This window comes from Rhizorhabdus sp. GW822-FHT03C02, assembly GCF_058801765.1.
In genome coordinates this window covers 112,100-166,880 of the sequence record NZ_JBXANN010000012.1, presented here as the reverse complement: position 1 = coordinate 166,880, position 54,781 = coordinate 112,100, and the positions used below count along the sequence as shown (strand labels likewise).

Sequence of the window (54,781 nt, the reverse complement as noted above, 5' to 3'; positions counted from 1 at the left end):
ACCGCAACATCGCCACGGTCGGCCGGGTGATCGCGGGAATGGATGCGCTGAGCGCGCTGGCCCGCGGCGACGAAGCCAATATGGGCTTCTACAAGGAGGATGCCGCACGGCCGGTGATCGCCAGCGCGCGGATCGCCGCCGATTTGCCCGCGGCCGAACGCCCGCGATTCGAACTGCTGCGCACCGACCGGCCGATCTTCGCGGCGTGGGTGAAAGCGCGGGCGAATCGGAAGGATGATTTCTTCATCCGGCCGGCGGGCGGGGTCGATATTTGCAATGTCGTACCGCCGGTGCGGGCGGTCAAAGGGTGAGCATGCGAACTGGCGCGTAGCGCGTAGCGCGTCGTCGACGCTCGCGACCCCACGCAAACGAAAAGGGCCCGGGGATTGCTCCCCGGGCCCTCTTTTCGTTCGGCAGATGCCGAGCGGGTTCGGACTTAGAAGTCCATGCCGCCCATGCCACCCATGCCGCCCATGCCACCGGGCATGCCGCCACCGGCCTTCTCGTCGGACGGAGCGTCCGAGATCGCGGCTTCGGTGGTGATCAGCAGGCCGGCGACCGAGGCCGCGTCCTGCAGCGCGGTGCGAACGACCTTGGTCGGGTCGATCACGCCGGCGGCGACGAGGTTCTCGTAGACGTCGGTCGAGGCGTTGAAGCCCTTGGTCTCGTCATTCTCGCGCAGCAGGTTGCCCGAGACGACCGCGCCATCATGACCGGCATTCTGCGCGATCTGACGGATCGGCGCTTCGATCGCCTTGCGGATGATGTCGATGCCGCGGGTCTGGTCGTCGTTCGCGCCCTTCAGGCCGGCAAGGGCCTTGGTGGCGTACAGCAGCGCGGTGCCACCGCCGGGGACGATGCCTTCTTCGACGGCCGCGCGGGTCGCGTGCAGCGCGTCGTCGACGCGGTCCTTGCGCTCCTTGACCTCGACTTCGGTCGCACCGCCGACCTTGATCACGGCAACGCCGCCGGCGAGCTTGGCAAGACGCTCCTGGAGCTTCTCCTTGTCATAGTCGCTGGTGGTGATGTCGATCTGGCGACGGATCGCCTCGACGCGGCCCTTGATCGCATCGCCCGAACCGGCGCCATCGACGATCGTGGTGTTGTCCTTGTCGATCGACACGCGCTTGGCGGTGCCGAGCATCGCCAGGGTCACGCTCTCGAGCTTGATGCCGAGATCTTCCGAGATCATCTCGCCACCGGTCAGGATCGCGATGTCCTCGAGCATCGCCTTGCGGCGATCGCCGAAGCCCGGCGCCTTGACGGCGGCGATCTTCAGGCCGCCACGCAGCTTGTTGACGACCAGCGTCGCGAGCGCCTCACCCTCGATGTCCTCGGCGATGATCAGCAGCGGACGACCCGACTGCACGACCGCCTCGAGGATCGGCAGCATCGCCTGGAGCGACGACAGCTTCTTCTCGTGGATCAGGATGTACGGATCCGAGAGTTCGACGAGCATCTTGTCGGGGTTGGTGATGAAATAAGGCGACAGATAGCCGCGGTCGAACTGCATGCCTTCGACGACGTCGAGCTCGAAATCGAGACCCTTGGCTTCCTCGACGGTGATCACGCCTTCCTTGCCGACCTTCTCCATCGCTTCGGCGATCTTCTGGCCGACGACGGTGTCGCCATTGGCCGAGATGATGCCGACCTGGGCGACTTCGTTGGTGCCGGCGACGGGCTTCGAGCGCGCCTTGAGATCGGCGACGACCTTCTCGACCGCGAGGTCGATGCCGCGCTTCAGATCCATCGGGTTGATGCCGGCGGCGACCGACTTCATGCCCTCGCGAACGATCGCCTGGGCGAGCACGGTCGCGGTGGTGGTGCCGTCACCGGCGATGTCGTTGGTCTTCGAGGCCACTTCGCGCACCATCTGGGCGCCCATATTCTCGAACTTGTCCTTGAGCTCGATCTCCTTGGCGACGGTGACGCCGTCCTTGGTGATCCGCGGCGCGCCGAACGACTTGTCGATGACGACGTTGCGGCCCTTCGGCCCGAGCGTGACCTTCACCGCGTCGGCGAGGATGTCGACGCCGCGCAGGATGCGCTCACGAGCGTCGCGCGAAAACTTGACGTCTTTCGCTGCCATGTTGGTAATTCCTTATTCTAGAATATGTTAGGAAAATTCAGGTGCGTGATTGAGGGTTGCTCAGGATGTGATTCCGAGCTCCGTCGACTGTCAGCCGACGATCCCCAAAATGTCGCTTTCCTTCATGATCAGCAGGTCTTCACCGTTGATCTTGACCTCGGTGCCCGACCATTTGCCGAACAGGATCTTGTCGCCGGCCTTGACGTCGAGCGGGGTGACCTTGCCATCTTCGGCCTTGGCACCGCCACCGACGGCGACGACTTCGCCTTCCTGCGGCTTTTCCTTGGCGCTGTCGGGGATGATGATGCCACCAGCCGTCTTCTCTTCGGCTTCGACACGGCGAACGAGCACGCGATCGTGCAGCGGACGGAAACCCATAATTGTCCTTTCCTCTATGCGAATGCAGGCCGGCGCGATGATCGGCCGCCCGCAGAACCTCTCGAAACTGTTAGCACTCGCCCATGACGAGTGCCAGCGGGGATATGTGGGACGCGCATATGGCTGTCAAGAATGGCTTTCGACCATTTTTGTGACAGGTTGACGCGCTCGGCCCTTCGCCCTTCGTGCGTAGCGCGATATGGGGACAGCACCCGCCCGTTCAACCCGCGCCCAGCCACGGAGCATCCCCCTGAAGACCCTGTTCATCGCGCTCGCGCTGGGGCTTGTCTCGGCGCTCGGATTCGCCCCGCTCAACTGGTGGCCGCTGACGCTGCTGGCGATCGCCGCGCTGATGTGGCTGACGCTGCGCGCGCCGCGGCTGCGCAGCGCGCTGGCGATCGGCTGGTGGTTCGGCGTCGGCCATTTCACGGTCGGACTCTACTGGATCGCCACCGCCTTCACCTTCCAGCAGGCGATGCCGCAATTTTTCGGCCCCATCGCGGTGGTGGTGCTGTCGCTCTATCTGGCGGTCTATCCGATGCTGGCGGTGGCGCTGGCCTGGTGGCTCGCCGATCGCCCGATCCAGACGATCCGCGCGCGGATCGAACGGCTGCAGGCCGAACGCCGCGCGCGGATCGCGAAATTCGTGCCGCCCGAGTCGCTCGACACGATCAGCATGCCCGCCGATCCCGCGCCCGACCGCAACCCCTACGCCTTCATCCTGCTGTTCGCCGCGACCTGGATCCTCACCGAATATTTGCGCGCGTCGATGTTTACCGGCTTCGCCTGGAACCCGCTCGCCGCGGTGCTGGTCGATGCGCGCGCGGCCGAACCCGCCTTTGTCGGCCTGACCCGGGTGATCGGCACCTATGGCCTGTCGGGCGGGGTGATCCTGCTCGCCGGCATCTGGCTGATCGCGGTGCTGCCCGGCGAGAAGCGCCAGCGCTGGCGCCGCTTCGCGATGGCGCTGATCGCGGCGATGCTGTGCCAGATCCTGTCGGCGATGCTGCTGCGCCCGCTGCCCGCGCCGGCCGGCCCGCGGATCACCGTGGTCCAGCCCAACATCAACCAGAACGAGAAATGGGACACCCAGCTGCAGGCGCGCAATTTCGCGCGGCTGAAGGCGCTGAGCAACAAGGCGGGGGGCGGCAAGCCGCCGGCGACGCCGCGCCTGCTGCTGTGGCCCGAAGCCGCGACCGCCGACTATCTCGAACTGCAGCCCGCGGCACGCGAACGAATCGCGGCGCTGCTCGGCCCACACGACATCATCTTCACCGGCGGCGACGCGCTCGAATGGGACAAGGACGGCAATCTGATCGGCGCGCACAACAGCCTGTTCGCGATGGATGCCAAGGGCGACCTGCTCGCGCGCTACGACAAGGCGCATCTGGTGCCGTACGGCGAATATCTGCCGATGCGGCCGATATTGTCGGCGATCGGCCTGTCACGGCTGGTGCCGGGCGACATCGACTTCTGGGCGGGCAAGGGCCCGGCGAGCTTCGCGGTGACGGGCTTCGGCAAGGCCGGGGTGCAGATCTGCTACGAGATCATCTTTTCGGGGCAGGTGGTCGATGCGAACAACCGACCCGATTTCCTGTTCAATCCGTCGAACGACGCCTGGTTCGGCCGGTTCGGCCCGCCGCAGCATCTCGCCCAGGCGCGGCTGCGCGCGGTCGAGGAGGCGATGCCGATCATCCGGTCGACCCCGACAGGGATCTCGGCGGTGATCGACGCCGATGGCCGGCTGCTCGAGAGCATCCCCTGGCGCACCGCCGGCGCGATCGATGCCACCCTGCCGTCGGCGCATCCGCCGACGCTGTTTGCACGGCTCGGCAACCTCCTGCCGATGCTGTTCGCGCTGCTGCTCGCCGCGACGGGAATTGCGGTGGCGCGCAAGCCGCGCTAAGGAAGATATAACGAAGTCTTTATATCTTTATATGTGAGGGGCGGGTACATACTGCCTCCGGTTTCTCGAAGGACCTCTGACACCCATGCGCAGCAATTATCTCTTCACGTCCGAAAGCGTTTCGGAAGGCCATCCCGACAAGGTCGCCGACCAGATCTCGGACGCGATCGTCGATCTGTTCCTGTCGAAGGACCCCGAGGCGCGCATCGCCTGCGAGACGCTGACCACCACCCAGCTGGTCGTGCTCGCCGGCGAAATCCGCTGCAAGGGCGTCTATGAGAATGGCGAATGGGCCGCTGGCGCCCAGGACGAGATCGAGGCGGCGGTCCGCGAGACGGTGAAGCGCATCGGCTACGAGCAGGACGGCTTTCACTGGAAGAGCTTCACCTTCCACAACAACCTGCACGGCCAGTCGGCGCATATCGCGCAGGGCGTCGATGCCTCGGGCAACAAGGACGAAGGCGCCGGCGACCAGGGCATCATGTTCGGTTTCGCCTGCGACGAGACCCCCGACCTGATGCCGGCGACGCTCTATTACAGCCACAAGATCCTCGAGCGGATGGCCGCCGACCGCCATTCGGGCGCGGCGCCCTTCCTCGAACCCGACGCCAAGAGCCAGGTCACGCTGCGCTTCGAGAACGGCAAGCCCGCCGCGGCGACCGCAATCGTGGTGTCGACCCAGCATGGCAAGGGCTATGACGAAGGCGCCAAGGAAGCCGAGCTCCACGCTTATGTGAAGCAGGTCGTCGCCGACCTGCTGCCCGCCGAGCTGCTGTCCGACGAGACCGTCTACCACATCAACCCGACCGGCAGCTTCGAGATCGGCGGCCCCGACGGCGACGCCGGTCTGACCGGCCGCAAGATCATCGTCGACACCTATGGCGGCGCGGCCCCGCATGGCGGCGGCGCCTTTTCGGGCAAGGATCCGACCAAGGTCGATCGTTCGGCGGCCTATATCACCCGCTATCTCGCCAAGAACATCGTCGCCGCCGGTCTCGCCAAGCGCTGCACGATCCAGCTGGCTTATGCGATCGGCGTGTCCGAGCCGCTGTCGCTCTACGTCGACACCCATGGCACCGCTGCCGAGGGCCTGACCGACGCCGGCATCGAGGACGCGATCAAGAGCATCGAGGCGCTGGGCGGCCTGACCCCGCGCGGCATCCGCACCCATCTCGGCCTCAACAAGCCGATCTACGCCAAGACCGCGGCCTATGGCCATTTCGGCCGCAAGCCCGAGGGCGATCTCTTCCCGTGGGAAAAGACCGACCTCGCCGACAAGCTGAAGGCGGCGCTGGCCTGATCCCGGCCCGATCGACCGGTGCACCGGTTCGGTGCAACCAAATCGACATAAATGATGCGAGGGGCGGAGGAGCGATCTTCCGCCCCTTCTTCTTTGCCGCTAAAGCGCGCTCATGCCTGCGTGGAACCGTATCGAATGACCGACCTCGGCCGCTTCCTGCGCGCCTGGGCCAACGACCCGCTGGGCGTCGCCGCGATCGCACCGTCGAGCGCCACGCTCGCCCATCTGATCACCGCCGAGATCCGGCCGGACATGGCCCCGATCATCGAACTGGGGCCGGGCACCGGGGTCTTCACCCGGGCGCTGATCGCCAAGGGGGTCAGCGAGAGCGACCTCGTCCTGATCGAAAGCGAATCCGAGTTCGCCGGGGTCCTCGCCCAGCGCTTCCCGGGCGCAACGATCTTCGGCATGGACGCCGCGCGGATGCGCCGCCACCGGCAATTGTTCGACGAGCGGCCCGCCGGCGCGACGATATCGGGCCTGCCGATCCTCAACATGAAGCGCCGCCAGCAGATGATGATCCTGAGTGGCTGTTTCGACCTCATGCGCCCCGAAGGTGCCTTCTACCAGTTCACCTACGGCCCGGTCTGCCCGGTGTCGCGGCCGGTGCTCGATCGACTCGGCCTGCGCGCCCGCCGCGTCGCCGGGACGCTGCGCAACCTGCCGCCGGCCTCGGTCTATAAATTCACCCGCAAGGGCTGATCGACCGACCCACGCCAGCCGCAGCGGACGATTTCCCAAACCGCCGAATCCTCCCAGAGCACTGAGCGATTAGATTGAGTCGCTCAGTGCTCTGGGTTTCCTTTGTTTTCCGCATTCTCCGAGCCGTCAGATGATTCCACCTGACTGGAGAATGTTCTAAGAGCGCGGCCATGAACGATCCGCTTTCCATTCGCCGCCTCTATGGCCGTCGCCAGGGCCATAAACTGCGCCAGGGACAGGCCGACCTCGTCGAGCGGCTGCTGCCCGAGCTCGAGGTGCCGCTCGAGGGCCCGCTCGACGCGCCAACGCTGTTCGGCGACGATCGCCCGCTCGAACTCGAGATCGGTTTCGGCCGCGGCGAGCATATGGCGGCGCAAGCGCAGATGCGCCCTGCCCATGGCTTCATCGGCTGTGAGCCCTTTCTCGACGGGGTGGTCGGCGCGCTGATGAAGGTCGACGAGGACGGCATCGCCAATATCCGCCTGCATATGGGCGATGCGATCGACGTGCTCGAGCGGCTGCCCGACGCCTCGCTCGACCGTGCGTGGTTGCTCCACCCCGATCCCTGGCCCAAGGCGCGCCACGCCAAGCGGCGCTTCATGAACGACGGCCCGATCGGGCTGATCGCGCGCAAGATGAAGCCCGGCGGCGAATTCCGCTTCGGCACCGATCATCCGGTCTATGTCCGCTGGGCGATGATGGTGATGGGCCGCTCGCCCGACTTCGCCTGGCTCGGCGAAAGCCCGACCGACTTCCTCGTCCGCCCCGACGACTGGCCCGAGACCCGCTATGAGGCCAAAGCGCGCCGCATCGGCCATGAGGTCTGGTATTTCCGCTACCGCCGCGTCTGAGCCGGCACGGCGCTTCCTTCCCGACAGATAGCCCAACCACGGAGCCCCCGATGACCTCGATGCCCACCCGCCGGATCGGCCCCTTCACGGTTTCGGCGATCGGCCTTGGCTGCATGAATCTCAGCCACGCCTATGGCGTCGCGCCGAGCGCCGACGAGGGCGCCAAGCTGCTCAACCATGCGCTCGACCAGGGGGTGACGCTGCTCGACACCGCCGCGCTCTATGGCGGCGGCGGCAATGAGCGGCTGCTGGGATCGGCGGTCATGCATCGCCGGTCGGAATTCACCCTGGCGAGCAAATGCGTGCTCGACATGATCGACGGCAAGCGCGCGCTCGACGGATCGCCCGCGGCGATCGCTCGCACCCTCGACGGCGCGCTCGGCCGGCTCGGCACCGACCATATCGATCTCTATTATCTCCACCGGCTCGACGCCGCGGTGCCGATCGAGGACTCGGTCGGCGCGCTGGTGCGCGCCAAGGAAGCCGGCAAGATCGGCGCGATCGGCCTGTCCGAAATGTCGGCGGCGACGATCCGCCGCGCCCATGCCGTCCATCCGATCGCCGCGGTCCAGACCGAATATTCGCCCTGGGTGCGCAATGCCGAGGTCGCGGTGCTCGACGCCTGCCGCGAACTCGGCATCGGCTTCGTCGCCTTCTCGCCGGTCGGCCGCGGCTTCCTCGCGGGCGCGGTCGCGGACGAGGATTATGTCGAAGGCGATATCCGCCGGGCGATGCCGCGCTTCGTCGGCACCAACCTGCGCCACAATCTCGGCCTGTTCGAACGATTCGCGGCGATCGCCGAAGCCGCCGGCGCGACGCCGGCGCAGCTGGCGCTCGGTTGGGTGCTGTCGCGCGACGAGATCATCGTGCCGATCCCCGGCACCCGCAGCATCGCGCATCTCGACGAGAATCTGGTCGCGGCAAGCCTCGATTTCGCACCCGAGAGCCTCGCTGCGGTCGATGCGCTGTTCGTGCCCGGCGCGGTCGCCGGCCCCCGCTATCCGCAGGCGATGCAGGCGCAGATCGATACCGAGTTGCTGCCCGAAGAGGTCTGATCGCAGGCTTCGGCGACTGGACGAACCAGCGCCCGTATCGCGTCAGGCCTGATAGGGTTTCGGCTTCGACACCGGCTTGGTCTGGTCCGCCATCAGCGCCGCACCGCGGGCCTCGGGCGAATCGATCCGCCGGCCCGCCCGGCCATGATGATGCGCACAATGATTCAGTCGACGTGGTGCGGAATAGATCATGCGAAAGCTCCTTCGGATGCCCCCATCCTTTCGTGCACGCAACCGTACCGACCGCGACTCGTCGGCACGGACGATATGCTCTCAAACGTCCGCCCCCCACGCAATGGCGTAGTTTGCAACCGCATCGTGCACGCGATGCGGGTGGCCAACGTCATGAGCCTGTCAAAGCTTCGGGATATCCACACGGCGGGGAAATGGTGCCCAGGGACGGGGTCGAACCGCCGACACTGCGATTTTCAGTCGCATGCTCTACCAACTGAGCTACCTGGGCACTGGCACGTTGGAGGCGTGCCTATAGAGGCGGGTGAAGGCGGCTGTCCAGCCCCTCATTTGCCGATATTTTTCATCGCCGTGCGAATATTTTTCAGCGCCGCGCGATCGGCCGATCAGCCGTCATAGCTGTCGGGATCGATCTCGTTGCCGTCGGGATCGGCGGGCTTGCCGGGAATGCGATAGCCTTCGTCGAGCCATTGCAGCAGATCGCGGTCGCGGCATCCCTGGCTGCAAAAAGGTTCGTGCACGGGCACTTCGGGCTTGCCGCAGATCGGGCATCTAGGGATTTTGGGCGGTGACATGTCCGGCCGATATGGCGAGCGCAGGCGCGGCTTGCAAGCGAACCGGCGCGCCGATCCGGCGAACCAGCATGTCGATCCAGTCGGCGCGCGATTCGATCAGCGCGACGACCGCCGGCGCCGCGGTCAGCGTGCGCAGCCCGGCCCCCGGCGTGCGCTCGGCGCGGCGCAGCAACGCCCGCGCCGCCATCCCGACCGGATCGAGCGCGAGCCGCTCGGGCAGCGACGCCCGCGCGCGGCGCCGGACGATCTGGAGGAAGCCGAAGCCGTTGACCGCGGTCCGTTCGAACGGCTGCGGGAGGATCGCATCCACGGCTGCGGCAGCAGCGAGCCGCCCCGCCTTGCTGTCCGCGCTCGGCAGGTCGAGCCCGATCGAGCCGCTGATGCCCAACCGGCGTATCATCACCGCCGATGCCCGCGCGCCCGCGACCGCCAGTTCGGCCGACGGCAGCCAGCCGTCGACGTCGATCAGCGTCATCGCCGGGGTCAGCGACAGCCGCAGCGCGCCGCCGTCGAAATCGGCATGGCCGGTCGCGGCCTCCTCGATCAGTTCGGACCAGCCGGCGGCCTCGAGCCGGTCAGGCCCATGCTGCTGCAACAACGTCACCGGATGGCCGCTCGCGGCGATTCGTTCACGCAGCGTCGGGCCGACCACCGGCACCGCGCCGTCGACCGCGCGCCGCGCGATCGCCAGCTTGGCGCGCCCGGGTTCGGGCAGCGCCGCGCGCATGATCTCGACCAGCAGCTTCGCACCGTCGCCGACCCCGCCCGGCACCGGTTCGATCAGCACCTCCTCGCCATCGGCGAGGGTGACGACCGCGCGGCGGCCGGGGACGAGGATGCGGGTCAGCCGCGCCGCGACGACCGTTCCGGCGCGCACGCCTTCGTCATCGGGCTCGACCTCGGCCTCGACGATATGACCATCCTCGACCAGCGCGGCGCGGCTTTCGCCGATCCCGGCCTCGAACAGCCATTCGGCCATTTAGGGAAGGAGCCCCGCAGCATTCAGCAGCGCGCGGGTTTCGAACAGGGGCAGGCCCATCACCCCCGAATAGCTGCCCGACAGCATCCGCACCCAGCTTTCGGCATAGCCCTGGATCGCATAGGCGCCGGCCTTGCCCTGCCATTCGTCGCCGTCGAGATAGGCATCGATCTCGGCGTCGCTCAGCGGCTTGAAGGCAAGGATGCTCGACGAGACGCGATGGCGCGCGGTGCCCGCGGCGTCGACGACGGTCATCGCCGAATGGCAGCGGTGGCGGCGCCCGCTCAGCAATTTCAGGAAGCCGCGCGCCTCGGCGCGGTCGTCGCTCTTGTGCAGCAGCCGCCGTCCGACCGCGACCACGGTGTCGGCACCGAGGATCACCGCACCGGGGTGGCGCGCGGCGACGACCATCGTCTTCTCGGCGGCGATGCGCTTCACATAAGCGAGCGGGAGCTCGCCCTTGCGCTCGCTCTCGTCGATATCGGCAGGGTCGATCGCGTCGGGGACGAGGCCCAGCCGCGCGATCAACTCGCGCCGGCGCGGCGACGACGAGGCGAGGATGAGGCGGGGGCGCGCGTCGAACATGGCGCCGCGCGGCTTATTTGAAGCGATAGGTGATGCGGCCCTTGGTGAGGTCATAGGGCGTCAGTTCGACCAGAACTTCGTCGCCGACCAGCACGCGGATGCGGTTCTTGCGCATCTTCCCGGCGGTGTGGCCGAGGATCTCGTGATCATTTTCCAGCTTCACGCGGAACATGGCGTTGGGCAGCAGCTCCACCACCTGCCCGCGCATCTCGAGCAATTCTTCTTTTGCCAAGCAACGGCCTCTTGGAATCTATGGGTTTTCGAAAACTGCGCCGCCCATACGCCTTCATATGGCAAAAGGAAAGCGCCGAGGGATCGGCCGGTCGCGGGCTGTACGCCCGGTGAACGGGGCGAACCCGCTTTGCAGCCGGCAGCGTCGCAGCCGGTTCCCCGATCGCCTCGCCCCTGCTATCCCGGCGCGCATGTCGTCCAATCATCTCTATCTCGTCGACGGGTCGGGCTATATCTTCCGGGCCTATCATCGCCTGCCGCCGCTCACCAACCGGCACGGAATCCCCGCGGGCGCCGTCTATGGCTTCACCACCATGTTGTGGAAACTGGTCAACGAGCTGACCGAGGCCGACGGGCCGACCCATCTCGCGGTGATCCTCGACGCCTCGTCGAAGACCTTCCGCAACGACATGTACGACCAGTACAAGGCGCACCGGCCGCCGCCGCCCGAGGACCTGGTCCCGCAATTCCCGCTGATCCGCACCGCGACCCGCGCCTTTTCGGTGCCGTGCATCGAAACCCTCGGCCTCGAGGCCGACGACATCATCGCCTGCTATGCCGAAGCCGCGCTCGCGCAGGGCTGGCAGGTGACGATCGTGTCGTCGGACAAGGATCTGATGCAGCTGATCCGGCCCGGACTCGACCTGCTCGACACGATGAACAACCGCCGGCTCGGCGCCGAACATGTGCTGGAGAAGTTCGGGGTCGCCCCCGAGCAGCTCGGCGACGTGCTTGCGCTGATGGGCGACAGCGTCGACAATGTCCCCGGCGTCCCCGGCGTGGGTCCGAAGACCGCGAGCCAGCTGATCCAGCAGTTCGGCAATCTCGAGGCAGTGCTCGCCGCGACCGACCAGATCACCAAGCCCAAGCTCAAGCAATCGCTGATCGACCATGCCGACAATGCCCGGCTGTCGCGCGAACTGGTGCGGCTGCGCTGCACCGAGCCGCTGCCCGAACCGCTCGATGCACTGATCCTCAAGGGCCTGCCGCCCGAGCCGCTACGCGAATTCCTCGAGGACCAGGGCTTCAAGTCGCTGCTCGCCAAGGTCGGCGGCCCGTCGACCGGCGGCCCGACCCTGCTCGCGCTGGCGCCGACCGGCACCGAGGCAGCCCCCCCGCCCCGCCAGGTCGAGGCAGTGCCGTTCAGCCACAAGGATTATGAGACCGTCGTCGACGAGGAGGCGCTCGATCGCTGGATCGCCGCGGCGTTCGCGTGCGGCCATGTCGCGGTCGATACCGAGACCGATTCGGTCGATGCGGTCCGCGCCGAGCTGGTCGGGGTCAGCCTCGCCACCGCGCCGGGCAAGGCCTGCTATATCCCGCTCGCCCATGTCGGCGACGGACTGCTGTCCGAAACCCCGAAACAGCTGCCCAAGGCGCTCGCGCTGGCGAAGCTCAAGCCGCTGCTCGAGGATCCGTCGATCCTCAAGATCGGCCAGAACGTCAAATATGACCTGATCGTGCTGCGCCGGAACGGGGTCGACATCACCCCTTATGACGACACGATGCTGCTCAGCTACGACCTCGATGCCGGCCTCGGCGGGCATGGCATGGACGAGCTCGCCAAGCGCCATCTCGACCATAGCTGCATCGAGTTCAAATCGGTGTGCGGCACCGGCAAGAGCCAGATCACCTTCGACAAGGTCGGGCTGCGCCAGGCGACCGACTATGCCGCCGAGGATGCCGACGTCACCCTGCGGCTGTGGCAATTGCTGAAACCGCGGCTGGCGAGCGAGGCGGCGACCCGGGTCTATGAGCTGGTCGACCGGCCGCTGGTGCCGGTGCTCGCCGAGATGGAGCGCGCCGGCATCCGCGTCGATCGCGAGGAACTGGCGCGGCTGTCGGCGGAGTTCGCGCGCGAGACCAGCCGGCTCGAAGGCGAGATCCACGAGGTCGCGGGCGGTCCGTTCACGATCGGCAGCCCCAAGCAGCTCGGCGACGTGCTGTTCGACCGGATGGGCCTGAAGGGCGGCCGCAAGGGCAAGACCGGGGTCTATTCGACCGACGTCACCGAACTCGAACGGCTCGCTGGCGACGGCCAGCCGATCGCGCGGCTGGTGCTCGAATGGCGCCAGCTCACCAAGCTGCGATCGACCTATACCGAGGCACTGCAGGCGCAGATCAACCCCGCCACCGACCGGGTCCACACCTGCTTCTCGATGGCGGTCGCGCAGACCGGGCGGCTGTCGTCGACCGATCCCAACCTGCAGAACATCCCGATCCGTACCGAGATGGGCCGGCGCATCCGCGACGCCTTCGTCGCCGAACCCGGCAAGGTGATCCTGTCGGCCGACTATTCGCAGATCGAGCTGCGGCTGGCCGCGCACATGGCCGACGTGCCCGCGCTGAAGGACGCCTTCGCCAATGGCGACGACATCCATTCGCTGACCGCGCACGAGGTGTTCGGCGAGGTCACCCGCGACACCCGCGCCCGCGCCAAGACGATCAATTTCTCGATCCTCTACGGCATCTCGTCCTGGGGGCTGGCCGGGCGGCTCGAAGTCTCGCGCCAGGAGGCGCAGGAGATGATCGACCGCTATTTCGCGCGCTTCCCCGGCATCAACCATTATATCGCCGCGACACTGGGCGAGGTTCGCGAGAAGGGGTTCACCACCACCCTGTTCGGCCGCAAGACCCATTTGCCGTGGATCCGCAGCGCCAAGCAGGGCGAACGTCAGGCCGCCGAACGCCAGGCGGTCAACGCGCCGATCCAGGGCACCAGCGCCGACATCATCAAGCGGGCGATGCTGCGGATGAATCCCGCGCTCGCCGCCGCGGGCCTCGGCGACGTCCGGATGCTGCTGCAGGTCCATGACGAACTGGTGTTCGAGCTCGCCCCCGACCAGGTCGAGCCGGCATCGGCGGTGATTCGCACGGTGATGGCGGGTGCCGCCGCGCCGCTCGCGCCGCTGTCGGTTCCGCTGGGCGTCGAGATCGGCACGGGTGCGAGCTGGGGCGCCGCGCATTGAGCCTTGCCCCCGACATCGCGCCCGTCGAGGGCGCGGAACCACCCAAGCCCGACGACGACATCAAGGCGCTCGCCAAGGGCGGTCGCACCAATTTCCTGGGTTTCCTGCTGCGGCTCGCCGCGCGGCTGCCCTTTCTGTTCATCGCAGGCCGCTGGTACGGCGCCGACGCGCTCGGCCGCTTCGCCTATGCGATCATCATCATCGAGTTCGTCGCGACCCTCGCGACCCTCGGGCTGAAGCGCGGGCTCGCCGCGCAGCTGTCGAAGACCGACCGGCCGCATGTCCATGTCGTGTGGGATGCGCTGCTGGTCGGCGCCGTCGCCTCGGCGATCGCCGCCACCGTGCTCGGCGCGCTGCCCGAGCTGATGTTCCCGAACAGCGGCATCAACGGGCTCGAATGGCTGCTGCCATTGTCGATCTTCGCGCTGGCCTGGTCCGACATCGCGCTGGCAGCGCTCGCCTATCGGCTCGACATCGGCGCGACAGTGCGGGCGCGCTCGATCATCGAACCCTGGACGATCAGCATCGCCGCCTTCGCCCTCGCCTTCTACTCGCTGCGCGACGGGCTGATCATCGCCTATGTCTGCTCGATGGCGGCGGCCTTGGTCGCGTCGATCATCCCGCTGATCCGCAGCTTCGGCTGGCCCAAGGGCTGGCGCCCCCGCCCCGCCGCGCTGTTCGGGCTGGCGCGCCGCAACGTGCCGCTCGCCGCCGCCGACGCGATCGAATGGGGATCGCGCCGGCTCGACATCGCGATCCTCGGCCTGTTCTTCTCGCCGGCGATCGTCGGCATCTATTATGTCGCGCAGCAGGTCGCCTCGCTGCCGCAGAAGCTCAAGACCAGCTTCGATCCGATCCTCGGCCCGGTGATAACCCGCAATCTCGAAGCCGGCGACAAGGCCGCGGTCGCCAGGCAGGTGCGCCAGGTCGGTTTCTGGATCATCGCCGCCCAGGCCGGGGTCGGTCTCGCGCTCGGCATTCCCGGCGAAGGGGTGATGGGCCTGGTCGGCCCGAACTTCGTCGGCGGCAACGGCGCGCTCGCCTTCCTGCTGCTCGCCGAGGTCGTCGCCGCGACCGCGGCGGTGTCCGAATCGGCGCTGATCTATGTCGCGCGCCATCTCAACCTGATGATCTCGCTGGGGATGATCGGCATCCAGATCGCGCTGAGCTTCGCGATCGTGATCGCGATACGCGAACTGCACTTGCCCACCCTCACCCAGGCAGCGGGCCCGGCGATCGCGCTGGCCGCGGCGCTCGGCATCGCCTCGATCATGAAGTCGCGGCTGCTCGCCCAACTGCTCGGGGCGCCGGTGTCGGGCTGGCGCTGGCCGCTGGTCTGGGCCGCCGCCGCCGCCGGGGCGCTCGGCTATCTGGTGACCCGGCTGCCCGAATGGCTCGAACTGTCGGCGGGGATCCCGCTGATCCTGCTGATCTTCGGCGCGGTGATCTGGCGCTTCGGCTTCACCAGCGAGGATCGCACCCTGTTCCGGCTGAAGACCGCCTAACCAGCGGCGCCGGGCTGCGGGCCGATCGGCAGAGTATCGACGACGCCATGGTCGGGGGCTTCGTCGGTCCAGCGCACCGAACCGAACGGCCGTTCGAGGTCGCGCCGCACCGTCGGCGGCCCCGCGGTCGAAAAGGCGCGGGCGCGGGCGATCAGATCCATCTCGGCGACGGTCGCGCGCGACCGCTGGCGCAGATAATCGAGCCAGGTCGGGGTGTGATAGCGTTCGGTCCACATCTCCGGATCGGCGATGTCGCGGGCGATCGACCAGCCATAGCCGCCGGTCTTCTGGCGCAGCTTCTGCACCTTCTGCATGATCCCGTAAAAGGCGCGCGCGTCGGCGACCGGCACCCGATATTGCAGGGTCAGCACGATCGGACCGCTGCGGCCGGTCAGATCGAGCCGGGTCTCGGGGTCGGCCATTTCGAGCGGGCTATGATCGATCGCGTCGTCGATCCGCGGCATCGGCAGCACGAATGCGGCGACCGCGGTCGCCGCCAGCGCCATGCCGGAGATGATCAGCGCGGTGCCGATGCCCTGGCCTGCCGCAACCTCGCCCCAGAACCAGCTGCCGACCGCGATCCCGGCGGTCACCGCGGTCTGGTAGATCGCCAGCGCGCGACCGGTTACCCAGCGCGGCGACGAGGTCTGGATGGTGATGTTGCAGATCGACGCCGACATCGTCCACACCGCCCCCGACACCACCAGCAGTGCCGCGGTGAGCGCGACCGAACGGCTGAGCCCGACGCCGACCAGCGCGGGCCCCATCAGCAGCGCGGTCAGCAGCATGATCTTCTCGTTCGACAACAGGGTGCGCGCCTTGGCGACGCTCAGTGCGCCCATCACCGCCCCGATCCCGAACGCGCCGAGGATCAAGCCGAACACCGATGCATCGCCGCCGAGCAGCTGCCGCGCGACCATCGGCATCAGCGCCGAGGCCGACGAGCCGGCGAGCATCGTGATCAGGATCCGCAGGCAGACGGTGCGCAGCGGCGGCGAATGGAAGACGAAGCGCACCCCCGAAATGATCGCGCGGCCGATCCCTTCGGGCGGCAGCCGCGACGGTTCGACCCGGCGCTTCCACAACAGCATCACCACCAGCATCGGCGCATAGCTGAGCGCATTGACCCCGAAGGCCGCGACCGATCCCGCCGCCGCGACGACTACCCCGCCGATCGCCGGGCCGAAACTGCGCGCGATATTGTAGGAGATGCTGTTGAGCGCGATCGCCGCCGGCAGGTCCTTCTGTTCGACCTGTTCGCGAACCGACGCCTGCCAGGAGGGGCTGAACAGCGCCCCCGCCAGCCCCATCGCGAAGCAGAAGCCGAGCAGCAGCACCGGATTGAGCAGATGGGTCAGCGCGAGCAGGGTCAGGATGCTGGCGCTGATCAGGTTCGCGGCCAGCGCGAAGATCGCGATCCTGCGCCGGTCGTACATGTCGGCGATCGCCCCCGCCGCGACCGAGCACAGCATCAGCGGCAGGAACTGCGCGGTCTGCACCAGCGCGACCATGTCGGCTTCGCCGGTCATCTGGGTCATCGCCCAGGCGGCGCCGACCCCCTGGATCAGCGAACCGAAATTGGACAGGACGCTGGCGGGCCAGATTCGCCGGAACACCGGGGTGCGCAGCGGGGCGAACATGCCGCCTGCGGTCGTCGGCGCTATCGCCGCCGTAACGGACGGTTCACCCGCCTTCTTGCTGTCGTCCATCGCACTCTCCCGCCTGCAACAGACACGTTGCAGGCGGTCGAGGTCAATGGCGGAAGTGGCGCATCCCGGTGAAGACCATCGCCAGGCCGGCCTCGTCGGCGGCGGCGATCACCTCATTGTCGCGGATCGATCCGCCGGGCTGGATCACCGCGGTGGCGCCCGCCTCGACCGCGGCGAGCAGCCCGTCGGCGAACGGGAAGAAGGCGTCGGAGGCGACCGCCGAACCGATCGTCTTCGCCTCGCTCCAGCCCGCCTTTTCCGCGGCGTCCTTCGCCTTCCAGGCGGCGATCCGCGCCGATTCGAGCCGGTTCATCTGGCCGGCGCCGACACCCGCGGTGGCATTGTCCCTGGCATAGACGATCGCGTTCGACTTGACATGCTTGGCGACGGTCCAGGCGAACAGGCAGTCCTTCAGCTCCTGCTCGGTCGGCTCGCGCTTCGTCACGACCTTGAGGTCGTCCGGCCCGATCCGGCCATTGTCGCGCGACTGGAGCAGCAGTCCGCCGGCGATCGTCTTCATCGCCAGGCCCGGCCGCGCCGGATCGGGCAACTCGCCGGTCAGCAGCAGCCGCAGATTCTTCTTCTTCGCGAACACCGCCTTCGCTTCGTCGTCGGCGTCGGGGGCGGCGACGACCTCGGTGAAGATGCCGCTGATCGCCTCGGCGGTCTTGCCGTCGAGCGGGCGGTTGACCGCGATGATGCCGCCGAACGCCGACACGCTGTCGCAGGCGAGCGCGGCTTCATAAGCCTCGATCAGGGTCTCGCCGGTCGCGACCCCGCACGGATTGGCATGCTTGACGATGACCACGGTCGGCGGGCCGTCGCGGAATTCGCTGACCAGTTCGAGCGCGGCGTCGGCGTCGTTGTAATTATTGTAGCTGAGTTCCTTGCCCTGGATCTGGGTCGCCTGGGCGATGCCGCGCGCGCCGGGGCCGGCAGGGACGTAGAGCGCCGCCTGCTGGTGCGGATTCTCGCCATAACGCAGGCCCGCCGCCTTGCGGATCGGTACCGAGATCGCATCGGGGAAGAACTGGCCCTGGTCGGCATGAGCGAACCAGGACGCGATCGTCGCATCATATTGGGCGGTCGCCGCGAACGCCTTGGCGGCATAAAGCTTGCGCTGCTCGATCGTGGTGACCCCGCCAGAGGCGATGATGTCGGCATAGTCGGCCGGATCGGTGACGATCGCGACATAGGCGTGGTTCTTGGCGGCCGAGCGGACCATCGACGGGCCGCCGATGTCGATATTCTCGATGACCTCGTCGCGCGGCGCACCCTTGGCGACGGTCTGGGCGAAGGGATAGAGATTGACCACCACCAGGTCGATCGCGCCGATGCCGTGGTCGGCCATCGCCTGGGCATGGGCGGCATCGTCGCGCACCGCGAGCAGCCCGCCATGGACCATCGGGTGAAGCGTCTTGACGCGGCCGTCCATCATCTCGGGAAAGCCGGTCAGGTCGGACACGTCGCGGACGGTGAGCCCGGCCTCGCGCAGCGCCTTGGCGGTGCCGCCGGTCGACACCAGTTCGACCCCCTTGGCCGCCAGCGCCTGGCCGAGTTCGACCAGCCCGCTCTTGTCGGATACCGAAAGGAGCGCGCGCTTGATGGCAATGTCGGTCATGGCTGGGGTCCCTGGGCGATCGAGAGTCGCGCACCCGTTAGGCGAAGCCGTCGCGAATTGCCACCCGCGTCGATCCGGTTCATCCTGACGTCGAACGAGGAGACCGGTCATGACCTTCCTTGCCATGCTTGCCGCCACCGCTTTGCTCGCCGCACCTCCACCCGTGACAGGCGATTTCGATCATGACGGCCGGGTCGATACCGCTGGACTGGTCGATGGCGGCAGCGGACGCCGCACGCTGGTCGTGCTGCTCGCTGCGCGGCCGGATCGGCCGTTGAAGATAAGCGATTTCGCCGACGCTTCGCCGATCTTCCTGGCCAAGGCGCCCTCCGGCCGCTCCCGCACCGCATGCGGCAAGGGCGCAGGACCCGCCACGGCACAGTGCGTGCCGCATGTCGATGTCAGTGGCGACGTGCTGGCCTTCGGAACGCCGGAAGCGTCCGAAGCGTATGCGATCTGGAACGGTGCTTCGTTCGATACGGTCTGGATGTCCGACTGACCCCGATCAGTTGGAACGGGTGAGCACCCACTTGACCTCGATCCCCTGTGCCGGGACCGGGCCGGTGATCACGATCTGCCGGGTCTGCTGCGGCCGGCCGCGCGGATCGATCCAGAGGCTGTCCTCGACCGCGACCTCGCCGCCGACCACCCGGAACCGCCAGAGCGCGCCGCCCGAGATGCGCAGCAGCGCGCCGACTCCGTCGGCGGTCGCCGAAATCTCGACCCCGGGGGCGAGGTGGAAGCGGATCGCATAGTCGATCTCCTTCGCACGGCGGCTGCGGCCTTCGGGCAGCAGCATGTCCTCGCCGCGGACCTCGCGACCGTCGGGCGACAGCGCGATATGGCGGCGATGCTCGAAACCATAGCGCCGGACATAGCCGTCATGGCTGGCATCGATGACGCTGCCATGAACGCCCTCGCGCCGGTCATGCTCGACCGCGCTCACCCCCTTGCCGATCGAGCCGTCGGGATGGATCGCGGTCGAATTCGAATCGTCGAGAGTCAGCGTCGAATGCGCCGCGGTGCTGCGCAGCGCCTGCGCCAGCGAAGGCTGCAGCGCATTGTTGGCACCGCCGCCGCCGCCGCAATTGACGATCAACCGCCACGGCCCGTCGGACATCTCGATCGCCAGCGTCGAGGCGCAGGCCCCTTTGGCGAAGCGCGAGATCGGCGGCGGCGCGGCGTCGAGGATGATCCGGCTATGGCCCATCGACAGCCGCTGATAGCCCCAGTCATGCGCCTGGCGCAGCGGCCGGACCCGCATGGCCGACGCCGCGACCACCGCGTCGATCCGGCCGGCGTCGATCGGCGCGTCGCCCTGCCAGCTCGAAAGCCCGCTGTCGCCCATCGTCAGGCCGAGCAACGCCGGGACCGCGCGCTGCAGCGCATCGGTCAGCGGGGTCGCCGGGCGCTGTTCGCGCATCTCGTAGAAGCGGCGCAGCAGCGAGAGCAGGTCGACCAGGTCGATCTGGGCGACCGGCGAGCGACTGACGACGCCACCATCGTCGTGCAGCGCCGCCTTGAGCGCATGTTCGAGGCCGCGCTCGCCATGCGACAGGCGATGCTCGCCGCCGGGGATCAGCAGCCCCGCGGCCACCACCCCCGCCCAGGCCGCCACCCGCGGCAGGCCCGGCGCGGCCTTGTCGGCGCTGGCGTCGAGATGCCGGGCGCCGCGCGCGAGCGCGTTGAGCAGCCGCGACCGGTAGTCGCCATCGTCGGACGACAGGATCAGCGGCGCATGCGCGCCCCAGAACAGGATGCGCCGCCCCCACAGGTCGGGGCGCCAGGCGGCTTCGTGAAGCTGCTTGCCGAACGCGTCGACCCAGCGGCGCGCGAGCAGTTCGGCGATCGGTGCGACGCGGTTGCGCGGGCCGCCGGCGGCGAGATCGCGCAGCCAGGCGAAGCTTTGCAGATGATCGCTGAACGCCGCCGACATCGTCCGCGCGCGGAAATCATAATCGGCGATCGCGACGCTTTCGCCGCGCCAGACGATCTGGCCGTCGAGCATCGCGCCGCCGGCGCGGACCATCCCCTCGACCGGATCGATCGGCACCCCGAGCAGCTGCAGCGAATGCCGACCGCGCAGCCGGAAACGGTGGATCGGCGTGCGCCACGCCAGCGCATGGACGCGGCTCGACACCCGTTCGGCAAGCGACTGGCTCTTGTCGCCCTCGACGCGGATCAGCCGTTTGCCCGGCACCACCCCGTCGTCGGCTTGGCTCACGCGATGCTGGTCCCCGCCTGCTTGAGCCCGGCGATATTGGCGGCATAAGCCGTGGGGCCGCCCCGGAAGGTCGCGGTGCCCGCGACAAGCACGGTCGCCCCGGCGGCGATCGCGCGCGGCGCGGTGTTGATGTCGATGCCGCCGTCGACCTCGAGATCGATCGGCTTGCCGGTGCGATCGATCATCGCGCGGATCGCCTCGATCTTGCGCAGCTGACTCTCGATGAAGCTCTGGCCGCCGAAGCCGGGATTGACGCTCATCACCAGCACCAGGTCGATATCGTCGATGATGTTGTCGAGCGTCTGGATCGGGGTCGCCGGATTGAGCGACACGCCGGCCTTCTTGCCGAGCCCCTTGATCCGCTGGATCGTGCGGTGGACATGCGGTCCCGCCTCGGGATGGACGGTGATGATGTCGGCGCCGGCATTGGCGAAATCGTCGAGAAAGGCATCGACCGGCGAGATCATCAGATGGACGTCGAAGGTCTTGGTCGTGTGCGGGCGCAGCGCCTTCACCACCCCCGGCCCGATTGTGATGTTGGGGACGAAATGGCCGTCCATCACGTCGACATGGATCCAGTCGGCGCCGGCCGCGTCGATTGCGCGAATCTCCTCGCCCAGCTTGGCGAAATCGGCGGAGAGGATCGAAGGGGCGATGAGGACGGGACTGGTCATGATGCGAGCGGATTAGCTGCGCCTCATCCCATCGGCAAGATCAACCCCGCCGGAAACGGGCGACGAAGAAGCCATCCGCGCCACCCCGTTCGGCCAGCGCGCCGGGTTTCACCCGGACCCGGCCGACCCGGTCGGTGCTAAGGCCTTGAGGAAGTTCGTCGGCCCGCACCGGATCGAGCGCCCACGCGCCCGCCTGGCGAGCGATGAAATCTTTTGTAACCTGCTCGCCCTCTTCGGCCTCGAGCGAGCAGACCGCGTAGATCAGCACGCCATCGGCCGCGACGAGACCGGCGGCATGATCGATCAGCGCCGCCTGCTGTTCGGCGAGCCCGGCGATCACCCGCGGGCTCGCGCGGTGGAGCACGTCGGGGTGGCGGCGGAAGATGCCGGTCGCCGAACAGGGGGCGTCGAGCAGCACCACGTCATAGGGCGCGCCATCGGCAAAGCTTCCCGCATCGCCCTCGACGACCGCCGCCGCGAGACCGGTGCGGTCGAGATTGTCGGACAGCCGCGCCAGCCGCTGCTCGGACAGGTCGAGTGCGGTCACCTCCCAGCCCGCCGCGGCGAGTTGCATCGTCTTGCCGCCGGGTGCGGCGCACAGATCGAGCGCACGCCCGGCCCCGACGCCGGCCAGCCGGGCCGGGATCGAGGCGGCGATGTCCTGCACCCACCAGACGCCCTCGTCATAGCCGTCGAGATCGACGACGCGCCGGCCGGCGGCGATGCGGACATGCCCCGGCGCGAGGCTTTCGCCGTCGAGCCGGGCCGCCCATTCGGCGGCATCGAGCCCGGGCTTGAGAGAGAGGTCGACCGGCGGCGGGGCGGCGATCGAGACCCGCGCAGCCTCGACCGCGGCGGCGCCCCAGGTCGCGGTCCAGCGCTCGGCGACCTCGACGGCGATATGCGGCGGATCGACCAGCACCGCGCCGGCCTTCATGATCGTGCCGAACACGCCGTGCGCCAGCTTGCGCGGTCCGCCGTCGAGCAGCGGCAGCGCGGTCGAGATCGCGGCATGCTGCGGGGTCTTCATCGCCAGCGCCTGGACCAGCGCGATCCGCAGCACCATCCGCGCCTTGGCGTCGGGCGGGATCGGCCGCTCGGTCGCGCCATCGATCAGCGCGTCGAGATCGGGCATGCGCCGCAGCACCTCGGCAGCGATCGCATGGGCGAAGGCCCGGTCGTCGGCGCGGTCGAGTTCGCCGCACGCCCCGTCGATCGCAGCCTCCAGCGGCAGACCACGGCGCAGTACTGCGTCGAGCAATTTCAGCGCGGCGCGCCGCGTCGGGGTGCCGGCAGGGTCGGCGATATGGTTTTTCATAATATCCGGAACAGGGCGATGATCGCGCCCAGTAGAGCAAGCCAGCAGAATAAGCCCAGAAAAAAGGCTCCAACCACGTGAGGCATCGATTCGGTCTCTGCCTGTGCAGACAGGCGAACGCCCGAAGACCGCCCAAAAGGCAGCAGCCGAATGACTCGCCGGCCGGTCCCGACACATGTTCGGCCTATGGCTTCGAGGCCGCCATCAACCAGAAGATTGCCGACGAGATCGGCAATGGCCGACAATGACATCTAGCGCCGACGGGTGGGATCGAGCGCACTCGCCCGCCGACGAATGATCGGCACCGACGACCGCGCCCCCGGCACCGTTACAAAGTCGGAGGCCACGAAATGGGGCGACGATATCCCCATCTCGTTGGCGATCGCCTCGAGCTGGGCGATCCGGTTCTCGGTCGCGGGGTGGGTGGAAAACAGGCTGTCGCGGCCACCGCTGCGCCCCGGCACGATATAGAGCGCCGCCGCGGCCGGGTTGCGATCGACCACCGGGTTGGGGATGTTCGCCGCGCCGTGCGCGAGCTTGGCCAGCGCCGAGGCGAGCGCGCGCGGCTTGCCCGAAATCTCGGCCGCGCCGGCGTCGGCACCATATTCGCGGTGCCGGCTGATCGCCATCTGGACGATCATCGCCGCGAACGGCGCCACGAACACCGCGAGGATCGATGCCAGCACCTGGCCGCCGTCGCGATCGCGCCCGCCGCCGAAGAACATGCCGAAATTGGCGAGCATCGAGATCGCGCCGGCGATCGTCGCGGTCATCGTCATGATCAGCGTGTCGCGGTGGCGGATATGCGCGAGCTCGTGCGCCATCACCCCCTCGATCTCGTCGCGATCGAGCAGACCGAGCAGGCCGGTGGTCGCGGCAACCGCGGCATGCTGCGGATCGCGGCCGGTCGCGAAGGCGTTCGGATGCGGGCTGTCGATGATATAGGTGCGCGGCGCCGGCAGGTTGGCGCGCCGCGCCAGCCCCTGGACCAGGCCGACGAATTCGGGGCACGACCGGGCATCGACCTCGCGCGCGCCGTGCATCTTGAGTACGATGGTGTCGGCGTTCCAGAAGGTGAAGAGGTTCATGCCCGCCGCGACCAGCAAGGCGACGATCGCGCCGCCGCTGCCGCCCAGGGTGAATCCGAGCGCCATGAACAAGGCGGTCAATGCCGCCAGCATCATGGTCGTCCTCAACGCGTTCATCTTGCCTTTGCTCCTCGTCCCGCCAATGTGGGGGAGACGCCATTGATCTTCAATTGCCCCGAAAGGCTCCAACCATGCCCGGCGAACGTCCGCCCCACATCAAAGCGCCCGCGCACCTGTCGCCCAACCCGCCGGTTCCTGAACCGCAGGCCATCGCCCCCGCCCCTGAATCGGGCGGCCGCAACGGCCCCGACCCGACGCGTTATGGCGACTGGGAAAATAAAGGCATCGCGGTCGACTTCTGATCGTCGCACGCACCATCGACCAACATAGGCAAGCGGGTTCGTTGCGACTGCGTAATATTGTTAATATAGTCTGACCGTTAACTATATTTTCAAGGAAAACTGCCATTTTTACGGAAATTCCAATCCGTATAACTGGTGATGAACATGATGTCCGGTCGTGTGTGCGTTGCTTTTGCCTGTTTCCTGTCCGCCACCATGGCGCAGGCTGCTTCGGTCCACGAGACCAGCCCCAAAACCAGCCAAATGCGGCTGGCGCTGAGCGTCGGCTCGCTCGGCATCGGCCCCGAGGTGACCTATCGGCCTTCGCGCTGGTTCTCGCTGCGCGCGGGGGCCGGCTTCGGCAAGGTCAAGCCGCACGCCCAGATCGACGGGATCGACTATCGCGGGCGGCTCAAGCTCGAAAATTACGGGCTCGCGGCCGATCTTTATCCGTTCGGCAATGGCTGGCGGATCTCGGCCGGAATCCGGTCGACCGATCATCGGTTGGGGCTGCACGCGACGCCGATGGAGCCGATCCGGATCGGCAACATGACCTATGCGCCGTGGATGATCGGCACGCTGAGCGGCGACATCACCACCCGCAAATATGCGCCGCTGGCGACGATCGGCTATGCGGGCACCGTCGCCCGGGGATTCTCGCTGGGCGCCGATGTCGGGGTGATGGTCCAGGGCAAGCCCAGGATCGGCCCACTGACGTCGACCAGCATGTGGGTGACCGCCGCCGATCTTGCGGCCGAACAGGCGCAGATGCAGCACGACATCGATCGGTTTCGTTATTATCCGGTGGTGCAGATGTCCGCCGGCTACCGCTTCTAAGGCCGGAACAGACTCGCGGCGCGGCGGCTATTCGGCCGTTACAGGCTCCGCGGCCAGAACGACCGGGGTCGCCGGCCGCAGCAGCGCCGCGGTCTCGATCCGGTCGAGCGCGGCGCGCGTCTGGACGTAACGGCGGGCCGCGACGATCCAGCCTTGCGCAGCGGTGCGTGCGGGCAGCCGGGCCACCTCGGCCAGGGCCGCGTCGACCTGGCCGGCAGCGAGATTGTCGCGGGCGCGGGCCAGTCGATCGACCGGCGCGGCGCTCGGGACGTCGGCCTTGCGGATCACGATCAGGCCGCCGAGCTCGCGCCGGAAACCGTCCCACCAGCCCTCGTCGGCCGAGGCCCCGGTCAGTTTCGGGCGGAGCGCATCGAGCTGGTCGCGCAGCTGGTCGATCGTGACCGGGGTCCGCGATCCGCTGATCACCATCGCCACCGCCTGCGGTTCGACCCCGCCGAACCGGTCGCGCAAAATCCCCTCGAGATAGCCGAGCGGCACCCCGCGATCGATCGAGCGGCGCGCGGCGAACGCCACCAGCAGCCCTTCGGCGCGCGATGCCTCGCCGGTTGCTGCCTGGGCGCGCTCGTCGATCCGGTCGACCTTCTCCTCGAGCGAATCGATCCGCTGGTCGACCACCGCGCCGACCACCTCCGAAGGCGGCGGCGCGGCGATGTGGATCACCGGCGGCGGGCTGGCCGGCTTCGGCGCGACGATCGTCGGCGGCTTGGGCGCGATATAGTCGGCGACGACATCGTAGCGGGCGAACAGCCAGGCCATCACGCCCATGCCGAGCAGCAGCGCGACGAGAAACAGGAGCAGCATCGGCCAGATCGACCGCCGGCGCGGATATTGATCAAGCTCGGGCAGCGGCAAGCCTGTTTCTCCTTCGGTTGAGCGCCCTTAGTGACACAAGCGCGCGGCCGCCGCCAGCAGGCGCAGATCATCAGGTTTGTCGGCGGCGATCGTCGCACGCCAGCCTTCGCCCGCGCTCGCCAATATCGCCGGCGACAGCGCAGCCAGCGCGACGGTCGGCCGCGCGATACCGGCGCGATCGCTGAGCATCGCGAACTGCTCGGCGGCGCGACCCGAATGGAGCAGCACCACCGCCTCGCCGCCCGCCAGCGCGCGCAGCGCGCCATCGGTGAGCTTGTCGACCGCAGCGCTGCGATAGACGATGCGGCGATCGAGCTGCAGCGCGGGGTGCGTGGCGTCGCGATGATCCTCGCCCGCGAGATGGAGCGCGCGCGTCATCCCTTCCTCGACGAGGATATCGAGCAGCGCCGCGGCGTCGCCGCGGCCGGTCCGGATGTCGGGAAAGTCGGCCGCCTTGAGCGCCCGCGCGGTCGCCGCCCCCACCGCGAAGGCCGGCAGGCCCGTGTAGAGTCGCAACGCCGTACCGGCTTCGCGCACCGCATTGGCGCTGGTCACGATCAGCGCGTCATAGCCGGCGGGATCGGGTGCTTCCCAGGCGACCCGCTCGATCCGGAAGATCGGCGCGAGCAACGGACGCCAGCCGCCCTGGTTCCATGCGCTCTTCGACGTCATCGTCGCGCCCGGCTCGGGGCGCAGGATCAGCAGCGGAACACCCATCGGCCTATATCCTCATGCGCCGGAGAACAGCGCGCGCAGCCCGGGCGACGCTGCACCGAGCAGCTCGCCGGCCAGCGCCGCCGCATCTTCGTCGATCGAACCGGGGCGCAGCATCGCATCGCCGCTGCGGCATTCGCCACCGTCCTCGGCGATGATCTCGGCCCGCAGGTGGATGGCTTCGCCGGCTTCGACGGCAAGCGCGGCGATCGGCGACACAGGCGTGGGTGGGGGCATGGTCGATCGCGGCGAGGATCGCGCGCAGATCGTCGCGCACCGCGAGCGTCTCGATGCCGACCGCGCCCTGCGCGGGTGCCGGCAGCATGACCTCGGTCGGGATGGCATGGCCGACCTCGCGGCCGAGCCGATCGAGCCCGGCGGCGGCGAGCAGGGTCGCCTCGGCCTCGCCCGCCTGCAGCTTGGCGAGGCGCGTATCGACATTGCCGCGGAACAGCACGATCCGGGCATCGGGGCGCTCGCGGCGCAGCTGGGCCGCGCGGCGCGGCGACGAGGTGCCGATCCGCGGATTGGCCGGCAGCGCGGCGAGGCTCTCGGCACCGATCAGCCGGTCGCGGACATCGGCACGCGGCAGCATCGCCGCGATCATGATCTCGGCAGGCCGGATCGTCTCGACATCCTTCATCGAATGGACCGCGAAATCGATCTCGCCTTCGGCCAGCGCGCGATCGAGTTCCTTGGTCCACAGCGCCTTGCCGCCGACCTCGGCGAGCGCACGATCCTGGATACGGTCGCCGCTGGTGCGGATCTCGACGATCCGGATCGCGTCTTCATCCCAGCCATGCGCGGCGCACAGCGCGGCGATCACCATATGCGCCTGGGTGAGCGCGAGCGGGGAGCCGCGGGTGCCGAGGCGCAGCGGCCTGTCGAGGGGAGGCGGGACAGTCGTCATCGGTTCGGATCCTTAGGCGGCGTCGGCCTGCGGGACCAGCCCCAGCCGGCCGCGGCGCGCCCAGCGCGTCACCATCAGGCAGGCGACGACGGCGAGACCGATCGCCAGGCCGAGCCAGATACCGACCCCGCGCATGCCCATCGGGAAGGCGAGCCAGGTGCCCGCACCGATGCCGATCACCCAATAGCCGACCGCCGCGAACAGCATCGGCACCCGCGTATCCTGCAGCCCGCGCAGCACGCCCGCGCCGATCACCTGCGCGCCATCGACGATCTGGAACAGCGCGGCGATCGCGAGGAAGTCGATCGCATGGTGCAGCACCACCGCATTGGCCGGATCGCCAAGGTCGAGAAACACCCCGACGAGGATGCGCGGCCAGCCGATCAGGAAGATTCCCGCGCAGCAGGCTAAGGCCAGGCCGAGGCCGAGCGCCAGCCAGCCCGCGCGGCCGGCCGCGACCGGATCGCGCGCGCCATAAGCGATGCCGACCCGCACCGTCGCCGCCTGGCCGATGCCCATCGGCACCATGAAGCTGAGCGCGGCGATCTGGATCGCGACCGCATGGGCGGCGAGCGAAGGCTCGTCGATCAGCCCCATCAGGAACACCGCGGCATTGAACACGGTGACCTCGAGACCGACGGTGACCGCGATCGGCAAGCCGATCCGCCAGACCTCGCGGAAGCGCGGCCAGTCGGCCACCCACCAGCGCCCGAGCAGCCGGTAACGGCGGAAGCGCCGGTCGGCGAAGATCACCGCGACCATGCCCAGCAGCAGGAACAGCGACGAGATCGCGCTGGCGACGCCCGCACCATGGAGCCCCATCGCCGGGGCGCCGAAATGGCCGAAGATCAGCGCCCAGCCGACCAGCGCGTTGAAGGGGATCGCGAGCAGCGTCACCACCACGCCCCAGATCGGCCGTTCGAGCGCGGCGATATAGTTGCGCAGCGTCAGATAGCACCAATAAGGCAGCAGCGCCCATTGCAGCCCATGGGTCAGCTCGCCGGCACCCTTCGCGAGCAGCGGGTCCTGCCCCATCGCCAGCAGGATCGCCTCGGCATGCCACAGGATCAGCCAGGCCGGCAGACAGAGCAGGGTTGCAGCCCACAAAGTCTGGCGCACGGTACGGCGGATGTCGCGCACCGAATGGCGACGGCGCCCGCGCTCGCTGGCGATCAGCGGCGATGCAGCCGTGGTGAGGCCGATGCCGAAGATCAGGAAGGCAGTGTAGAGATTGATCGCGAGCGCGCCCGAGGCGACCGCCGATGCGCCGAGCCGGCCGAGCAGCAGCAGATCGGTCGCGCTGATCACCGACCAGCCTAGATTGCCGACGACCATCGGCACGGTGAGCCGCAGCAGTGCCGCGGCCTCGGCCCGCCACGACAGCTGGCCCGACGAGGGCGGCGCATCGATCGGCGCGACAAGGGCGGTGGGCACGGTCATGGGGCCGGTCTCCATAGAGACATGCGGCGATGAGCGAAAGGCGGTGCGGATCGGCGCTTGACTTGGCCGACCGCGCGGGGCCCTTTTCGATATCGGCGGAGGGGATCGGCGATGGCGAAGATGACGATGATGCTGCTCGCAGCGGCGCTGGGATGGCCGGCGGCCGCCATCGCCGAGGTCAAGTCGGTCGAGCCGCAGGGCTTCATGATCGTCAACAGGGTCGTGACCGGCGCCAGCCCCGCCCAGGCCTATGCCGCGCTGATCGAACCGCGCCGCTGGTGGAATCCGGCGCACAGTTTTTCCCAAGATGCCGCCAACTTCAGCCTCGATGCCAAGGCCGGCGGCTGCTTCTGCGAAACGCTGCCGAAGAGCGGCGGATCGGTCGAGCATATGCGCGTCGTCAATGTCGTGCCCGGCGCGATGCTGCGGCTGCGCGGCGCGCTGGGACCGTTGCAGGGCGAAGGGGTCGACGGCGCGCTGACCTGGAAGATCGACGCGGCGGACGGCAGCGGATCGACGATCACCCAGACCTATGTCGTTGGCGGCTATCTGACCGCCGGCACCGCGAAGATCGCACCGGTCGTCGACATGGTGATGGGCGAGCAGCTCGCCCGGCTCAAGGCGCTGCTCGACAAGCCACGCTAGCGCACCCATATCCGATCGATATCAACCGACAGGCGCGCGCATGACCCGGCCCATGAAGATCGACTTCGTTTCCGATATTTCCTGCCCCTGGTGCATCATCGGGCTGCAGGGCCTCGAAGAGGCGCTGCAGCGGATCGGCGACGATGTCGCCGCCGAGATCCGCTTCCATCCGTTCGAACTGAATCCCGACATGCCGCCCGAGGGCGAGAATGTGACCGAGCATGTGGCGTGGAAATATGGATCGACCCCCGAGCAGTCGGCGGTCAACCGCAAGGCGATCCAGGAGCGCGCCGCCGCCGTCGGCTTCGCGATGCGCACCGGCCCCGACAGCCGCATCTACAACACGTTCGATGCGCATCGGCTGCTTCACTGGGCGGGAATCGAGGGCCGGCAGGCCGCGCTCAAACACGCATTGTTCGAGGCCTATTTCGGCGAGCAGCTGAGCCCGGCCGATCCCGAGGTGCTGGTCGCCGCCGCCGAAACCGCGGGCCTCGACGGCGCCGCGGCGCGCGCGATACTCGAGTCGGGGCGCTATGCGGCGGAGGTTCGCGAGGCCGAGCAATTTTGGCGCGGCGCCGGGATCACCGCGGTGCCGGCGGTGGTGATCGACGACCGCTATCTGATCTCGGGCGGCCAGCCGCCCGAAGCCTTCGAGCGCGCGCTGCGCAGCATCGCCGCCGAGGCACCCACTGCTTGAACGCTGACTTGTCGGCGATGATCGGTTAGACGCCCCGGCCATGGCGATCATCCTTGGTATCGAATCGAGCTGCGACGAAACCGCGGCGGCGCTGGTCACGAGCGATCGCCGGATCCTGGCGCATCAACTCGCGGGACAGGAGAGCACCCATCGCCCGTTCGGCGGGGTGGTTCCCGAGCTGGCGGCGCGCGCGCATGTCGAAATGGCGGTGCCGCTGGTCGAGGCCGCGCTTGCCGAGGCCGGCCTCAAGCTGGCCGATGTCGACGCGATCGCCGCGACCGCGGGCCCCGGGCTGATCGGCGGGGTCATGGTCGGGCTGATGACCGGCAAGGCGCTCGCCCACGCCACCGGTAAGCCGCTGATCGCGATCAACCATCTCGAGGGCCATGCGCTGTCGCCGCGGCTCGCCGATCCGAACCTGCGCTTTCCCTATCTGCTGCTGCTCGCCTCGGGTGGGCATTGCCAGCTGCTGTTCGTGCGCGGGGTCGGCGATTATGCCCGGCTGGCGACGACGATCGACGATGCCGCGGGCGAGGCGTTCGACAAGACCGCCAAGCTGCTGGGCCTCGGTTTCCCCGGAGGGCCGGCGGTGGAGAAGGCGGCATTGGCCGGCGATCCCAAGGCAGTGCCCTTGCCGCGCCCGCTGGTCGGCAGCGGTGAACCCCATTTCTCCTTCGCCGGACTCAAGAGCGCGGTGCTGCGCGCGCGCGATGCCGGGCTCTACCGCAGCGAGGATCTCGCGGCCTCGTTCCAGCAGGCGGTGGTCGACTGCCTGGTCGACCGCACCCGCCGCGCGCTTGGCAACGCCCATGGCGCGACCGCGCTGGTGGTCGCGGGCGGCGTCGCGGCGAACCAGGCGGTCCGCGCCGGCCTGTCCGCTCTGGCCGCGGCGCATAATCTGCCATTCGCGGCGCCTCCACTCTGGCTCTGCACCGACAATGGCGCGATGATCGCCTGGGCCGGGGCGGAGCGCTTCGCCGCCGGCCCGGTCGACGATCGCGATCTGCCCGCGCGCCCGCGCTGGCCGCTCGATCCGACCGCAGAAAAGGCGCGTGGAGCAGGGGTGAAGGCATGAGCTATCGACGGATAGGCGTGGTGGGCGGCGGCGCCTGGGGCACTGCATTGGCACAGGTGACCGCGTCGGACGGATCCGACGTGCTGTTGTGGGCGCGCGAGACCGAGGTGGTCGAGGCGGTCAACCGTACCCATGCCAATCCGCTGTTCCTGCCCGGTCTCGCCTTGTCCGATCGCATCCGCGCAACCGGCGCGCTCGCCGACATGGCCGCTTGCGATGCGCTGCTGATCGTGGTGCCGACCCAGTTCCTGCGCGGCGTGCTCGCCGAATTGCCCGCGCAAGGCCGACCGCTGATCCTGTGCGCCAAGGGAATCGAGGCCGGCAGCCGTCTGCTCGTTTCCGAGCTGGCTGCCGCCTGCGCGCCCGAGGCACCGATCGCGGTGCTGTCGGGCCCGACCTTCGCACACGAAGTGGCGGGCGGTCAGCCGACTGCGATCACCCTCGCCTGCGCCGATCGGGCGCTCGGCGAGGCCCTGGCGGCGCGCCTCGCCCGGCCGGGCTTTCGTCCCTATCTGTCCGACGACGTGATCGGTGCCGAGATCGGCGGCGCGGTCAAGAATGTGCTGGCGATCGCCTGCGGCGTGGTCGAGGGCGCGGGCCTTGGCCAGAACGCGCGCGCCGCGCTGATCAGCCGCGGCTTCGCCGAGATGACCCGCTTCGGCATCGCCCGCGGCGCCAAGCCCGAGACGCTGGCCGGACTCGCCGGGCTGGGCGATCTCGTCCTGACCTGTTCGTCGACCAGTTCGCGCAACTTCTCGCTGGGCAAGGGCCTGGGCGAAGGCCGCTCGGCGACCGACCTGCTCGCTGACCGCCGCTCTGTCGCCGAGGGAGCTGCGACCGCGCCGGTGCTCGCCGAGGCGGCCCGTGCGGCCGGCGTCGACATGCCGATCGTCGATGCCGTGAACGCGCTGCTGTCGGGCAGCGCCACGGTCGACCAGGTGGTCGGCGCCCTGCTCGCGCGACCGCTGAGGCGCGAGGGGAGTTAACGGAGACGCAGCCTCCGCAAGCGCGAACGCGCGCTTATTGCGAGGAAGCCAAGGGAGGCGGATGCCGACCGCCCGGCGTCTGAGGGCCTAAACAAAAAAACCGACGGGCGGCGGTCCAGCTTGTCTGAAGCCTGCCGCCGCCTCACGCGGATCAGTTGCCGGTGGGATTATCCGTCGACCCGCCCGTCGGGCTGACCGAACCGACCTGGCCGATATTGCCGAACAGCTCGGAGAAGAAGCCACGATCGCGACCCAGGGTCGGGGTCTTGTCACCATAAGGCGTGATCCGCACGATCTTCTCGACGCCGGTCTTGTCGACCGAAGCGACATTGCCCTTGTCGTCGAAGCGGACGATCAGGGTGGTCTGCGCCACCGCACGCGGATTGGCGAAGGCGAGCTGGCGGGTGTCGCGGGCGACATAATACCAGGTCTTGTCCTTGTCGAACTCGCCCGCGAAGCTGGGGCGGCCGAGGGTGCGCGACACCGATTCGCGGTTGTCGATCCCGGGCTGGACGGTGCCGATCAGCTGGCTGTCGACGACATAGCCCTTATGGTCGCGAGTCCGCGCGCAGCCACTGGCAAGGCCCAGGACGGCGATGGCGGCGATGCTCGCGGCCAGTCGCGGCAGGTGTCGGGGCATTGCAATCTCCTTGGGAACTCAGTGCGGCACTTGTCTGGACCATTGCGCCCGACGCGATCCGCCTCAATATGCGGAGCGGCCGGCAGGTGGCAAGATGCAGCCCGCGTGATGGACGCGCGCTGAACAGGGAAGACGTAAAAAAGTGAAGCTGGTGAAGAAGCTGTTCGGCCTGGGTGCCGATCCGCGGCAGGCGATGATCCCGCTCTATGGCTCGGTGGTCGCCGAAGCCCGGCAGCCCTGGTGGTATGCGACCGGCGGCGTCCCCGACACGCTCGACGGGCGGTTCGACATGATCGCGGCCGTGCTGGCGCTGGTGCTGATCCGGTTCGAGGCCGAAGGCGAGGCCGGACGCGAGCCTTCGGCGAAGCTCACCGAGGTGTTCATCGACGATATGGACGGGCAGCTGCGCCAGATCGGGATCGGCGACGTCGTCGTCGGCAAGCATATCGGCAAGATGATGAGCGCGATGGGCGGCCGGCTGACCGCCTATCGCGACGCGATCGATTCGGAACCCGCGCTCGAGGATGCGCTGCTGCGCAATCTGTGGCGCGGCGAAGACAGCGCCACGGCCCGTCCCGCGCTGGTCGCCGACCGGCTGCGCGACATCGCCGCCCGGCTCGCCGCAGTGGACCTGCCCGGCCTGTTGACCGACGGGCTTCCCTCCGACCGGACGATCGGCGCATGACCCCCGAATTTTCCCGCAGCTATCGCATCGACACGCTCGGCGAAGGCCTGCGCGGCGTCGCGATCGAGGCCGACGAGACCGAGCGCGCCGCGCTCGCCGGGCGATTCGGGCTGATCGCGATCGAATCGCTGTCGGCCGAGGCGTCATTGTCGCGCCAGGGCGACGCGATCCTCGCAGAAGGCAAGCTGACGGCGAAGGTCGTCCAGGCCTGTGTCGCCAGCGGGCAGCCGGTTCCCGCGGCGATCGACGAGCCGTTCAAGCTGCGCTTCGTCCCCGAACTGGCCGCCGACAGCGACGCCGAGGAGATCGAGCTGTCGGAAGAGGATTGCGACACCGTCGATTATACCGGCGGCGCGATCGACCTGGGCGAGGCGGTGGCAGAGACGATGGCGCTGTCGCTCGATCCTTTTCCGCGTGCGCCCGACGCCGACGAGGTTCTCAAGGCCGCGGGCATTTTGTCCGAAGAGGATGCCGGGCCGTTCGCCGCGCTCAAGGCACTGAAGGATAAGCTCAGCCCGTCCTAATCGTTCCTGGCGAATCGCAGCAGCGCAAAACCTGTGAGCGCGGACAGGATCGATCCGCCGAGCACGCCGATCTTGACCTCGTCGACGAGCAAGGGGTCGGCATAGGCCAGCCCGCCGATGAACAGGCTCATCGTGAAACCGATCCCGCACAGCAGCGCGACGCCATAGACCTGGATCCAGCTGGCGCCCGCCGGCCGATCGGCGATTCGCAGCGCGACCGCGATCCGCACGCTCGCGAAGATGCCGATCTGCTTGCCCGCGAACAGACCGGCGGCGATGCCGAGCGGCAGCGGCGACAGGATCTCGGCCAGGCCGATGCCCCCCAGGCTCACCCCGGCGTTGGCGAAACCGAACAGCGGCACGATCGCGAAAGCGACCCACGGGTGAAGCGCATGTTCGAGCCGTTCGAGCGGCGAATGCGCGTCGTCGCCGATCGGGATCGCGAAGGCCGCGAGCACTCCGGCGATCGTCGCGTGCACCCCCGACAGATAGACTGCGAGCCACAGCAATGGCGCGAGCAGCATATAGGGCCAGAGCGACCGCACGCCGATTTTCCCCAACCCGAACATTGCTGCGAGGATCACCGCCGCGGCGAGCAGCGCCGGACCGCTGATGCTGGGGGTGTAAGCGAGTGCGATGATCGCGACCGCGCCCATATCGTCGACGATCGCGACCGTCGTCAGGAACAGTTTGAGCGACGGCGGCGCGCGGGAGCCGAGCAGCGCGAGCACCCCGATCGCGAACGCGATGTCGGTCGCCGACGGGATTGCCCAGCCCCGCGCCAGCTGTGGCGCCCCCTGCACTACCACCAGGAAGATCGCCGCCGGGACGAGCATGCCGGCGGTCGCGGCGATGAACGGCAGCGCGCGATCGGACCAGCGGGCGAGATGCCCGCGCACGAACTCGCGCTTGATCTCGAGCCCGACGAGCAGGAAGAACAGCGCCATCAGCGCGTCGTTGATCCAGTGGTGGACGCTGAGCGGCCCGAGCTGCGCATGGAGCGCGTGAAAATAGCCTTCGGCCCAGGGCCCATTGGCGACGATCATCGCCAGCGCCGCGCCCGCCATGAGCACGATCCCGCCGGCAGCTTCCTGGTGGAGAAAATCGCGCAGCGCGTAGATCGGTTTCATGCCGCGACCCTAGGCGAGGCCCCAGCCGCTTGCCACCGAAACCGGCAAAACCGTGGAACGACAATACCTTGGTCTAAGCCTCATCACCCCGGTAAGGAGTCGCTAACCCCGATCGCCCACGCCCGTCGCATGAACGGATGCGGATCACTGCTCGAACGGCTCCACGGCTTTCAGGACCGTGCCCTTGCGATCGTCGAGAACACCGAGGCGATATTGCGCAGCGGATCGGCGGCGAATGCGATCGAGCTCGGCCATGCCCGTTGGGAGCTGACCCGCGTGCTGACCGCCTATCAGATGTTCATGCACCGCGAGCTGTTCCAGCCGGTGATCGACGGCGGCCGCCCCGACAGAGCACGCATCGCGATCGGATTGAAGGCGGACTGCATCGCGATCGGCGAGGATTTCCGCCATTATGTCGCCAAATGGAGCGCCGTCGGCATCACCGACCGCTGGGCCGAATATAAGGCGGCCGCGCTCGCGATCATCACCCGGCTGCGCAGGCATATCGCCCGCGAGCGCTGGGCGGCCGAGCAATTGCTGCTCGCCGCACCGGGCGGGCGTTCGGCGGCCTGACCTCAGGCCCTCGCTACCAGATCGAAGCGCGCCGATCGGGCGGCAGGTACATGCGATCGCCGCTGCCGACGCCGAAGGCCTGATAGAAGAGCGGCAGATGAACGACGATGCCGTTGACCCGGTAGCGCTCGGGCGGATGCGGGTTGTTCTGGATCAGCGCGAGCAGCGCATCGTCGCGGCGCTTGCCGAGATAGCTCTGGGCATAGCCGATGAAGAAGCGCTGGGCGCCGCTGAGACCGCCGATCACCGGCGGGGTTCGCCCGTGCAGCGTCCGCAGATAGGCACGCCAGGCGATGCTGAGGCCGGCGAGATCGGCGATATTCTCGGGCAGGACCAGCTTGCCGTTGACGAAGTGCCCCGGCAGCGGCTCGAAGCCGTCGAATTGCCGGACGAGCTTCGCGGTCCGCCGGTCATATTCGGCATGGTCGGCAGGCGTCCACCAGTCGCGCAGATTGCCGGCGGCATCGAACTGGCTGCCGCGATTGTCGAAGCCATGGCTCATCTCATGCCCGATCGTCGCGCCGGTCGAGCCGTAATTATAGGCATCGTCGGCATCGGCGTCGTAGAGCGGCTGCTGGAGGATCCCCGCGGGAAAGGCGATCTCGTTGGTCTGCGGCGAATAATAGGCGTCGGGGGTCGAAACCGTCATCTGCCATTCGGCGCGATCGACCGGCGCACCGACCCGCCGATGCTGTCGGTCATAGTCGAACATCTGGCCGCGCAGCACATTGCCGGCCAGATCGTCGGCGCGGATGTCGAGCGCGGCATAGCTACGCCACCGCGCCGGATAACCGATCTTGACGGTCATCGCCGACAGCTTCGCCAATGCCTGGGTGCGGGTCGCCGGCGCCATCCAGTCGAGCGTGGCGATGCGCTGCGCATAAGCGGCGAGCAGATTGGCGACCAGCGCATCGACCTTCGCCTTGGTTCGCGGCGCGAAATAGCGTTCGACGTAGAGCTTGCCCGAGGCTTCGCCGAGCAGCCGGTCGACGAGCTCACAACCCTGCTTCCACCGTTCGGACTGCCCGGTGGCGCCGCGCACCACCCCCTGGTTGAAGGCGAAATCCTCGGTCGCGAAGTCCTTGGGCAGATAGGGCGCGGTGCCCGCGACCAACAGGTAGCGCAGATAGGCCTTCCAGGTCGCGAGCGGCCGTTCGGCCACCAGCCGGGCGACCCCGGCGAGATAATCGGGCTGACGCGCGATCGCCAGCGCCGGCACCGCCATCCCGCTTCCGCCGAAATAGGCCGACCAGTCGAAATCCGGGGCCAGCGCGACCAATCCGGCGGCCGATCTGGGGTTGTAGGTCTTCTTCGGATCGCGGCGATCGACCGGCGCCCATTGCAGCCGGGCGATCGCGGTCTCGAGCGAGACGATCGCCGCCGCATCGGCGTCGGCCGCCGTGTCGCCCGACAACCGCAGCATCGTCGCGACATGCACGCCATATTTGGCGCGCATGCCGACGAATCGGGGATCGTCGCTCAGATAATAGTCGCGACCGGGCAGGCCGAGGTCGTTCTGCGACAGCCACAGGGCATAATGACCCGAATCGTGGGCATCGGGCGCGACATAGGTCGAGATTGGCACCGTCATCCCGATCCGGTCGAGCCGGCCGATCGCCTCGGCAAGATCGCGGGCGGTGGCGATCCGATCGATGCGGACGAGTTCGCCGGCGAGCGGCGAGAGCCCGGCCTTGTCGATCCGCGCCTGGTCCATGAAGCTGGCGTAGAGCGCGCCGACCTTGCGGATGTCGGGGTCTTGCGAGGAACCGGCCGCTTCGGCCATCTCCCTCTGCCGCGCCTGCGCGGTTTCGACCATCAGTTGCTGGACGCCATAGCTCGACCGGTCGGCGGGAATGGCGACGCTCTTCAGCCAATGACCATTGGCATAGTCGAAGAGATCGTCCTGCGGACGGACCGCGCGATCCATGTCGGCGAGCAGGATGCCGCTGCGAACGGGCGGTCGCGCGATCGCCCAGCCCGCCGTGGCCAGGGCCAGCGAAGCCGCCAGCAGGCCGGCCGACGCCATGCCCATCGAAAAATCAGCCAGGCGCACGCGATCCTCCCTGCGATGCCGCTGGGGAGTGATTATGTAGTCAACTACATATTGTCAATCGGAGCTATCGAAGTGCGCGTTGATGCGATCGAGCATCGATTGCGCGTCGAGCGCATCGTCGAGCCGGTCTAGCAGCCGGACGACATCGCCGGCCTCGGCATTCAATTCTTCGGCGGCGGCGTTGAACGCGTCCCACAACGGGGTCAGTCGCTCGACCAGCCGTCGACCTTCGTCGGTCAGGGCGATGAGTCGTCGCCGGCTGTCATGGCTGTCGGGCAGCGATTCGACATAGCCCGATCTTTCGAGCGAACGGCTGGCGGTGCTGACCGAGACATGGGTGATCTTCAGCCGCACGGCGATCTCGCCGATCGCCAGCGGGCCCGATTCGACGATCTGGCGCAACACCCCGTACCAGCGCTGTTCGAAGGCGATGCCACGATCGGCATAAGCGCGGGTACCGTCGCGATCGAGGCGTTCGGACACCCGCCGCAACCGCGCCGCCAGCGCCGCCCCTCCCCTGTCGCGGCTATAATCCTGCGTCATCAGGCGCCATCCATCGATCGGTTGCTGATAGCCGTCGCTCAGGGAACGAGGATCGTATCCTTCGCCTCGTCGAGCAGGTCGGGATAGTCCATCGTATAATGGAGCCCGCGGCTTTCCTTGCGGTGGAGCGCCGACCGCACGATCAGGTCGGCGACGTCGACGAGGTTGCGCAGCTCGATCAGGTCGGGGGTCACCCGGAAATTGCCATAATATTCGGCGACCTCCTGGCGCAGCAGCGCGACCCGGTGCGCGGCGCGCTCGAGCCGCTTGGTGGTGCGGACGATGCCGACATAATCCCACATGAACCGGCGGATCTCACGCCAGTTGTGCTGGACGATGACCTCCTCGTCCGAATGGGTCACCCGGCTGGCATCCCAGGGGCGGATCGGCGGCGGCAGCGGCATCTCGTCGAAATGGCGCTTGATGTCCTCGGCGGCGGCGTCGCCGAACACCAGGCATTCGAGCAGCGAGTTCGACGCGAGGCGGTTCGCGCCGTGCAGCCCCGACTGGGTCACCTCGCCCGCGGCATAGAGGCCCGGCAGGTCGGTGCGCCCCTTCAGGTCGACCAGCACCCCGCCGCAGGTATAATGCGCGGCCGGCACGATCGGGATCGGCTCGCGGGTGATGTCGATACCGAGTTCGAGCAGCCGCGCGTGGATCGTCGGGAAATGCCCGAGGATGAAATCGGCGGGCTGATGGCTGATGTCGAGATGGACATAGTCGAGCCCGAGCCGCTTGATCTCATGGTCGATCGCGCGGGCGACGATGTCGCGCGGCGCGAGTTCGGCGCGCGCGTCGAAACGCGGCATGAAGCGGCGCCCGGTGGTCGGGATCTTGAGCTGGCCGCCCTCGCCGCGCATCGCCTCGGTGATCAGGAAATTCTTGACCTCGAGATTGTAGAGGCAGGTCGGGTGGAACTGCATGAACTCCATGTTCGACACGCGGCAACCCGCGCGCCACGCCATCGCGATGCCGTCGCCGGTCGCGCCACGCGGCGAGGTCGAGAAGAGATAGGCGCGGCTCGCACCGCCGGTCGCGAGCACCGTCGCCCGGCCAGTGAACAGCTCGACCGCGCCCGACGCCCGGTCGACCGCATAGACGCCCCAGACATGGCCATCGCCCGAATAGCGCTCGCCGTGCCGGCTGGTGACGAGGTCGATCGCGGCGCGATCGGGAAACAAAGTGATGTTGGGATGGGCGACCGCCGCCTTTTCGAGCGCGAGCTGGACCGACCGCCCGGTCGCGTCGTCGACATGGACGATCCGCCGATGGCTGTGCCCGCCCTCGCGGGTCAGGTGCCAGCGCTCCTGCTCGCCAGGACTGAACGGAACCCCGAGCGCTGCGAGCTTCTCGATCGCCAGCGGCGCATTCTCGACGACATATTCGACGGTCGCGCGGTTGTTGAGGCCCGCGCCCGCGACGATCGTGTCCTCGACATGCGCCTCGAACGTGTCGCCTTCCTCGAGCACCGCGGCGATGCCGCCCTGCGCCCAGGCGGTCGACCCTTCGGAAATGCCCGCCTTGGCGAGGACCGCGACCCGGTAACGATCGGCGAGATTGAGCGCGGCGGTCAGCCCGGCGGCGCCCGAACCGATGACGACGATATCGAAACTATGCTCGGCCATGCTCTGTCTTATCGGTCCTCTCGGCCACCTTCGCCGGCATCCGCCCGAAACGGCGGCTGGCCGGTCCCGGCATAGCGGGGTTCAGGCGGCTTGCGCGTTGGATGCCCTCGTCAGGCTGAGGAAGACGTCCTCGAGATCGGCCTCGCGGGTCGACACGTCGACAATGCCGAGCCCGGCCTGCTGGACCGCGGCGAGCACTTCGCCGGCGTTCACCTGGCTCTTGTCGTAGACGATCAGGATCGTCCGCGGCGACAGCAGATCGACCTTGGAGAAGCAGCTCGCCTGCGGTGCAACCTCGAGATCGCGGTCGACAGTGACCTCGACCGCCTTTTCCTGCGCCTTGCCGACCAGTTCGCGGGTCGGTTCGTTGGCGATGACGCGGCCATGGTTGATGATCGCGATCCGGTCGCACAGTTCCTCGGCCTCTTCGAGATAATGGGTGGTCAGCACCACCGTCACCCCGCGGTCGTTGAGCTCGCGGACATAGGCCCAGAGCTGCTGGCGCAGTTCGACGTCGACGCCCGCGGTCGGCTCGTCGAGCACCAGCACCGGCGGGCTGTGCACCATCGCCTTGGCGACGAGCAGCCGGCGCTTCATGCCGCCCGACAGCGACCGGGCATAGGCATCGGCCTTGTCGAGCAGATGGACCGCGCGCAGCAGTTCCTCGGTCTTGCGGTCGACCTTGCGGATTCCATAATAGCCGGCGGTGTTGTCGAGCGTCTCGCGCGGCGAGAAGAAGGGATCGAACACGATCTCCTGCGGCACGATCCCGATCGCGAACTTGGCGTTGCGCGGATCCTTGTCGATGTCGAAGCCCCAGATCGACACATCGCCGCGGGTCTTGTTGACCAGCCCGGCGAGGATGTTGATCGTGGTCGACTTGCCGGCGCCATTGGGGCCGAGCAATCCGAAGATCTGCCCGCGCGGAATGTCGAGATCGACGTCGAACAGCGCCTGTTTGCCGTCGCCGTAAATCTTGGAGAGGCCGCGGATGCTGATGGCTGCTTCATTCATGACGGGGGCGGCATAGCCGCTGGCGCGCGCGGGTGCAAAGGGCGATCAGCGTTGCCGGCCATGAAGAGCCGACATGCGCGCGGCCGCAATTCGCGCTGTTCAGCGAAGCTTCACATCGATATGCCCAACGTCAGCTTATGATCCGCATCCTTCCCGCCTTGCTGTTGCTGACCCTGCCGGCTGCCGGTTTCGCGCAGGAACAGGTCGTCACCCTGTCGCCCGAGGCGCGCGCGAAGATCCTCGACACCGCCGAACAGGGCGGTGGCCCGTCGACATCCGACCTGCCGGTCAATGGATTGAGCGGCAAGATCCATGGCGAGGTCGGGGCCTTTGTCGGCACCGGCGGCGCGCGCGGGGTGTTCGGCACCGCCGCGGTACCGATCGGCCAGGACGGGATGGCGACCTTCTCGTTCGAGAACAGCCGCTACGGCAATCGCCGCTATCGCTATTAAGCTGTCGCGCGGCGGCCGCCGCCGATTGCGCTGGCGCTGGCCGGTTGCTAATTGACGGCCATGAGCACGCAGCCCGAAGCCCCCGAAACGGTCCATGTCACCTCGAGCCGAGTCGTCTGCGACGGCGCGTCCGAGATTCCCGGCGGGGCCGCGCTCGGCCATCCGCGCGTGTTCATCGAGATCGATCCCGATATCGGCTATGCCGATTGCGGCTATTGCGACCGGCATTTCATCCTCGACGGCGGCCATGGCGGATCGCACCACTGATACGCGATCTCGAAGATGCTGACGCATCTTCGATCGATTTGCTCAAGCGCCGCACGGGCTGATTCGGCGTTTCGGCCCTAGATCGCACGAACAATCGGCCTATATCTGCGGACATGATCATGCCCGCAGACCCCCGCCGCTTCCTCTATCGCGAGAACGCGCTCGATCCCGACGCCGCACTCCGGCTCACCGCCGAGACGCTCAAGGGGTGCGACGACGGCGAGCTCTATCTCCAATATATCTCGTCGGAGAGCTTCGCCTTCGACGATGGCCGGCTCAAGACCGCCGACTACAACACCCAGGCGGGCTTCGGCCTGCGCGGGGTGTCGGGCGAGACGACCGCCTTCGCCCATGCCAATGAACTGAGCGAGGCGGCGATCCGCCGCGCCGGCGAGACGATGACCCTGCTCGATCCGAGCAAGGGGGTGCGCTCGCCGCCGCCGCGCCGGACCAACAGCCGGCTCTATACCGGCGAGGATCCGCTTGGCCTGATCCCGTTCGCGCGCAAGGTCTCGCTCTGCCAGGAGATCGACGCCGCCGCCCGTGCCCGCGACCCGCGCGTCCAGCAGGTCTCGGTCGGGCTGTCGGGATCGTGGAGCGTGGTCGAGATCGTCCGCCCCGACGGATTCGTCGCCTTCGACATCCGCCCGCTCGTCCGGCTCAACGTCTCGGTCGTGGTCGAACAGAATGGCCGGCGCGAATCGGGCTTTTTCGGCCTTGGCGGCCGTTATCTCTACGACCGGCTGTTCGAGCCGGCGACCTGGAACCGCGCGATCGACGAGGCGATCCACCAGGCGGTGGTCAATCTCGACGCGGTCGCCGCCCCCGCCGGCGAAATGACCGTGGTCTGCGGCCCCGGCTGGCCCGGCGTGCTGCTCCACGAGGCGATCGGCCATGGGCTCGAGGGCGATTTCAACCGCAAGGGCACCTCGGCCTTTTCGGGCCGGATCGGCGAGCGGGTCGCCGCCCCCGGGGTGACCGTGGTCGACGACGGATCGATCGCCGACCGCCGCGGTTCGCTCAGCATCGACGACGAGGGCACCCCAACCCAGTGCAACGTCCTGATCGAGGACGGCATATTGAAGGGCTATATCCAGGACCGGCTCAACGCCCGGCTGATGGGGGTCGAGCCGACCGGCAACGGCCGCCGCGAAAGCTATGCCCATGCGCCGATGCCGCGGATGACCAACACCTTCATGTATGGCGGCAACGACGATCCCGGCGAGATCGTCGCGCGCGCGAAGAACGGCATCTTCGCCAAGAGCTTCGGCGGCGGACAGGTCGACATCACCAGCGGCAAGTTCGTCTTCTCGTGCACCGAGGCGTACAAGATCGAGAATGGCCGGATCACCCAGCCGATCAAGGGCGCGACCCTGATCGGCGACGGTCCGTCGGTGCTGACCAAGGTCACCGCGATCGGCAACGACATGGCGCTCGACGAGGGCGTCGGCATCTGCGGCAAGGGTGGCCAGTCGGTTCCCGCCGGGGTCGGTCAGCCGACGGTGATGATCTCGGCGCTGACCGTGGGCGGCACGGCGGCCTGAGATGGCGATCGCGGTCGCGCTGGGCGGCGGCGCGGCGCTGGGCTGGGCCCATATCGGCGTGCTGCGCGGCCTCGAGGCCGCCGGGATCGAGGTCCGGGCGGCCGCGGGCACCTCGATCGGCGCGCTCGCCGCGGTCTGCCTCGCCGCGCGCAAGCTCGACGCGCTCGAACATATCGCCCGCACCGCGAGCTGGCTGCGGGTGCTGTCCTATATGGACCTGCATCTGAAGCCCGGCGCGGTGCTCGGCGGGCGCACGATCGCCCGCGAGCTTCAGATCCATCTCGCCGATCTCCAGTTCCGCGACCTGTGGATGCCGGCAGCGACCGTCGCGACCGATCTCGCCACCGGCGAGGCGGTGATCATCGACCGCGGCCCGGTGACCCCGGCGATCCTGGCGTCGATCGCGATTCCCGGCCTGTTCCGGCCGGTGCGGCGCGACGGCCATTTCCTGGTCGACGGCGGGGTGGTGATGCCGGTGCCGGTCGCCGCCGCCCGCGCAATCGCGCCCGACCTGCCGATCCTCGCGATCAACCTGCAGGGCGATTATCATGGCCGCCGCGTCGCCGGGCTGATCCGCAACCGCCCCGGCGGCAATCATTCGACGATGGCAGTGGTGCGCGCCTCGACGATGCTGCTGATGGCCGAATTGTCGCGCGCCTCGCTCGCGCTCGATCCGCCCGACCTCGCGCTCAATCTGCCGGTCGGCCATGTCGAGATCCACGACTTCACCCGCGCCCGGGAATTGATCGACATCGGCCGCGCCTCGATCGAGGCGATCATGCCCAAGGTCGAGGCGCTCGCCACCCGCGGCCGGCCGGTGGCATGATGACCGACGAAGAAGACACGCGCGCGGTCCTCGACTATTGGTTCGGCACGTGCGGCGAAAGCGGCTGGTGGGACCATGACCCCGCGCTCGACGACGCGATCCGCGCGCGCTTTTTCGACCTTTGGCACGCATGGCGCGACCGCGTGCCCGAATCCTTTCTGGGCTCGGCCGACCAGGCGCTCGCCGCGGTGGTGCTGTTCGATCAGTTACCGCGCAACATGTTCCGCGGCCGGGCCGATGCCTTCGCGACCGATCCGCTCGCCCTGGCCATTGCCCGCGGCGCGGTCGACGCGCGGTTCGACCTGGCGCTGCCGGCCGAACGGCGCCAGTTCCTCTACATGCCGTTCCAGCACAGCGAGGACGCGCACGACCAGGACCGCTCGGTCGCGCTGTTCACCGCGCTCGGCGATGTCGAAGCCGTGCGCTTCGCGACACTCCACCGCGACATGATCGCGCGCTTCGGGCGCTTTCCGGGCCGCAATGCCGCGCTCGGCCGCGGCGATCGTCCCGGCGAGGCCGACGCGATCGCCGCGAGCGAGGGTTGGTAGCCTCACAGCTATTGCCCATCGATTGCGCATTCGGCCGCCCTGCGGAACCGGTGACCGTGCTGCTCGTTACGCTGCCGCCGAATTCTGCCCAAAAAGCAGGCACGGCTTAATCTTTGATCAAAGTGCCGTGAAATGCGGCGCCTGCGCCGATCGATTCGTGACAATCCGGTGAATGAATCCAGCCCTCGCCCGGCTGGCACGCTTATTGCGTTGCACAATCGGGCTTAAAAGAGGGAGGCGAAATGAAACTCGTCATTGCCATCATCAAGCCGTTCAAACTCGATGAAGTGCGTGAAGCACTTTCCGGGCTGGGCGTGCAGGGCATGACCGTTACCGAGGTAAAGGGCTTCGGACGGCAAAAGGGTCAGACGGAAATCTACCGTGGGGCCGAATACAGCACGAACATGGTCCCGAAGATCAAGATCGAGGTGGCGACCACCGACGACCTGTCGGGCCGGGTCGTCGAGGCGATCCAGCAGTCCGCCAACACCGGCGCCATCGGCGACGGCAAGATCTTCGTTCTCGACGTCGCTCAGGCGGTGCGCATTCGCACCGGCGAGACCGACGACGTCGCGCTCTGAGCAAAGGGGGAAACATGAAGCTCTCTAACAAGATAGCGGCTGGTCTCGGCATCCTTGCCGTCTCCGCGCTGACCGCGATGCCCGCTTTCGCGGCGGATCTTATCAAGGCGCCCGACGCGGCCGCTCAGGCCGGCATGTTCAACAAGGGCGACGTCGCCTGGATGCTGACCTCGGCCGCCCTCGTGCTGATGATGTCGGTTCCCGCGCTGGCGCTGTTCTACGGCGGTCTCGTCCGCTCGAAGAACATGCTGTCGGTGCTGATGCAGGTGCTGATGATCGTGTCGATCGCGGCACTGGTCTGGGTCGGCTGGGGCTATTCGATGGCCTTCACGTCCGGCAGCACGCCGTTCGTCGGCGGGTTCAGCAAGGCCTTCCTCAAGGGCGTCGACGCCAGCACCTATGCGGCGACCTTCTCCAACAACGTCTATCTGCCCGAATATGTGTTCGTGGTGTTCCAGATGACCTTCGCCTGCATCACGCCGGCGCTGATCGTCGGCGCCTTTGCCGAACGCGTGAAGTTCTGGCCGCTGATGCTGTTCATGGTCCTGTGGCTCACCATCGTCTATTTCCCGATGGCGCACATGGTCTGGTACTGGGCTGGCCCGGACTTCCTGCCGGACGCTCCGACCGACGCGGGCTTCCTGTGGGGCATGGGCGCGCTCGACTTCGCGGGCGGCACCGTGGTGCACATCAACGCCGGTATCGCGGGCCTCGCGGGCTGCCTCGTCCTGGGCAAGCGCGTCGGCTACAAGACCGAGCCGATGCCGCCGCACTCGCTGACCATGACCATGATCGGCGCTTCGCTGCTGTGGGTGGGCTGGTTCGGCTTCAACGCCGGTTCCAACCTCGAAGCCAATGGCGTGACCGCGGTTGCCTTCATCAACACCTTCGTTGCGACCGCCGCCGCGGCCGTGGCCTGGGCGGTGATCGAGCAGCTCGTGCACGGCAAGCCTTCGCTCCTCGGCGCGGCCTCGGGTGCGGTTGCCGGCCTCGTCGCGATCACCCCGGCGGCGGGCCTCGGCGCGCCGCTCACCTCGATCATCCTCGGCATCGTCGTCTCGATCGTCTGCTTCTTCTTCGTCACCACGGTGAAGAACAAGCTCGGCTATGACGACACGCTCGACGTGTTCGGCGTCCACTGCGTCGGCGGCATCGTCGGCGCGATCGGCACCGGCATCGTCGCCGCGCCGTCGCTCGGTGGTCAGGGCTATTACGACTACACCGTCTTCCCGGCGGCGTTCCATCCCGAAGCGTACGACATCGTGGCGCAGGTCATCACCCAGGCAAAGGCGGTGGCACTGACCCTCGTCCTGTCGGGCGGCGTGTCGGCGATCCTGTTCTTCCTCATCGACAAGACCATCGGGCTGCGCCCCTCGGTCGAGACCGAACTGGAAGGCCTGGACATCACCGAACATGGCGAGCGCGCCTACAACATGTAATCGCATTGGGGCCGTCCGCCGCGGCGGCCCCTCCAGGCGTTCCTCCTGCGAACGCACTCGGGCCGGTGGGGCAACCTACCGGCCCTTTTTTTGTTAAGCAGGATCAGACGTCCAAGGTACGAACATGATCAGCGTTGCCAGCTACAATATCCGCAAGGGCATCGGCACCGACCGCCGCCGCAATCCGGGCCGGATCCTCGAGGTCCTCCACGAGATCAAGGCCGATGTCGTCGCACTGCAGGAGGCCGACCGCCGGTTCGGCGCACGGCAAAGCGCGTTGCCGCCCGAGATCATCGCCGCGCAGGGCGACTATCGTCCGGTGCCGTTCGACATCCGCCCCGGCGGGATCGGCTGGCACGGCAATGCGATCCTGATCCGCCAGGGGGTCGAGCTGATCGATTACGAGCCGATCCACCTGCCCACGCTCGAGCCGCGCGGCGCGGTGCTCGCCGAACTGCGAGTCCGCGGGGTCGCGCTGCGCGTGGTCGGGATGCATCTCGACCTGTCGGGGATGTGGCGGCGGCGCCAGGTCCGCGCGATCATCGCCCATGTCCGCGCGCGCCGCCACCCGATGCCGACCGTGCTGATGGGCGACCTCAACGAATGGTCGCTCTATGGCGGCTGCATCCGCGATTTCCTGATCGACCACCGGGTCGCCGCGACCGGGCGCAGCTATCATAGCCGCCGCCCGGTCGGCTGCCTCGACCGGATCATCACCAGCCAGGACCTGCACATCGTCTCGTGCGGGGTGCACATCAGCGAACGCGCGCGGCTCGCCTCCGACCATCTGCCGATCTGGGCGCGCGTGACGCCCTGATGGACAAGTTCAACGTGGCGCCATGAAGGCGCGCACCGGCGACACATCATAGCCCGCACCGGCCGCCTTGCGCGCCAGCACATCGGCATCCTCGCCGTCGGCCGCCTTCGCCAGCGCCCACAACAGAGTCGAGCGCGTCCCCGAGCGGCAGAAGGCGAGCACCGGTCCCTCGGCCTTGGCAAGCGCCGCGCGCATCGCGTCGACCTGCGCCACCGAGAAGCCGGCATGGGTGATCGGGATCGCGACATAGGCGATGCCCGCATCGCGCGCCGCCTGACGGATCGCCTCGCCCGATGGCTGGCCGGGCTCTTCCTCTTCGGGGCGGTTGTTGACGATCAGGGCAAAACCCTGGGCCGCAGCGGCCTCGACATCGTCGGGCTGGATCTGGCCGAACACCGACAGCGTCTCATCGATCTTGCGGAACATGGGCTTCCCCTCAACTGTGCGAACGGATGACGGCCAGGAAGTCGTCACCATAATTTTCGAGTTTCTTCGCGCTTACCCCCGAAATCTGCGCGAGGCCACCCGCGGTTTCGGGCCTGAGCGCCGCCATCTCGCGCAGGGTCGCGTCGAGGAAGACGACATAGGGCGGCACGCCCGCGGCGCGGGCGAGGTCGCGGCGCAGCGCACGCAGCGCGTCGAACAGCGGATCGGGCGGATAGTCGGCGCCACCACCAGTCCGGTCCTTCCGGCGGCGTTCTCGCTTCGGCGCCAGCACGATCGACAGGCTTTCCTCGCCTTTCAGGATCGCCTTGGCCGCGGGCCCGAACGACAGCCCGCCATAGTCATCGGCACGCAATGCGTCGCGTGCAAGCAAGGCGCGTGCGACCGGCTTCACCAGTCGCAGCTCCTCTTCGTCGGCGATGCCGAACACCGACAGCCGGTTGTGGCCGGCCCCGAGGATCTTGTCGGTCTCCTTGCCCGCCAGCACGTCGGTCAGGTGAGTGACGCCGTAGCGCATCTCGGTGCGGAATGCCGCCGAGAGCAGCTTCTGCGCGACGATGCTGGCGTCGATCGACGAGGGCGGCGTCAGGCAATTGTCGCAATTGCCGCAGCGCTCGGGCGGACTGTCGCCGAAATGGCGCAGCAGGATCGCACGGCGACAGGTTGGCGTCTCGACCAGCATCGCCATCGCGTTCAACCGCTGGCGCTCGCCGGCGCGCCGCGCCTCCTCGACGTCGGTCTCGATCCGGCGCCGCGCCCGGGCGAAATCCTCGGCGCCCCAGAACAGATGGGTGACCGCCGGATCGCCGTCGCGGCCGGCGCGGCCGGTTTCCTGATAATAGGCCTCGACCGACTTGGGCAGCCCGGCATGCGCGACGAAGCGCACGTCGGGCTTGTCGATTCCCATCCCGAAGGCAACGGTCGCGACCATCACCATGTCCTCGCTGGCGACGAACGCCCGCTGGTTGGCGGCGCGCACGCTCGCATCGAGCCCGGCATGATAGGCCCGTGTCGGCCGGCCGCCGGCGCCCAGCTGCGCGGCGAGCTTCTCGGTCGCGTCGCGGGTCGGCGCGTAGATGATTCCCGACCCCGCATTTTCGGCGAGGACGTCGGCGAGTTGGCGACCGATCCCGTCGCGCGGGGTGATCGCGTAACGCAGGTTCGGCCGGTCGAAGCCGGCGAGGATCAGCCCCTCGTCGGGAATGCCGAGCTGCGCCAATATGTCGGCGCGGGTGTGGCGATCGGCGGTCGCGGTCAGCGCGAGCCGCGGCACCTCGGGGTGCGCCTCGACCAGCGAGCGCAGCAGCCGATAGTCGGGGCGGAAATCATGCCCCCATTCGGACACGCAATGCGCCTCGTCGATCGCGATAAGGCTGAGATGGACCCGGTCGATCAGCCGGCGGAACCCCTCGGTCGAGGCGCGTTCGGGCGCGACATAGAGGAGATCGAGATCGCCGTTGCGGAACCGGTCGATCGTCTGGTCGCGATTGTCGTCGGCCGAGGTCAGCGCGGCGGCGCGGATGCCGGCGGCCTCGGCCGAGCGGACCTGGTCGTGCATCAGCGCGATCAGCGGCGACACCACCAGCCCGGTGCCTTCGCGGCACAGCGCCGGGATCTGATAGGTCAGCGACTTGCCGGCGCCGGTCGGCATCACCGCCAGGCTATGCTGCCCGGCCATCACCCGGTCGATGACGTCCTGCTGGCGGCCGCGGAAATGGGCATATCCGAAGGTACGCTGAAGGGCTTCGATCGGGGAAGGCATGAGAATGCCTTAAAGCGATTTCACGGCTGGAGGAAACAGCAGACCGCCCGGAAATCGCGAAAAGCGGATCAGCCCCTCGCGTCGAGCTTGCGGCCGATCGCGACGAACAGGGTGATCAGCGGCGGCACCAGCACGATCGACAGCACGACCTTGGTCGTCATCTGCCCCGCCATCAGCCCCAGGATCGGGCGCTCGCCATAGAAGGAGATGCTGATGAACAGCAGCGTGTCGATGACCTGGCTGACGACGCTGGCGATCATCCCGCGGAACCACACCAGCCGGCCCTGGCCTTCGCTGCCCTTGAGCTTCGAGAAGATGAAGACGTTGAGCGTCTGCGAGCTGCCATAGGAGATCAGCCCGGCGATCATCATCCGCGCGCCCTGGCCGACGACGATCGGAAAGGCCTCGACCGCGGGCGGATACATGCCCGGATCGGTCGGCAGCGCCAGCACCAGCTGGATCAGCCCCGCCGAGACGATCAGCGGCAGGAAACCCCAGCGCACCAGCGCGTCGGCGGTGGCGCGGCCATGGAGTTCGGCAACCGCGCTGCCCATCACCACCAGCAGCAGGAAGCCGAAGATGCCCGCCTCGACCGCCAGCGGCCCGAGCGCGACCTGCTTGACCCCCAGCACCCCCGATATGCAGACCATGCCGCCATAGAAGAGCGAGAAGACGAAAAGCGAGCGGGTGAGGACGGGTGCCGGACGTGTCTGCATCGATCCACGCTAACGGCAATTTCGCGGGTGCGAAAGAGGCGCTTGACCGGCCGCGGCGAAGCGGCATGCTGTCGCTTTGCATGATCGATCGCGCGCCCGGCGGCTGACGCGATCGGCACCGGGGGCGCGCTCTACCATATGAACAAGATCTTGATCGGCCTGGCCGGCATCCTGGTGATCCTCGCGCTCGCCTTCGCCATGTCATCGGACAGGAAGGCGATCAGGCTGCGGGTGGTCGGCGCGGCGTTCGCGCTCCAGGCCGGAATCGCCGTGCTGGTGCTGCGGTTCGAACCCGGGCGGGCGGCGCTCGCCTTCCTGTCGAACGGCGTCGCCAACCTGCTCGGCTATGCCCAGGCCGGCACCAATTTCCTGTTCGGCCCGCTCGCCAAGCCCGAAATCGGCGGCACCTCGTTCGCGATCGCCGCGCTGCCCGTGATCATCTTCTTCGCGGCGCTCGTCTCGATCCTCTATTATCTCAAGATCATGCAGTTCGTGATCCGCTGGGTCGGCGGCGGCATCGAGAAGGTGATCGGGGTCTCGAAGGTCGAATCGCTGTGCGCGGCGGCGAACATCTTCGTCGGCCAGAGCGAATCGCCGCTGGTGATCCGCCCCTATCTCGCCGGGCTCGCCCCCTATCAGCTGTTCGCGGTGATGACCTCGGGCATGGCCGGGGTCGCCGGCACCATCCTCGCCGCTTATGCGGCGATGGGGATCCGCATCGATTATCTGCTCGCGGCGTCGTTCATGTCGGCGCCGGGGGCGCTGCTGATGGCGAAGATCATCATGCCCGATCCGCGCAAGCCCCAGGGCGAACTCCCGCTCGGCGACGATCCCGAAGATGCGGTGATCGCGATCGCCGAGACCCATGAGGACGAAGAGCGCCCCGAAAATCTGATCATGGCGGCGAGCCAGGGTGCGCAGACCGGCGTACGGATCGCGGTCGCGGTCGGGGCGATGGTGCTCGCCTTCGTCGCGCTGGTCGCGCTCGCCAACGGGCTGCTCGCCGGAGTCGGTGCGATGTTCGGGATCGCCGACCTCAGTTTCCAGGGGCTGCTCGGCTATGTGTTCGCGCCGGTGATGCTGCTGCTCAACATCCCCTGGGCCGAGGCGCAGCAGGTCGGCGGGCTGTTCGGCGAGAAGGTCGTGCTCAACGAATTCGTCGCCTATATCCATCTCGGCACGATCAAGACCACCTTGTCCGAACACAGCATCGCGGTGGCGACCTTCGCGCTGTGCGGTTTCGCCAATTTCTCGTCGATCGCGATCCAGATGGCGGCGACCGGCAGCCTCGCCCCCAACCAGCGCCCGATGATCGCCAAGCTGGGCCTGAAGGCACTGGCGGCGGGCAGCCTCGCCAATCTGATGTCGGCGGCGCTCGCCGGACTGCTGCTCTAGATTCGGCATTTTTGAGGCGATGCCCGTTCAGCATTTTTGAACCGGATCATGCCATGCCACCGAAACGACCTTCGCGCGTTCAGCGCACAGGTTTCGCAAGGAGGATGGAATGAAAGTCGCGCTCGCGATCATGTCGGGTCTGATCGTAACCGCACCGTTGATGGCGCTGCCCTCGCGCTGGTCTTCGGGCTTCAACCAGGGCGTCCATGAATATAGCGTCGGCCCGCTGGGCGAGAAGGCGACCAATCTGATCATCTCGTGCCCCAGCGAGGGTCCGGCCAGCGTCTCGGTCCAGATCCGCGGCGCGCTGCCGCCCGGAGACGAGCAGGTCGGGTTCAAGGCGGCCGGGCAGACGATCCTGATGCGCGCCGGCGGCAAGGGCGGCCTCCAGATCGATTCGGACAAGAAGCGCGGCGAATTCGCCCGGCTCTGGGCCGCGATCCGCAGCGGATCGAGCATCGCGATCAGCTATGTCGACGGCGCCGCCGCAACCCTGTCGCTGGCGGGCAGCGGCAAGACACTGCCGGCGCGGCCCTGCGTCCAGTAATTTTCCCGATGCGGTGAATTGGCGCTTGAAGTTGACCTAGGGTCAACCGCTACCAAGCGCTCATGGAAGACGTGATCGACATCGCCGAAGTCGCCCGCCTCACCGGGCTCAGCAGCCGCGCGCTGCGCTTCTACGAGGCGCGCCAGCTCGTGCGCCCGCTGCGCACTGCGAGCGGCCGCCGCTGCTATGGCCGCGGCGAGCTGGCGCGGCTCAATGCGATCGTCGCGCTCAAGCAGGCCGGGTTCAGCCTGGCCGAGATCGGCCGGATGATCGGGCAGCGCACACCCGACCTCGGCCGGATGGTGGCCGCCCAGATCGAGGCGCTCGACGCGAAGCGCGCCGAGATCGACGGCGCCCGGGGCCTGCTGCTTTCGGTCCAGTCCCGCATCGATCGTGGCGAGCCGATCGACGTCGCGACCCTCTGCTCGCTGATTCGACAAGGGACGACGATCATGGAACCCGAAAATTGGCAGGCGGTCACCGACCGCTATTTCACCCCGGAGGAAAAGGCACGCTGGGCGGAGAAGATGGGCGACGTGCCCGCCGGATTCGACCAGGCCGATTACAGCGCCAAATGGGCCGCGCTTTCGGCGCGGATCGAGACGGCGCTGCCGCTCGACCCCGCCGGCGCGCAGGCGCAGGCCTTCCTCGCCGAATGGACCGCGCTGCTCGAGCCTTTCACCCGGGTGGCGACTCCGGAGATGCAGGCGGGGGCAGCCCGGCTCTACGACAATATGGGCGACTGGCAGCAACAGCAGAAGCCGCCCTTCGCGATGGCGGTATGGGCGTTCATCAAGGAGGCCGGTGCGGCGAGAGCAGCAAGCCTTAAGGCTGAAAGCTGAGCCACTCGTCGACGACCGCCGGATCGTCTTCACCGACGACCCGGCGGTCGCGTTCCCGATCGAAACGCTCGGGATCGAGCCGCCCCAGCGCCCAGATCGCCGCACCGCGGACGATCGGCGCGGGGTCGTCGAGCAGCGGCAGCAATTTCGCGACCATCGCCGGGTCGCCACTGTTGCCGACGGCGATCGCGACGTTGCGGATCATCCGGTCGCGACCGATCCGCTTGATCGGCGAACCCGCGAAAATGCTACGGAAATCGGCATCGTCGAGCCCGATCAGGTCGGCGAGACGCGGCGCCATCAGTTCGGCACGGCCGACGAACGCCCGATTGGCGGCGGCGGCTTCGGCGAACTTGTTCCACGGGCAGACTGCCAGGCAATCGTCGCAGCCATAGATATGATTGCCGATCGCGGCCCGGAAAGCGCGCGGGATCGGCCCTTTGTTCTCGATCGTCAGATAGGAGATGCAGCGCCGCGCATCGACCTGATAGGGCGCGGGAAAGGCATCGGTCGGGCAGGCCCGCTGGCAGGCATCGCACGATCCGCAGCGATCGGGCGTCGGATCGTCGGGCGGCAGGTCGATCGAGGTCATGATCGCGCCGAGAAACAGCCAGCTGCCATGATCGCGCGAGACGAGATTGCTGTGCTTGCCCTGCCAGCCCAACCCCGCCGCCGCCGACAGCGGCTTCTCCATCACCGGCGCGGTATCGACGAACACTTTCAGTTCGCCGCCCGCCCGCTCGACCAGCCAGCGCGCCAGCGCCTTGAGCGCCTTCTTGACCACGTCATGATAGTCGGCGCCCTGGGCATAGACCGAGATTCGGCCGATCCCGGGTTCGTCCGCCAGCCGCATCGGATCTTCGGCCGGGGCGTAGCTCATCCCCAGCATGATCAGCGACCGGGCATCGCCCCACAATGTCCGCGGGCGGGCACGCTGGTCCTTGCGCGCCTCCATCCACGCCATGCTGCCATGCGCGCCGCTTTCGAGCCATTGGTCGAGTCGGCCGGCGCTTTCGGGGGCGGCATCGGCGCGCGCGAAACCGCAGGCGGCGAAGCCGAGGCGCAACGCCTCGGCCCGGATCGCCTCGCGCAGGTCGACAGCGGGCAAGCCATGGTTCATGCCCCGCCCGTTACCGCGCTTTTGTGCCGCTGGGAAATCGGTCGATATCCAAGGGCGCAGTGAAACCGCACCGTCTTCCAATCCGTATAGGAAGGGAGAGCGATATGGAGTGGACGATGGCTGGCAGGATCGATCGCAGGACCTTGATCGGCGCGGGGATGAGCGCCGCGGTGGTCGCCATGCTCGGCGCGGGCCGCGCCTGGTCGGCCGACGACGCGAAATATG

General features: G+C 67.9%; 56 protein-coding genes, 1 tRNA gene and 1 pseudogene (2 of these 58 cut by a window edge). 30 read left to right on the top strand and 28 right to left on the bottom strand.

What is annotated here, in order from left to right; all coding sequences use genetic code 11:
- Nucleotides 1–311, top strand: partial view of a peptidylprolyl isomerase gene (locus AC1RM6_RS24455; RefSeq protein WP_493106092.1) — the final stretch only. Its footprint begins 595 nt before the window's first position; only the last 311 of its 906 coding nucleotides appear in the window; the start codon falls outside the window, past its left edge; the stop codon is at nt 309–311.
- Between the two features lie 125 nt (nt 312–436).
- Here AC1RM6_RS24455 and groL read toward each other — a convergent pair whose 3' ends face one another.
- Together groL and groES are read right to left on the bottom strand one after the other, a co-directional pair.
- Nucleotides 437–2,089: a chaperonin GroEL gene (groL, locus tag AC1RM6_RS24450; protein WP_493106090.1), complete on the bottom strand. Its 1,653-nt coding sequence runs from the start codon at nt 2,087–2,089 to the stop codon at nt 437–439.
- Nucleotides 2,090–2,179: 90 nt separating this feature from the next.
- Nucleotides 2,180–2,467 (bottom strand): co-chaperone GroES, encoded by a 288-nt coding sequence (gene groES / locus AC1RM6_RS24445; protein WP_493106088.1) that lies wholly within the window; start codon nt 2,465–2,467, stop codon nt 2,180–2,182.
- A 199-nt stretch (nt 2,468–2,666) separates the two neighbouring features.
- Here groES and lnt point away from each other — a divergent pair, with 199 nt between their 5' ends.
- The 5 genes from lnt (at nt 2,667) to AC1RM6_RS24420 (ending at nt 8,281) form a co-directional block, all read left to right on the top strand.
- Entirely contained in the window at nt 2,667–4,373 is a 1,707-nt protein-coding gene (lnt, locus tag AC1RM6_RS24440) for an apolipoprotein N-acyltransferase (RefSeq protein WP_493106086.1), read from the top strand.
- An 85-nt stretch (nt 4,374–4,458) separates the two neighbouring features.
- Nucleotides 4,459–5,673 carry a methionine adenosyltransferase gene (gene metK / locus AC1RM6_RS24435; RefSeq protein WP_493106084.1) on the top strand — a complete coding sequence of 405 codons (1,215 nt, stop codon included), beginning with the start codon at nt 4,459–4,461 and terminating at the stop codon, nt 5,671–5,673.
- 135 nt (nt 5,674–5,808) lie between these two features.
- Entirely contained in the window at nt 5,809–6,375 is a 567-nt protein-coding gene (locus AC1RM6_RS24430) for a class I SAM-dependent methyltransferase (RefSeq protein WP_493106082.1), read from the top strand.
- 170 nt (nt 6,376–6,545) lie between these two features.
- Nucleotides 6,546–7,226, top strand: coding sequence for a tRNA (guanine(46)-N(7))-methyltransferase TrmB (gene trmB / locus AC1RM6_RS24425; RefSeq protein WP_493106080.1), 681 nt, complete (start codon nt 6,546–6,548; stop codon nt 7,224–7,226).
- Nucleotides 7,227–7,276: 50 nt separating this feature from the next.
- A complete protein-coding gene (locus tag AC1RM6_RS24420; protein ID WP_493106078.1) occupies nt 7,277–8,281 on the top strand; it encodes an aldo/keto reductase in 1,005 nt (334 codons plus the stop codon).
- Between the two features lie 42 nt (nt 8,282–8,323).
- Here the strand turns inward: AC1RM6_RS24420 and AC1RM6_RS24415 are convergent, their stop codons facing one another.
- The 6 genes from AC1RM6_RS24415 to infA all read right to left on the bottom strand — a co-directional run bounded on the left by AC1RM6_RS24415 (nt 8,324) and on the right by infA (nt 10,844).
- Nucleotides 8,324–8,473 (bottom strand): hypothetical protein, encoded by a 150-nt coding sequence (locus AC1RM6_RS24415; protein ID WP_493106076.1) that lies wholly within the window; start codon nt 8,471–8,473, stop codon nt 8,324–8,326.
- Nucleotides 8,474–8,668: 195 nt separating this feature from the next.
- Nucleotides 8,669–8,744, bottom strand: a tRNA-Phe gene (locus AC1RM6_RS24410).
- Between the two features lie 115 nt (nt 8,745–8,859).
- A complete protein-coding gene (locus AC1RM6_RS24405; protein WP_493106074.1) occupies nt 8,860–9,048 on the bottom strand; it encodes a DNA gyrase inhibitor YacG in 189 nt (62 codons plus the stop codon).
- Nucleotides 9,026–10,027 carry a ribonuclease gene (locus AC1RM6_RS24400; RefSeq protein WP_493106072.1) on the bottom strand — a complete coding sequence of 334 codons (1,002 nt, stop codon included), beginning with the start codon at nt 10,025–10,027 and terminating at the stop codon, nt 9,026–9,028. The genes AC1RM6_RS24405 and AC1RM6_RS24400 overlap by 23 nt, the downstream gene beginning before the upstream one ends.
- Entirely contained in the window at nt 10,028–10,612 is a 585-nt protein-coding gene (locus tag AC1RM6_RS24395) for a Maf family protein (protein ID WP_493106070.1), read from the bottom strand.
- Between the two features lie 13 nt (nt 10,613–10,625).
- A complete protein-coding gene (gene infA, locus AC1RM6_RS24390) occupies nt 10,626–10,844 on the bottom strand; it encodes a translation initiation factor IF-1 (RefSeq protein WP_010162480.1) in 219 nt (72 codons plus the stop codon).
- A gap of 190 nt (nt 10,845–11,034) precedes the next feature.
- On the opposite strand from infA, the gene polA reads away from it, so the two are divergent.
- Together polA and AC1RM6_RS24380 are read left to right on the top strand one after the other, a co-directional pair.
- Nucleotides 11,035–13,812 carry a DNA polymerase I gene (polA, locus tag AC1RM6_RS24385; protein WP_493106068.1) on the top strand — a complete coding sequence of 926 codons (2,778 nt, stop codon included), beginning with the start codon at nt 11,035–11,037 and terminating at the stop codon, nt 13,810–13,812.
- Nucleotides 13,809–15,317 carry a lipopolysaccharide biosynthesis protein gene (locus tag AC1RM6_RS24380; protein ID WP_493106066.1) on the top strand — a complete coding sequence of 503 codons (1,509 nt, stop codon included), beginning with the start codon at nt 13,809–13,811 and terminating at the stop codon, nt 15,315–15,317. The genes polA and AC1RM6_RS24380 overlap by 4 nt, the downstream gene beginning before the upstream one ends.
- Here AC1RM6_RS24380 and AC1RM6_RS24375 read toward each other — a convergent pair.
- Together AC1RM6_RS24375 and purH are read right to left on the bottom strand one after the other, a co-directional pair.
- Complete coding sequence (locus tag AC1RM6_RS24375) at nt 15,314–17,026, bottom strand: MFS transporter (protein WP_493106064.1); 1,713 nt, start codon at nt 17,024–17,026, stop codon at nt 15,314–15,316. The two genes, AC1RM6_RS24380 and AC1RM6_RS24375, sit on opposite strands and share 4 nt — an antisense overlap.
- A 43-nt stretch (nt 17,027–17,069) precedes the next feature.
- Nucleotides 17,070–18,647, bottom strand: a complete 1,578-nt coding sequence (purH, locus tag AC1RM6_RS24370) for a bifunctional phosphoribosylaminoimidazolecarboxamide formyltransferase/IMP cyclohydrolase (protein ID WP_493106062.1) — start codon at nt 18,645–18,647, stop codon at nt 17,070–17,072.
- A gap of 109 nt (nt 18,648–18,756) precedes the next feature.
- Here purH and AC1RM6_RS24365 point away from each other — a divergent pair, with 109 nt between their 5' ends.
- A complete protein-coding gene (locus AC1RM6_RS24365) occupies nt 18,757–19,146 on the top strand; it encodes a hypothetical protein (RefSeq protein WP_493106060.1) in 390 nt (129 codons plus the stop codon).
- A gap of 6 nt (nt 19,147–19,152) precedes the next feature.
- Here AC1RM6_RS24365 and AC1RM6_RS24360 read toward each other — a convergent pair whose 3' ends face one another.
- From AC1RM6_RS24360 to htpX, 4 genes are all read right to left on the bottom strand, one after another.
- On the bottom strand, nt 19,153–20,871 hold the full coding sequence (locus tag AC1RM6_RS24360; protein WP_493106058.1) for a heparinase II/III family protein: 1,719 nt from the start codon (nt 20,869–20,871) through the stop codon (nt 19,153–19,155).
- Nucleotides 20,868–21,545 (bottom strand): ribulose-phosphate 3-epimerase, encoded by a 678-nt coding sequence (gene rpe / locus AC1RM6_RS24355; protein WP_493106056.1) that lies wholly within the window; start codon nt 21,543–21,545, stop codon nt 20,868–20,870. The genes AC1RM6_RS24360 and rpe overlap by 4 nt, the downstream gene beginning before the upstream one ends.
- A 40-nt stretch (nt 21,546–21,585) precedes the next feature.
- A complete protein-coding gene (locus AC1RM6_RS24350; protein ID WP_493106054.1) occupies nt 21,586–22,863 on the bottom strand; it encodes an RsmB/NOP family class I SAM-dependent RNA methyltransferase in 1,278 nt (425 codons plus the stop codon).
- A gap of 251 nt (nt 22,864–23,114) precedes the next feature.
- Nucleotides 23,115–24,068, bottom strand: coding sequence for a zinc metalloprotease HtpX (gene htpX / locus AC1RM6_RS24345; protein ID WP_493106052.1), 954 nt, complete (start codon nt 24,066–24,068; stop codon nt 23,115–23,117).
- A gap of 74 nt (nt 24,069–24,142) precedes the next feature.
- Between htpX and AC1RM6_RS24340 the strand changes: the two genes are divergently transcribed.
- Entirely contained in the window at nt 24,143–24,313 is a 171-nt protein-coding gene (locus tag AC1RM6_RS24340; RefSeq protein WP_493106050.1) for a DUF1674 domain-containing protein, read from the top strand.
- 243 nt (nt 24,314–24,556) lie between these two features.
- Nucleotides 24,557–25,129 carry a hypothetical protein gene (locus AC1RM6_RS24335; RefSeq protein WP_493106048.1) on the top strand — a complete coding sequence of 191 codons (573 nt, stop codon included), beginning with the start codon at nt 24,557–24,559 and terminating at the stop codon, nt 25,127–25,129.
- 27 nt (nt 25,130–25,156) lie between these two features.
- Here AC1RM6_RS24335 and AC1RM6_RS24330 read toward each other — a convergent pair whose 3' ends face one another.
- The 4 genes and pseudogenes from AC1RM6_RS24330 to AC1RM6_RS24315 form a co-directional block, all read right to left on the bottom strand.
- A complete protein-coding gene (locus AC1RM6_RS24330; RefSeq protein WP_493106046.1) occupies nt 25,157–26,002 on the bottom strand; it encodes a COG4223 family protein in 846 nt (281 codons plus the stop codon).
- Between the two features lie 27 nt (nt 26,003–26,029).
- Entirely contained in the window at nt 26,030–26,719 is a 690-nt protein-coding gene (locus AC1RM6_RS24325) for a uroporphyrinogen-III synthase (protein WP_493106044.1), read from the bottom strand.
- Between the two features lie 12 nt (nt 26,720–26,731).
- Nucleotides 26,732–27,626 (bottom strand): annotated as a pseudogene (gene hemC, locus AC1RM6_RS24320) (hydroxymethylbilane synthase).
- A gap of 12 nt (nt 27,627–27,638) precedes the next feature.
- Nucleotides 27,639–28,961, bottom strand: a complete 1,323-nt coding sequence (locus AC1RM6_RS24315; protein WP_493106179.1) for an MATE family efflux transporter — start codon at nt 28,959–28,961, stop codon at nt 27,639–27,641.
- Between the two features lie 216 nt (nt 28,962–29,177).
- On the opposite strand from AC1RM6_RS24315, the gene AC1RM6_RS24310 reads away from it, so the two are divergent.
- The 4 genes from AC1RM6_RS24310 to AC1RM6_RS24295 are packed head-to-tail and all read left to right on the top strand — an operon-like array spanning nt 29,178 to nt 32,469.
- The gene (locus tag AC1RM6_RS24310; protein ID WP_493106042.1) at nt 29,178–29,711 is read left to right on the top strand and encodes an SRPBCC family protein; all 534 of its coding nucleotides are present in this window, start codon (nt 29,178–29,180) and stop codon (nt 29,709–29,711) included.
- 40 nt (nt 29,712–29,751) lie between these two features.
- Nucleotides 29,752–30,408: a DsbA family oxidoreductase gene (locus tag AC1RM6_RS24305; RefSeq protein ID WP_493106039.1), complete on the top strand. Its 657-nt coding sequence runs from the start codon at nt 29,752–29,754 to the stop codon at nt 30,406–30,408.
- Between the two features lie 40 nt (nt 30,409–30,448).
- Entirely contained in the window at nt 30,449–31,483 is a 1,035-nt protein-coding gene (tsaD, locus tag AC1RM6_RS24300) for a tRNA (adenosine(37)-N6)-threonylcarbamoyltransferase complex transferase subunit TsaD (protein ID WP_493106037.1), read from the top strand.
- The gene (locus tag AC1RM6_RS24295; protein ID WP_493106035.1) at nt 31,480–32,469 is read left to right on the top strand and encodes an NAD(P)H-dependent glycerol-3-phosphate dehydrogenase; all 990 of its coding nucleotides are present in this window, start codon (nt 31,480–31,482) and stop codon (nt 32,467–32,469) included. Before tsaD ends, AC1RM6_RS24295 begins: the two co-directional genes overlap by 4 nt.
- A gap of 151 nt (nt 32,470–32,620) precedes the next feature.
- On the opposite strand, the gene AC1RM6_RS24290 is transcribed toward AC1RM6_RS24295, so the two are convergent.
- Nucleotides 32,621–33,109, bottom strand: a complete 489-nt coding sequence (locus AC1RM6_RS24290) for an outer membrane protein assembly factor BamE (protein WP_493106033.1) — start codon at nt 33,107–33,109, stop codon at nt 32,621–32,623.
- 142 nt (nt 33,110–33,251) lie between these two features.
- Here AC1RM6_RS24290 and AC1RM6_RS24285 point away from each other — a divergent pair, with 142 nt between their 5' ends.
- Together AC1RM6_RS24285 and AC1RM6_RS24280 are read left to right on the top strand one after the other, a co-directional pair.
- Nucleotides 33,252–33,794 (top strand): ubiquinol-cytochrome C chaperone family protein, encoded by a 543-nt coding sequence (locus tag AC1RM6_RS24285; protein ID WP_493106031.1) that lies wholly within the window; start codon nt 33,252–33,254, stop codon nt 33,792–33,794.
- Entirely contained in the window at nt 33,791–34,318 is a 528-nt protein-coding gene (locus AC1RM6_RS24280) for a YceD family protein (RefSeq protein WP_493106029.1), read from the top strand. The genes AC1RM6_RS24285 and AC1RM6_RS24280 overlap by 4 nt, the downstream gene beginning before the upstream one ends.
- On the opposite strand, the gene nhaA is transcribed toward AC1RM6_RS24280, so the two are convergent.
- The gene (gene nhaA, locus AC1RM6_RS24275) at nt 34,315–35,448 is read right to left on the bottom strand and encodes a Na+/H+ antiporter NhaA (protein ID WP_493106027.1); all 1,134 of its coding nucleotides are present in this window, start codon (nt 35,446–35,448) and stop codon (nt 34,315–34,317) included. The two genes, AC1RM6_RS24280 and nhaA, sit on opposite strands and share 4 nt — an antisense overlap.
- 129 nt (nt 35,449–35,577) lie before the next feature.
- On the opposite strand from nhaA, the gene AC1RM6_RS24270 reads away from it, so the two are divergent.
- On the top strand, nt 35,578–36,021 hold the full coding sequence (locus tag AC1RM6_RS24270) for a hypothetical protein (protein WP_493106025.1): 444 nt from the start codon (nt 35,578–35,580) through the stop codon (nt 36,019–36,021).
- 13 nt (nt 36,022–36,034) lie between these two features.
- Here the strand turns inward: AC1RM6_RS24270 and AC1RM6_RS24265 are convergent, their stop codons facing one another.
- The 4 genes from AC1RM6_RS24265 to AC1RM6_RS24250 form a co-directional block, all read right to left on the bottom strand.
- Entirely contained in the window at nt 36,035–38,074 is a 2,040-nt protein-coding gene (locus tag AC1RM6_RS24265) for a M13 family metallopeptidase (RefSeq protein WP_493106023.1), read from the bottom strand.
- A gap of 54 nt (nt 38,075–38,128) precedes the next feature.
- On the bottom strand, nt 38,129–38,617 hold the full coding sequence (locus AC1RM6_RS24260) for a MarR family winged helix-turn-helix transcriptional regulator (protein ID WP_493106021.1): 489 nt from the start codon (nt 38,615–38,617) through the stop codon (nt 38,129–38,131).
- Between the two features lie 38 nt (nt 38,618–38,655).
- On the bottom strand, nt 38,656–40,242 hold the full coding sequence (gene nadB, locus AC1RM6_RS24255; protein WP_493106019.1) for an L-aspartate oxidase: 1,587 nt from the start codon (nt 40,240–40,242) through the stop codon (nt 38,656–38,658).
- 81 nt (nt 40,243–40,323) lie between these two features.
- Nucleotides 40,324–41,256 (bottom strand): ABC transporter ATP-binding protein, encoded by a 933-nt coding sequence (locus AC1RM6_RS24250; protein WP_493106017.1) that lies wholly within the window; start codon nt 41,254–41,256, stop codon nt 40,324–40,326.
- Nucleotides 41,257–41,393: 137 nt separating this feature from the next.
- Between AC1RM6_RS24250 and AC1RM6_RS24245 the strand changes: the two genes are divergently transcribed.
- The 8 genes from AC1RM6_RS24245 (at nt 41,394) to AC1RM6_RS24210 (ending at nt 47,730) form a co-directional block, all read left to right on the top strand.
- Entirely contained in the window at nt 41,394–41,708 is a 315-nt protein-coding gene (locus AC1RM6_RS24245; protein ID WP_493106015.1) for a hypothetical protein, read from the top strand.
- A 60-nt stretch (nt 41,709–41,768) separates the two neighbouring features.
- Nucleotides 41,769–41,975 carry a zinc-finger domain-containing protein gene (locus AC1RM6_RS24240; RefSeq protein ID WP_493106013.1) on the top strand — a complete coding sequence of 69 codons (207 nt, stop codon included), beginning with the start codon at nt 41,769–41,771 and terminating at the stop codon, nt 41,973–41,975.
- Between the two features lie 113 nt (nt 41,976–42,088).
- Nucleotides 42,089–43,519, top strand: coding sequence for a metalloprotease TldD (tldD, locus tag AC1RM6_RS24235; RefSeq protein ID WP_493106011.1), 1,431 nt, complete (start codon nt 42,089–42,091; stop codon nt 43,517–43,519).
- Between the two features lies 1 nt (nt 43,520).
- Complete coding sequence (locus AC1RM6_RS24230; protein WP_493106009.1) at nt 43,521–44,345, top strand: patatin-like phospholipase family protein; 825 nt, start codon at nt 43,521–43,523, stop codon at nt 44,343–44,345.
- Nucleotides 44,345–44,893: a DUF924 family protein gene (locus tag AC1RM6_RS24225; protein WP_493106007.1), complete on the top strand. Its 549-nt coding sequence runs from the start codon at nt 44,345–44,347 to the stop codon at nt 44,891–44,893. Before AC1RM6_RS24230 ends, AC1RM6_RS24225 begins: the two co-directional genes overlap by 1 nt.
- A 242-nt stretch (nt 44,894–45,135) precedes the next feature.
- The gene (locus AC1RM6_RS24220) at nt 45,136–45,474 is read left to right on the top strand and encodes a P-II family nitrogen regulator (protein WP_493106005.1); all 339 of its coding nucleotides are present in this window, start codon (nt 45,136–45,138) and stop codon (nt 45,472–45,474) included.
- Between the two features lie 14 nt (nt 45,475–45,488).
- On the top strand, nt 45,489–46,913 hold the full coding sequence (locus AC1RM6_RS24215) for an ammonium transporter (protein ID WP_493106003.1): 1,425 nt from the start codon (nt 45,489–45,491) through the stop codon (nt 46,911–46,913).
- A gap of 124 nt (nt 46,914–47,037) precedes the next feature.
- Nucleotides 47,038–47,730, top strand: a complete 693-nt coding sequence (locus AC1RM6_RS24210; RefSeq protein WP_493106001.1) for an endonuclease/exonuclease/phosphatase family protein — start codon at nt 47,038–47,040, stop codon at nt 47,728–47,730.
- Nucleotides 47,731–47,739: 9 nt separating this feature from the next.
- On the opposite strand, the gene AC1RM6_RS24205 is transcribed toward AC1RM6_RS24210, so the two are convergent.
- The 3 genes from AC1RM6_RS24205 to AC1RM6_RS24195 form a co-directional block, all read right to left on the bottom strand.
- On the bottom strand, nt 47,740–48,156 hold the full coding sequence (locus AC1RM6_RS24205; RefSeq protein ID WP_493105999.1) for a protein tyrosine phosphatase family protein: 417 nt from the start codon (nt 48,154–48,156) through the stop codon (nt 47,740–47,742).
- A gap of 10 nt (nt 48,157–48,166) precedes the next feature.
- Nucleotides 48,167–49,936, bottom strand: coding sequence for a DNA helicase RecQ (recQ, locus tag AC1RM6_RS24200; RefSeq protein WP_493105997.1), 1,770 nt, complete (start codon nt 49,934–49,936; stop codon nt 48,167–48,169).
- A 68-nt stretch (nt 49,937–50,004) separates the two neighbouring features.
- Nucleotides 50,005–50,652, bottom strand: coding sequence for a queuosine precursor transporter (locus AC1RM6_RS24195; protein WP_493105995.1), 648 nt, complete (start codon nt 50,650–50,652; stop codon nt 50,005–50,007).
- A 138-nt stretch (nt 50,653–50,790) separates the two neighbouring features.
- Between AC1RM6_RS24195 and AC1RM6_RS24190 the strand changes: the two genes are divergently transcribed.
- The 3 genes from AC1RM6_RS24190 to AC1RM6_RS24180 all read left to right on the top strand — a co-directional run bounded on the left by AC1RM6_RS24190 (nt 50,791) and on the right by AC1RM6_RS24180 (nt 53,436).
- A complete protein-coding gene (locus tag AC1RM6_RS24190) occupies nt 50,791–52,047 on the top strand; it encodes a NupC/NupG family nucleoside CNT transporter (RefSeq protein ID WP_493105993.1) in 1,257 nt (418 codons plus the stop codon).
- A 109-nt stretch (nt 52,048–52,156) separates the two neighbouring features.
- Nucleotides 52,157–52,594, top strand: coding sequence for a YfjT/YkfB family phage-associated protein (locus AC1RM6_RS24185; RefSeq protein ID WP_493105991.1), 438 nt, complete (start codon nt 52,157–52,159; stop codon nt 52,592–52,594).
- A gap of 62 nt (nt 52,595–52,656) precedes the next feature.
- Nucleotides 52,657–53,436, top strand: coding sequence for a MerR family transcriptional regulator (locus tag AC1RM6_RS24180; RefSeq protein WP_493105989.1), 780 nt, complete (start codon nt 52,657–52,659; stop codon nt 53,434–53,436).
- Here AC1RM6_RS24180 and queG read toward each other — a convergent pair.
- Entirely contained in the window at nt 53,420–54,556 is a 1,137-nt protein-coding gene (gene queG / locus AC1RM6_RS24175) for a tRNA epoxyqueuosine(34) reductase QueG (protein WP_493105987.1), read from the bottom strand. The two genes, AC1RM6_RS24180 and queG, sit on opposite strands and share 17 nt — an antisense overlap.
- 116 nt (nt 54,557–54,672) lie before the next feature.
- On the opposite strand from queG, the gene msrB reads away from it, so the two are divergent.
- Nucleotides 54,673–54,781, top strand: partial view of a peptide-methionine (R)-S-oxide reductase MsrB gene (gene msrB, locus AC1RM6_RS24170; RefSeq protein ID WP_493105985.1) — the start only. It continues 389 nt past the right edge of the window; the window shows 109 of its 498 coding nt (coding positions 1–109); it begins with the start codon at nt 54,673–54,675; the stop codon falls past the right edge of the window.

Excerpts from the sequence above, each read along its gene's own strand:
- groL (WP_493106090.1), bottom strand. The coding sequence starts at position 2,089 with ATGGCAGCGAAAGACGTCAAGTTTTCGCGCGACGCTCGTGAGCGCATC.
- groES (WP_493106088.1), bottom strand. The coding sequence starts at position 2,467 with ATGGGTTTCCGTCCGCTGCACGATCGCGTGCTCGTTCGCCGTGTCGAA.
- lnt (WP_493106086.1), top strand. The coding sequence starts at position 2,667 with ATGGGGACAGCACCCGCCCGTTCAACCCGCGCCCAGCCACGGAGCATC.
- metK (WP_493106084.1), top strand. The coding sequence starts at position 4,459 with ATGCGCAGCAATTATCTCTTCACGTCCGAAAGCGTTTCGGAAGGCCAT.
- AC1RM6_RS24430 (WP_493106082.1), top strand. The coding sequence starts at position 5,809 with ATGACCGACCTCGGCCGCTTCCTGCGCGCCTGGGCCAACGACCCGCTG.
- trmB (WP_493106080.1), top strand. The coding sequence starts at position 6,546 with ATGAACGATCCGCTTTCCATTCGCCGCCTCTATGGCCGTCGCCAGGGC.
- AC1RM6_RS24420 (WP_493106078.1), top strand. The coding sequence starts at position 7,277 with ATGACCTCGATGCCCACCCGCCGGATCGGCCCCTTCACGGTTTCGGCG.
- AC1RM6_RS24415 (WP_493106076.1), bottom strand. The coding sequence starts at position 8,473 with ATGATCTATTCCGCACCACGTCGACTGAATCATTGTGCGCATCATCAT.
- AC1RM6_RS24405 (WP_493106074.1), bottom strand. The coding sequence starts at position 9,048 with ATGTCACCGCCCAAAATCCCTAGATGCCCGATCTGCGGCAAGCCCGAA.
- AC1RM6_RS24400 (WP_493106072.1), bottom strand. The coding sequence starts at position 10,027 with ATGGCCGAATGGCTGTTCGAGGCCGGGATCGGCGAAAGCCGCGCCGCG.
- AC1RM6_RS24395 (WP_493106070.1), bottom strand. The coding sequence starts at position 10,612 with ATGTTCGACGCGCGCCCCCGCCTCATCCTCGCCTCGTCGTCGCCGCGC.
- polA (WP_493106068.1), top strand. The coding sequence starts at position 11,035 with ATGTCGTCCAATCATCTCTATCTCGTCGACGGGTCGGGCTATATCTTC.
- AC1RM6_RS24375 (WP_493106064.1), bottom strand. The coding sequence starts at position 17,026 with ATGGACGACAGCAAGAAGGCGGGTGAACCGTCCGTTACGGCGGCGATA.
- purH (WP_493106062.1), bottom strand. The coding sequence starts at position 18,647 with ATGACCGACATTGCCATCAAGCGCGCGCTCCTTTCGGTATCCGACAAG.
- AC1RM6_RS24365 (WP_493106060.1), top strand. The coding sequence starts at position 18,757 with ATGACCTTCCTTGCCATGCTTGCCGCCACCGCTTTGCTCGCCGCACCT.
- rpe (WP_493106056.1), bottom strand. The coding sequence starts at position 21,545 with ATGACCAGTCCCGTCCTCATCGCCCCTTCGATCCTCTCCGCCGATTTC.
- AC1RM6_RS24350 (WP_493106054.1), bottom strand. The coding sequence starts at position 22,863 with ATGAAAAACCATATCGCCGACCCTGCCGGCACCCCGACGCGGCGCGCC.
- htpX (WP_493106052.1), bottom strand. The coding sequence starts at position 24,068 with ATGAACGCGTTGAGGACGACCATGATGCTGGCGGCATTGACCGCCTTG.
- AC1RM6_RS24340 (WP_493106050.1), top strand. The coding sequence starts at position 24,143 with ATGCCCGGCGAACGTCCGCCCCACATCAAAGCGCCCGCGCACCTGTCG.
- AC1RM6_RS24335 (WP_493106048.1), top strand. The coding sequence starts at position 24,557 with ATGCGGCTGGCGCTGAGCGTCGGCTCGCTCGGCATCGGCCCCGAGGTG.
- AC1RM6_RS24325 (WP_493106044.1), bottom strand. The coding sequence starts at position 26,719 with ATGGGTGTTCCGCTGCTGATCCTGCGCCCCGAGCCGGGCGCGACGATG.
- AC1RM6_RS24315 (WP_493106179.1), bottom strand. The coding sequence starts at position 28,961 with ATGGTCGTCGGCAATCTAGGCTGGTCGGTGATCAGCGCGACCGATCTG.
- AC1RM6_RS24310 (WP_493106042.1), top strand. The coding sequence starts at position 29,178 with ATGGCGAAGATGACGATGATGCTGCTCGCAGCGGCGCTGGGATGGCCG.
- AC1RM6_RS24305 (WP_493106039.1), top strand. The coding sequence starts at position 29,752 with ATGACCCGGCCCATGAAGATCGACTTCGTTTCCGATATTTCCTGCCCC.
- tsaD (WP_493106037.1), top strand. The coding sequence starts at position 30,449 with ATGGCGATCATCCTTGGTATCGAATCGAGCTGCGACGAAACCGCGGCG.
- AC1RM6_RS24295 (WP_493106035.1), top strand. The coding sequence starts at position 31,480 with ATGAGCTATCGACGGATAGGCGTGGTGGGCGGCGGCGCCTGGGGCACT.
- AC1RM6_RS24290 (WP_493106033.1), bottom strand. The coding sequence starts at position 33,109 with ATGCCCCGACACCTGCCGCGACTGGCCGCGAGCATCGCCGCCATCGCC.
- AC1RM6_RS24280 (WP_493106029.1), top strand. The coding sequence starts at position 33,791 with ATGACCCCCGAATTTTCCCGCAGCTATCGCATCGACACGCTCGGCGAA.
- nhaA (WP_493106027.1), bottom strand. The coding sequence starts at position 35,448 with ATGAAACCGATCTACGCGCTGCGCGATTTTCTCCACCAGGAAGCTGCC.
- AC1RM6_RS24270 (WP_493106025.1), top strand. The coding sequence starts at position 35,578 with ATGAACGGATGCGGATCACTGCTCGAACGGCTCCACGGCTTTCAGGAC.
- AC1RM6_RS24260 (WP_493106021.1), bottom strand. The coding sequence starts at position 38,617 with ATGACGCAGGATTATAGCCGCGACAGGGGAGGGGCGGCGCTGGCGGCG.
- nadB (WP_493106019.1), bottom strand. The coding sequence starts at position 40,242 with ATGGCCGAGCATAGTTTCGATATCGTCGTCATCGGTTCGGGCGCCGCC.
- AC1RM6_RS24250 (WP_493106017.1), bottom strand. The coding sequence starts at position 41,256 with ATGAATGAAGCAGCCATCAGCATCCGCGGCCTCTCCAAGATTTACGGC.
- AC1RM6_RS24245 (WP_493106015.1), top strand. The coding sequence starts at position 41,394 with ATGATCCGCATCCTTCCCGCCTTGCTGTTGCTGACCCTGCCGGCTGCC.
- AC1RM6_RS24240 (WP_493106013.1), top strand. The coding sequence starts at position 41,769 with ATGAGCACGCAGCCCGAAGCCCCCGAAACGGTCCATGTCACCTCGAGC.
- tldD (WP_493106011.1), top strand. The coding sequence starts at position 42,089 with ATGATCATGCCCGCAGACCCCCGCCGCTTCCTCTATCGCGAGAACGCG.
- AC1RM6_RS24230 (WP_493106009.1), top strand. The coding sequence starts at position 43,521 with ATGGCGATCGCGGTCGCGCTGGGCGGCGGCGCGGCGCTGGGCTGGGCC.
- AC1RM6_RS24225 (WP_493106007.1), top strand. The coding sequence starts at position 44,345 with ATGACCGACGAAGAAGACACGCGCGCGGTCCTCGACTATTGGTTCGGC.
- AC1RM6_RS24220 (WP_493106005.1), top strand. The coding sequence starts at position 45,136 with ATGAAACTCGTCATTGCCATCATCAAGCCGTTCAAACTCGATGAAGTG.
- AC1RM6_RS24215 (WP_493106003.1), top strand. The coding sequence starts at position 45,489 with ATGAAGCTCTCTAACAAGATAGCGGCTGGTCTCGGCATCCTTGCCGTC.
- AC1RM6_RS24210 (WP_493106001.1), top strand. The coding sequence starts at position 47,038 with ATGATCAGCGTTGCCAGCTACAATATCCGCAAGGGCATCGGCACCGAC.
- AC1RM6_RS24205 (WP_493105999.1), bottom strand. The coding sequence starts at position 48,156 with ATGTTCCGCAAGATCGATGAGACGCTGTCGGTGTTCGGCCAGATCCAG.
- recQ (WP_493105997.1), bottom strand. The coding sequence starts at position 49,936 with ATGCCTTCCCCGATCGAAGCCCTTCAGCGTACCTTCGGATATGCCCAT.
- AC1RM6_RS24195 (WP_493105995.1), bottom strand. The coding sequence starts at position 50,652 with ATGCAGACACGTCCGGCACCCGTCCTCACCCGCTCGCTTTTCGTCTTC.
- AC1RM6_RS24190 (WP_493105993.1), top strand. The coding sequence starts at position 50,791 with ATGAACAAGATCTTGATCGGCCTGGCCGGCATCCTGGTGATCCTCGCG.
- AC1RM6_RS24185 (WP_493105991.1), top strand. The coding sequence starts at position 52,157 with ATGAAAGTCGCGCTCGCGATCATGTCGGGTCTGATCGTAACCGCACCG.
- AC1RM6_RS24180 (WP_493105989.1), top strand. The coding sequence starts at position 52,657 with ATGGAAGACGTGATCGACATCGCCGAAGTCGCCCGCCTCACCGGGCTC.
- queG (WP_493105987.1), bottom strand. The coding sequence starts at position 54,556 with ATGAACCATGGCTTGCCCGCTGTCGACCTGCGCGAGGCGATCCGGGCC.